The organism is Oceanisphaera sp. W20_SRM_FM3, assembly GCF_052119705.1.
GTDB lineage: Bacteria > Pseudomonadota > Gammaproteobacteria > Enterobacterales > Aeromonadaceae > Oceanimonas.
Window position 1 is genome coordinate 1 of sequence record NZ_JBGQOP010000004.1, and the last position, 57,671, is coordinate 57,671.

Annotated in this window: 44 protein-coding genes and 1 riboswitch (1 of these 45 running past the window's edge); of the genes, 15 read left to right on the forward strand and 29 right to left on the reverse strand. The window is 51.5% G+C overall.

Features of this window, described 5'->3' with window-relative positions; translation table 11 throughout:
• Nucleotides 1–211: 211 nt before the first annotated feature.
• Nucleotides 212–2,032 carry an EAL domain-containing protein gene (locus tag ACEN2G_RS03325; RefSeq protein WP_442020047.1) on the forward strand — a complete coding sequence of 607 codons (1,821 nt, stop codon included), beginning with the start codon at nucleotides 212–214 and terminating at the stop codon, nucleotides 2,030–2,032.
• Between the two features lie 24 nt (nucleotides 2,033–2,056).
• On the opposite strand, the gene ACEN2G_RS03330 is transcribed toward ACEN2G_RS03325, so the two are convergent.
• Nucleotides 2,057–2,551, reverse strand: coding sequence for a hypothetical protein (locus tag ACEN2G_RS03330; RefSeq protein ID WP_442020048.1), 495 nt, complete (start codon nucleotides 2,549–2,551; stop codon nucleotides 2,057–2,059).
• Between the two features lie 149 nt (nucleotides 2,552–2,700).
• Between ACEN2G_RS03330 and ACEN2G_RS03335 the strand changes: the two genes are divergently transcribed.
• On the forward strand, nucleotides 2,701–3,093 hold the full coding sequence (locus ACEN2G_RS03335; RefSeq protein WP_442020049.1) for a MerR family transcriptional regulator: 393 nt from the start codon (nucleotides 2,701–2,703) through the stop codon (nucleotides 3,091–3,093).
• Between the two features lie 84 nt (nucleotides 3,094–3,177).
• On the opposite strand, the gene aroA is transcribed toward ACEN2G_RS03335, so the two are convergent.
• The 4 genes from aroA to gyrA form a co-directional block, all read right to left on the reverse strand.
• Nucleotides 3,178–4,458, reverse strand: coding sequence for a 3-phosphoshikimate 1-carboxyvinyltransferase (aroA, locus tag ACEN2G_RS03340; RefSeq protein ID WP_442020050.1), 1,281 nt, complete (start codon nucleotides 4,456–4,458; stop codon nucleotides 3,178–3,180).
• Between the two features lie 164 nt (nucleotides 4,459–4,622).
• Complete coding sequence (gene hisC / locus ACEN2G_RS03345; RefSeq protein WP_442020051.1) at nucleotides 4,623–5,723, reverse strand: histidinol-phosphate transaminase; 1,101 nt, start codon at nucleotides 5,721–5,723, stop codon at nucleotides 4,623–4,625.
• Nucleotides 5,724–5,857: 134 nt separating this feature from the next.
• Complete coding sequence (gene serC, locus ACEN2G_RS03350; RefSeq protein WP_442020052.1) at nucleotides 5,858–6,943, reverse strand: 3-phosphoserine/phosphohydroxythreonine transaminase; 1,086 nt, start codon at nucleotides 6,941–6,943, stop codon at nucleotides 5,858–5,860.
• 262 nt (nucleotides 6,944–7,205) lie between these two features.
• Entirely contained in the window at nucleotides 7,206–10,031 is a 2,826-nt protein-coding gene (gyrA, locus tag ACEN2G_RS03355; RefSeq protein WP_442020053.1) for a DNA topoisomerase (ATP-hydrolyzing) subunit A, read from the reverse strand.
• A 239-nt stretch (nucleotides 10,032–10,270) separates the two neighbouring features.
• Here gyrA and ubiG point away from each other — a divergent pair, with 239 nt between their 5' ends.
• The 5 genes from ubiG to yfaE all read left to right on the forward strand — a co-directional run bounded on the left by ubiG (nucleotide 10,271) and on the right by yfaE (nucleotide 15,828).
• The gene (gene ubiG, locus ACEN2G_RS03360) at nucleotides 10,271–11,065 is read left to right on the forward strand and encodes a bifunctional 2-polyprenyl-6-hydroxyphenol methylase/3-demethylubiquinol 3-O-methyltransferase UbiG (protein WP_442020054.1); all 795 of its coding nucleotides are present in this window, start codon (nucleotides 10,271–10,273) and stop codon (nucleotides 11,063–11,065) included.
• Complete coding sequence (locus ACEN2G_RS03365) at nucleotides 11,055–11,741, forward strand: HAD family hydrolase (protein ID WP_442020055.1); 687 nt, start codon at nucleotides 11,055–11,057, stop codon at nucleotides 11,739–11,741. The genes ubiG and ACEN2G_RS03365 overlap by 11 nt, the downstream gene beginning before the upstream one ends.
• Nucleotides 11,742–12,105: 364 nt before the next feature.
• Complete coding sequence (nrdA, locus tag ACEN2G_RS03370; RefSeq protein ID WP_442020056.1) at nucleotides 12,106–14,379, forward strand: class 1a ribonucleoside-diphosphate reductase subunit alpha; 2,274 nt, start codon at nucleotides 12,106–12,108, stop codon at nucleotides 14,377–14,379.
• Between the two features lie 46 nt (nucleotides 14,380–14,425).
• On the forward strand, nucleotides 14,426–15,559 hold the full coding sequence (gene nrdB, locus ACEN2G_RS03375; protein ID WP_442020057.1) for a class Ia ribonucleoside-diphosphate reductase subunit beta: 1,134 nt from the start codon (nucleotides 14,426–14,428) through the stop codon (nucleotides 15,557–15,559).
• Nucleotides 15,556–15,828 carry a class I ribonucleotide reductase maintenance protein YfaE gene (gene yfaE, locus ACEN2G_RS03380; RefSeq protein ID WP_442020058.1) on the forward strand — a complete coding sequence of 91 codons (273 nt, stop codon included), beginning with the start codon at nucleotides 15,556–15,558 and terminating at the stop codon, nucleotides 15,826–15,828. Before nrdB ends, yfaE begins: the two co-directional genes overlap by 4 nt.
• A gap of 198 nt (nucleotides 15,829–16,026) precedes the next feature.
• On the opposite strand, the gene ACEN2G_RS03385 is transcribed toward yfaE, so the two are convergent.
• The 3 genes from ACEN2G_RS03385 to ACEN2G_RS03395 all read right to left on the reverse strand — a co-directional run bounded on the left by ACEN2G_RS03385 (nucleotide 16,027) and on the right by ACEN2G_RS03395 (nucleotide 16,980).
• Nucleotides 16,027–16,401: a DUF4112 domain-containing protein gene (locus ACEN2G_RS03385; protein ID WP_442020059.1), complete on the reverse strand. Its 375-nt coding sequence runs from the start codon at nucleotides 16,399–16,401 to the stop codon at nucleotides 16,027–16,029.
• Between the two features lie 7 nt (nucleotides 16,402–16,408).
• Nucleotides 16,409–16,567 carry a YqaE/Pmp3 family membrane protein gene (locus tag ACEN2G_RS03390; RefSeq protein WP_442020060.1) on the reverse strand — a complete coding sequence of 53 codons (159 nt, stop codon included), beginning with the start codon at nucleotides 16,565–16,567 and terminating at the stop codon, nucleotides 16,409–16,411.
• Nucleotides 16,568–16,704: 137 nt separating this feature from the next.
• Nucleotides 16,705–16,980, reverse strand: coding sequence for a DUF1496 domain-containing protein (locus tag ACEN2G_RS03395; protein WP_442020061.1), 276 nt, complete (start codon nucleotides 16,978–16,980; stop codon nucleotides 16,705–16,707).
• 72 nt (nucleotides 16,981–17,052) lie between these two features.
• Between ACEN2G_RS03395 and ACEN2G_RS03400 the strand changes: the two genes are divergently transcribed.
• On the forward strand, nucleotides 17,053–19,410 hold the full coding sequence (locus tag ACEN2G_RS03400; protein ID WP_442020062.1) for a fatty acid cis/trans isomerase: 2,358 nt from the start codon (nucleotides 17,053–17,055) through the stop codon (nucleotides 19,408–19,410).
• A 146-nt stretch (nucleotides 19,411–19,556) separates the two neighbouring features.
• On the opposite strand, the gene ACEN2G_RS03405 is transcribed toward ACEN2G_RS03400, so the two are convergent.
• The 3 genes from ACEN2G_RS03405 to guaB form a co-directional block, all read right to left on the reverse strand.
• A complete protein-coding gene (locus ACEN2G_RS03405) occupies nucleotides 19,557–20,810 on the reverse strand; it encodes a D-amino acid dehydrogenase (RefSeq protein WP_442020063.1) in 1,254 nt (417 codons plus the stop codon).
• A 159-nt stretch (nucleotides 20,811–20,969) separates the two neighbouring features.
• Nucleotides 20,970–21,086: riboswitch (glycine riboswitch) on the reverse strand.
• Between the two features lie 634 nt (nucleotides 21,087–21,720).
• The gene (gene guaA / locus ACEN2G_RS03410; protein WP_442020064.1) at nucleotides 21,721–23,295 is read right to left on the reverse strand and encodes a glutamine-hydrolyzing GMP synthase; all 1,575 of its coding nucleotides are present in this window, start codon (nucleotides 23,293–23,295) and stop codon (nucleotides 21,721–21,723) included.
• A 105-nt stretch (nucleotides 23,296–23,400) separates the two neighbouring features.
• Nucleotides 23,401–24,864: an IMP dehydrogenase gene (guaB, locus tag ACEN2G_RS03415; protein WP_442020065.1), complete on the reverse strand. Its 1,464-nt coding sequence runs from the start codon at nucleotides 24,862–24,864 to the stop codon at nucleotides 23,401–23,403.
• 158 nt (nucleotides 24,865–25,022) lie between these two features.
• Between guaB and xseA the strand changes: the two genes are divergently transcribed.
• Both xseA and ACEN2G_RS03425 read left to right on the forward strand, forming a co-directional pair.
• Nucleotides 25,023–26,366: an exodeoxyribonuclease VII large subunit gene (gene xseA, locus ACEN2G_RS03420; RefSeq protein ID WP_442020066.1), complete on the forward strand. Its 1,344-nt coding sequence runs from the start codon at nucleotides 25,023–25,025 to the stop codon at nucleotides 26,364–26,366.
• Between the two features lie 657 nt (nucleotides 26,367–27,023).
• A complete protein-coding gene (locus ACEN2G_RS03425) occupies nucleotides 27,024–28,142 on the forward strand; it encodes a transporter substrate-binding domain-containing protein (RefSeq protein ID WP_442020067.1) in 1,119 nt (372 codons plus the stop codon).
• 160 nt (nucleotides 28,143–28,302) lie between these two features.
• On the opposite strand, the gene ACEN2G_RS03430 is transcribed toward ACEN2G_RS03425, so the two are convergent.
• The 9 genes from ACEN2G_RS03430 to sdhC form a co-directional block, all read right to left on the reverse strand.
• Nucleotides 28,303–29,916, reverse strand: a complete 1,614-nt coding sequence (locus ACEN2G_RS03430; RefSeq protein ID WP_442020068.1) for a methyl-accepting chemotaxis protein — start codon at nucleotides 29,914–29,916, stop codon at nucleotides 28,303–28,305.
• Nucleotides 29,917–30,186: 270 nt separating this feature from the next.
• The gene (sucD, locus tag ACEN2G_RS03435; RefSeq protein WP_442020069.1) at nucleotides 30,187–31,062 is read right to left on the reverse strand and encodes a succinate--CoA ligase subunit alpha; all 876 of its coding nucleotides are present in this window, start codon (nucleotides 31,060–31,062) and stop codon (nucleotides 30,187–30,189) included.
• A 4-nt stretch (nucleotides 31,063–31,066) separates the two neighbouring features.
• Entirely contained in the window at nucleotides 31,067–32,233 is a 1,167-nt protein-coding gene (gene sucC, locus ACEN2G_RS03440) for an ADP-forming succinate--CoA ligase subunit beta (RefSeq protein WP_442020070.1), read from the reverse strand.
• Between the two features lie 77 nt (nucleotides 32,234–32,310).
• Nucleotides 32,311–33,564 (reverse strand): 2-oxoglutarate dehydrogenase complex dihydrolipoyllysine-residue succinyltransferase, encoded by a 1,254-nt coding sequence (gene odhB / locus ACEN2G_RS03445; RefSeq protein WP_442020071.1) that lies wholly within the window; start codon nucleotides 33,562–33,564, stop codon nucleotides 32,311–32,313.
• 18 nt (nucleotides 33,565–33,582) lie between these two features.
• On the reverse strand, nucleotides 33,583–36,393 hold the full coding sequence (gene sucA / locus ACEN2G_RS03450; RefSeq protein ID WP_442020072.1) for a 2-oxoglutarate dehydrogenase E1 component: 2,811 nt from the start codon (nucleotides 36,391–36,393) through the stop codon (nucleotides 33,583–33,585).
• A 135-nt stretch (nucleotides 36,394–36,528) separates the two neighbouring features.
• Nucleotides 36,529–37,260 carry a succinate dehydrogenase iron-sulfur subunit gene (locus ACEN2G_RS03455; protein WP_442020073.1) on the reverse strand — a complete coding sequence of 244 codons (732 nt, stop codon included), beginning with the start codon at nucleotides 37,258–37,260 and terminating at the stop codon, nucleotides 36,529–36,531.
• A 14-nt stretch (nucleotides 37,261–37,274) separates the two neighbouring features.
• Nucleotides 37,275–39,041: a succinate dehydrogenase flavoprotein subunit gene (gene sdhA / locus ACEN2G_RS03460; RefSeq protein ID WP_442020074.1), complete on the reverse strand. Its 1,767-nt coding sequence runs from the start codon at nucleotides 39,039–39,041 to the stop codon at nucleotides 37,275–37,277.
• A 1-nt stretch (nucleotide 39,042) separates the two neighbouring features.
• Nucleotides 39,043–39,387, reverse strand: coding sequence for a succinate dehydrogenase, hydrophobic membrane anchor protein (gene sdhD / locus ACEN2G_RS03465; protein ID WP_442020075.1), 345 nt, complete (start codon nucleotides 39,385–39,387; stop codon nucleotides 39,043–39,045).
• Complete coding sequence (gene sdhC, locus ACEN2G_RS03470) at nucleotides 39,381–39,770, reverse strand: succinate dehydrogenase cytochrome b556 subunit (protein ID WP_442020076.1); 390 nt, start codon at nucleotides 39,768–39,770, stop codon at nucleotides 39,381–39,383. Before sdhC ends, sdhD begins: the two co-directional genes overlap by 7 nt.
• A 407-nt stretch (nucleotides 39,771–40,177) precedes the next feature.
• On the opposite strand from sdhC, the gene ACEN2G_RS03475 reads away from it, so the two are divergent.
• Nucleotides 40,178–41,464 (forward strand): citrate synthase, encoded by a 1,287-nt coding sequence (locus tag ACEN2G_RS03475; protein WP_442020077.1) that lies wholly within the window; start codon nucleotides 40,178–40,180, stop codon nucleotides 41,462–41,464.
• Nucleotides 41,465–42,268: 804 nt separating this feature from the next.
• On the opposite strand, the gene fbp is transcribed toward ACEN2G_RS03475, so the two are convergent.
• The 6 genes from fbp to ACEN2G_RS03505 all read right to left on the reverse strand — a co-directional run bounded on the left by fbp (nucleotide 42,269) and on the right by ACEN2G_RS03505 (nucleotide 49,289).
• Nucleotides 42,269–43,294 carry a class 1 fructose-bisphosphatase gene (gene fbp, locus ACEN2G_RS03480; RefSeq protein WP_442020187.1) on the reverse strand — a complete coding sequence of 342 codons (1,026 nt, stop codon included), beginning with the start codon at nucleotides 43,292–43,294 and terminating at the stop codon, nucleotides 42,269–42,271.
• Between the two features lie 83 nt (nucleotides 43,295–43,377).
• Nucleotides 43,378–44,127 (reverse strand): 3-deoxy-manno-octulosonate cytidylyltransferase, encoded by a 750-nt coding sequence (gene kdsB / locus ACEN2G_RS03485; protein ID WP_442020078.1) that lies wholly within the window; start codon nucleotides 44,125–44,127, stop codon nucleotides 43,378–43,380.
• Nucleotides 44,124–44,312 carry a Trm112 family protein gene (locus ACEN2G_RS03490; protein ID WP_087034643.1) on the reverse strand — a complete coding sequence of 63 codons (189 nt, stop codon included), beginning with the start codon at nucleotides 44,310–44,312 and terminating at the stop codon, nucleotides 44,124–44,126. The genes kdsB and ACEN2G_RS03490 overlap by 4 nt, the downstream gene beginning before the upstream one ends.
• The gene (gene lpxK, locus ACEN2G_RS03495; protein WP_442020079.1) at nucleotides 44,302–45,315 is read right to left on the reverse strand and encodes a tetraacyldisaccharide 4'-kinase; all 1,014 of its coding nucleotides are present in this window, start codon (nucleotides 45,313–45,315) and stop codon (nucleotides 44,302–44,304) included. Before lpxK ends, ACEN2G_RS03490 begins: the two co-directional genes overlap by 11 nt.
• Complete coding sequence (gene msbA / locus ACEN2G_RS03500) at nucleotides 45,315–47,066, reverse strand: lipid A ABC transporter ATP-binding protein/permease MsbA (RefSeq protein ID WP_442020080.1); 1,752 nt, start codon at nucleotides 47,064–47,066, stop codon at nucleotides 45,315–45,317. Before msbA ends, lpxK begins: the two co-directional genes overlap by 1 nt.
• Before the next feature lie 27 nt (nucleotides 47,067–47,093).
• Nucleotides 47,094–49,289: a DNA internalization-related competence protein ComEC/Rec2 gene (locus ACEN2G_RS03505; protein ID WP_442020081.1), complete on the reverse strand. Its 2,196-nt coding sequence runs from the start codon at nucleotides 49,287–49,289 to the stop codon at nucleotides 47,094–47,096.
• A gap of 27 nt (nucleotides 49,290–49,316) precedes the next feature.
• Between ACEN2G_RS03505 and ACEN2G_RS03510 the strand changes: the two genes are divergently transcribed.
• Nucleotides 49,317–49,838 carry a DUF2062 domain-containing protein gene (locus ACEN2G_RS03510; protein ID WP_442020082.1) on the forward strand — a complete coding sequence of 174 codons (522 nt, stop codon included), beginning with the start codon at nucleotides 49,317–49,319 and terminating at the stop codon, nucleotides 49,836–49,838.
• Complete coding sequence (locus ACEN2G_RS03515) at nucleotides 49,828–50,328, forward strand: DUF2062 domain-containing protein (RefSeq protein ID WP_442020083.1); 501 nt, start codon at nucleotides 49,828–49,830, stop codon at nucleotides 50,326–50,328. The genes ACEN2G_RS03510 and ACEN2G_RS03515 overlap by 11 nt, the downstream gene beginning before the upstream one ends.
• A 210-nt stretch (nucleotides 50,329–50,538) precedes the next feature.
• On the opposite strand, the gene lolE is transcribed toward ACEN2G_RS03515, so the two are convergent.
• Genes lolE through ACEN2G_RS03530 form a run of 3 tightly spaced genes read right to left on the reverse strand, consistent with a single transcriptional unit; the run spans nucleotide 50,539 to nucleotide 53,757 of the window.
• Nucleotides 50,539–51,780: a lipoprotein-releasing ABC transporter permease subunit LolE gene (gene lolE, locus ACEN2G_RS03520; protein WP_442020084.1), complete on the reverse strand. Its 1,242-nt coding sequence runs from the start codon at nucleotides 51,778–51,780 to the stop codon at nucleotides 50,539–50,541.
• Nucleotides 51,780–52,553 carry a lipoprotein-releasing ABC transporter ATP-binding protein LolD gene (gene lolD / locus ACEN2G_RS03525; protein ID WP_442020085.1) on the reverse strand — a complete coding sequence of 258 codons (774 nt, stop codon included), beginning with the start codon at nucleotides 52,551–52,553 and terminating at the stop codon, nucleotides 51,780–51,782. The genes lolE and lolD overlap by 1 nt, the downstream gene beginning before the upstream one ends.
• Nucleotides 52,546–53,757: a lipoprotein-releasing ABC transporter permease subunit gene (locus tag ACEN2G_RS03530; protein WP_442020086.1), complete on the reverse strand. Its 1,212-nt coding sequence runs from the start codon at nucleotides 53,755–53,757 to the stop codon at nucleotides 52,546–52,548. Before ACEN2G_RS03530 ends, lolD begins: the two co-directional genes overlap by 8 nt.
• A 90-nt stretch (nucleotides 53,758–53,847) precedes the next feature.
• Between ACEN2G_RS03530 and ACEN2G_RS03535 the strand changes: the two genes are divergently transcribed.
• Nucleotides 53,848–54,423, forward strand: coding sequence for a PilZ domain-containing protein (locus tag ACEN2G_RS03535; RefSeq protein ID WP_442020087.1), 576 nt, complete (start codon nucleotides 53,848–53,850; stop codon nucleotides 54,421–54,423).
• Nucleotides 54,420–57,671, forward strand: partial view of a transcription-repair coupling factor gene (gene mfd, locus ACEN2G_RS03540; RefSeq protein ID WP_442020088.1) — the 5' portion only. Its footprint extends 225 nt past the window's final position; only the first 3,252 of its 3,477 coding nucleotides appear in the window; its start codon is at nucleotides 54,420–54,422; its stop codon lies off the right edge, out of view. Before ACEN2G_RS03535 ends, mfd begins: the two co-directional genes overlap by 4 nt.

Genomic DNA, 57,671 nt, shown 5'->3' on the forward strand with positions numbered 1-57,671 from the left:
TTAGTTCAGTTGGTAGAACGCCGGACTGTTAATCCGTATGTCGCAGGTTCGAGTCCCGCAGGGGGAGCCACTTTTAGTTGTAAGTAACGTCGCTATAAAAATAATATCTCCGCAATACTCTAGAACAACACTCATTCCATTTAGTAATTAAAACTCTATCTCAGTTATACTCATCCTCCATTTTATACCCAGTTTAACAAGGATTGTGGCTATGCGGGAACGACATCCCTTTGGTCAAACTATACTGCTGTCCGGCTTCCTTATGCTGTTACTCGCCATCCTAATACCTTGGTGGGCCAGTTACTCTTCGCTGCAACAACAAGCAACACTTGTTGAGCGCCAACTCGCACAAACTTCAAACCTCGAGCCAGAGACGACCACTTGGGCTGGCACAAGCATGGTTGATATCGCGAGCGATAAATCTTCAGCTAACCATAAATCTGCTTGGTGGTTTGGCCGACTGGGATCCACACAGCAATACACTCAAGGCGACACACTGCGGTTTTATCGACTTAATACTCAAGTGGCGAGTCAACAATGGTTACGCATTTCTCTCCCCTTAGCGGCTGCTAGCTTGCTGATTTTTTGGGCCCTCTACCATCGCCTACGTAAAACCTATCTTGCTGAACATCGCCTATTACAACGCATTATTCTCGACCCTGCTGCCCGTAAAGCCAGCAACTTAACCCCGACTGCCGGCGCAATTGTTAATTTACATCAAGACCACGATCAACAGCTGAACGCGATTAAGCAGCAGTTACACGCGGCACAAGAGCAAAGCTTTCAAGACAGCCTCACCATGCTCGGCAATCGCTTTGCCTTTCGCCGAGACTTAGCGCTGCGACTCAACGATGATAATCAACTGGCCAGTGCCACTTTGATGATAGTGCGAGCCAATAGCCTGCAAGATATTAATATTCAGCACGGTTTTCAGGCGGGTGATCAGTACTTGATCGATATTGTCGCCATAGTGCGCAAAGTCATACAGCCAGAGCTGGATGCTCACGGATATCGCATCAGCGGCACCGACATTGCGGTGTTATTCAAAGGACAGTGTGAACCTTTGGCTAATCGTTTGGGCGCAAGACTTAAGCAAGAACTGTGTCATTATCAACACATTCACGAGCTGTCATCTGCTGGCTACATCGGCTTTACTCAATTATTGTCGGGGCAAAAAGCAGAGCAAGTATTGACGCGCGCCGACTTAGCGCTTGCCCAAGCTCAAAGCGAAGAACCGAACAGCTGGAGCATGCTACTTAAGCAAGATGAAGTTGATAGCATGGGCGAGAGTCAATGGCGCCAACGTTTGCAGAGTATGCTGGACGATAATCAAGTGTTATTACAAGTTCAGCCAGCCCAGATTTATAAAGCAGGGATGCAAGGTTATAACGAGATCTATACTCGCTTCCCCAATACCAGTGGCGGTATTTATCCGGCCAGCACCGTATTTGCCATGCTGCAACGCCTAAATATGTCGATGTTGTTTGAGCAAAAGATCATTGAAATGATCCTGCAACAAGTCCAGCAATCACCGTTAACGGGCCAACGTTGGGCTATTAACCTCACGCCCGCCAGCCTGCAGCAAAACTCATTTTTAATCTGGTTAGAACGCATCTTGTTACGCGATCGAGATATCACGTCAAAGTTAGTATTTGAGTTAGATGAGCAAGTACTACAACACCAACTTGACGCCAGCAAACGCTTACTCGACGTGATCAGGAGTGCCGGTGCTCGCTATGCCGTCAGCCGCTTTGGTCACGGTTATGGCTCGTTTCGGTTATTAAAAGAAGTGAAGCCAGATTACGTTAAACTGGACGGCCAACTGGTTAGACAGTTAGACCAAGACCACACCAGCCAGCAGTTTGTGCGCATGATAGTGGATTTAGCTCAGCGTTTAGGCTGCAATGTGATTGCGGAAGGCGTAGAAACCATGCAGCAAAAGCAATTGCTTGAATCCATGCATATTGATGGTGTTCAAGGCTACTTAATCGCTAAGCCCATTGATTTTGCACAGTTTCAGGCACTCTCTTAAGGCGCACAGTCTTCAGGGACTGTTTTAAGATGCGTTAGTCTTAAAGCGGATCAGCTGATTAATCAATTGCCCCAAGTGGCGGTAACGCTGTAATTCTTCGGCGTTGTAATGGGTCGACATAGTCGCCGCACTATGACGGTGTTTAAGGTAGCGCATAATTTGCAGCCGATTAAAACCGCCCACTTGATACACAAGATTAAGCAGCGTTTTTATCTGCTCCGAGTCTAAGCCGCATAGCTCTTCATAGCCTGCTTCCAACGGGCTATGAATACTCATTTCAACCTGACTCAACAACTTGGCCTCTTGTAGATATTCCAACCATTGCTCAACATACATGGGCTTAGTGCCCGCCAGTAAATCAAAGTATCCTTTACCAGAGCGACATTCGGTCAGTAATAATACGGCCAACGGGTCCGTATCGCAGCTAAGAGTAGTGTCACCCTGCTCACTCCAATCGAGTGCTTGTATACGAATTTCTGCGTTACCGCCATTCGCGCCTTGCACCTTGAATATAAACACCTTTGTTCTCCTCTTATTTGCTATAGCTGTCTGCTACGGCCAGATTGGCGTAAGATCATTGCTGAGCCTAAGTCAGACTTCACAGCCTCTTAATATAGGTGTATGGTCTGCCCTCCATTGTATCTGTTGGTGAGTAAGGAGAGTTCGTCATGCCCAATGTGGAAGTGACCTTTAGTATTTCTGAGTTGGCTCATGAGTTTGATATTACTCCTCGCACCTTACGCCACTATGAAGAACTTGGCTTGTTGTCGCCAAGGCGCAAAGGCAATGCTCGTCTTTATAGTCACAAAGATAAATTTAGGCTAGCCCTGACCATACGCGGTAAACGCCTCGGCTTCAGTTTGGCAGAAATGCGAGAGCTGTTTGAGTTATATGACGCCGAGCACAGATCCCGCCCTCAACTCCATTCCATGGTGGCCATGATAGCTGAAAAGCGCGCCAGCTTACGTCAACAACAAGAAGATATTGGAAAAGTGCTCGCCGAGCTGGATGCGGCAGAAATAAAAGCCCGCGATACCCTAGAAAAAATGAAACATCATTAGATATAGCATTAAGCGCCCAGCACTAAGGAAAACAAAGAACCGTGTTTTCTTTTAACTGGGCGCTTAGAGCTCGGCGCTATTCGGTTAACAGCTAATACTGGCTAGCTGTTCGAAGTAATCGGGGAAGGTTTTTGCGGTGCACTTAGGATCTAAGATCACCACAGCCGTATCACTTAACGCCACCAGTGAAAAACACATGGCAATGCGGTGATCGTTATAAGTGGCAATTTCTGCCTCTTGTAACTCGGTGGCAGGCGTCACGACTAGATAGTCTTCGCCCTCTTCCACCTCTACGCCCAACTTTCTCAACTCAGTGGCCATCGCATACAAGCGATCGGTTTCTTTCACTCGCCAGTTATGAATATTACTAATGCGCGTAACGCCATTAGCAAACAAGGCGGTGGTAGCTATGGTCATGGCTGCATCGGGAATATGGTTCATGTCCATGTCCACGGCTTGCAGCGGGCCAACATTCTCAGCTTCGATAAAGTTGTCACCCCAGGTGATTTTGGCACCCATGGCTTCTAATACGTCGGCAAATTTCACATCACCTTGAATGCTGTTACGGCCCACGCCCGTCACGCGCACCTTACCTTTAATGGCACCGGCGGCTAAGAAGTACGAAGCAGAAGACGCATCGCCTTCTACCAAAAATTCGCCCGGCGACACATACCTTTGGTTGCCCTTGATATAGAAGGTTTGGTAGTTATCGTGCTCAAGCTGCACGCCAAACTGACTCATGGCGTGCAAGGTAATGTCGATATAAGGCTTAGAAACCAGCTCACCTTTAATGTGTACCCGAGTATCGCCCGAGGCCATAGGAGCGGCCATTAACAGCGCCGTTAAAAACTGGCTAGAAACCGATCCATCTATGTGTACGTCACCGCCCCACAAACCTTTGCCGTTAATAAACAGTGGCGGATAACCGTCGTCTTTTAAATAGCTGATGTCGGCGCCAGCTTCGCGCAGTGCATCCACCAAGTGACCAATGGGCCGCTCCCACATACGTGGCTCGCCGGTCAGGGTAAATTCACCTGAGCCTAAACACAGCGCGGCACATAAAGGGCGCATAGCCGTGCCCGCGTTGCCTAAAAACAAAGACACAGGCTCTTTGGAGCTTAACGCTCGGCCTAAGCCCTGCACCACGCATTCGGTTTTATCAGCAGATAATTCATATCGCACCCCCAGCGTCTTAAGCGCATCTAGCATATAACGCGTGTCATCACTGTCGAGCAGGTTAGTCAGGTGCGTCGTGCCTTGGGCTTGAGCCGCCAGCAACAGGGCCCGGTTTGACAATGATTTAGAGCCGGGCAGATTAATAGTGCCCTCCACACGAGCAATGGGAGATAGTTTAAGGCTTTCCATATGATTCCTAGAGGTAAGAATAAACACAACTGAGCTGTGAAGACGTTAACAGGAGGGCGCGCGCAGGGCAAGCTTACTGGCTCTGCGCGTCCAGTCGCGGGTGAGTGCCGCGCTTTATTGATGTGTTTGAGTTAAAGCGAGGTAAAACGATTTATTTAACGTAATTAGCCCAACACCTTAGCCAGCGCGTCCATGCAACGCTGATTTTCCTGCTCAAGGCCAATGCTGATGCGCAAGCACGTCGGCAAGCCATAACCGGCAATCGGGCGCACTATCACACCTTCACGCAACAAGGCCTCGTACACGGGAGTCGCATCACGCTGCAGATCTAGGGTAATAAAGTTGGCACGCGACTTCACGTAGCTGATGCCTCGGCGTTCAAAAAAAGCCTCATAGCGCGCCATTTCCCGCCGATTTAAGTCTACAGCTTCAGTCAGGTAAGCGTCATCGCCTAATGCGGCTTCTGCCGCGGCCAATGCCAAGCTGTTGCAGTTAAAGGGTTCACGTACTCGGTTTAACACGCTAATTAACTCGGCGTTTGCCACCATATAACCCACTCGCAACCCCGCCAAGCCATAGGCCTTAGAAAAAGTACGCGAGACGATTAAATTCGGATATTGCGCCAACCACTCGATAGACGGATGACGCTCATCTTGTGCCACATACTCGGTATAGGCTTCATCCAAGATAACGAGTACTTGGCTTGGCACCTTGGCTAAAAACGCGCGCAACTCGGCTTTGGTCAAAAAGGTACCGGTCGGGTTATTGGGATTAGTAATGCACACCAACTTAGTGCGCTCGGTAATGGCGGCCGCCATGGCATCTAAGTCATGGCCTAAGTCTTTCGCTGGTACCACTATCGCTTCGGCACCGTGGCCTTGGGTGGCCAGCGCATACACAATAAAGGTGTACTGGGAATAGACGACTTGTTGGCCCGCCGAGACGAAGGTGTGATACACCAAGTCAATCAGCTCATTGGAGCCATTACCCAAAATTAATTGCTCGGTATTCACCGCCAACTTGGCCGCTAAAGCGGACTTTAAGGCGAAGCCATTGGCATCGGGATAACGCGCCAAATCCGGCAGTGCCCGCTCAATGGCGGCGCGCGCTTTAGGGCCCAGGCCTAACGGATTTTCATTGGAAGCCAGTTTAATGCTATTGCTAATGCCCAGCTCGCGCTCTAGCTCTGCCACCGGTTTTCCCGGCTGATAAGGGTGCAACTTTTCAACCCCAGCATTAGCCAAGGCCAGATAATTAATACTCACAAGAGATCCTTTCAATTAAACAAGGTGAGGGGTAAAGAGTGAGGTGTGAGGCACTACCCTTAACACCCAACCTTCAAGTGCAGGGGTATCTCGTACTCTTCACCCTTCACTCCTCACCCATCACGTGCTTGGGTTTAAGCGTGTTGCTTGGCAAACTTCTCCATAAAGGTCACTAACGCCTGCACGCCTTCAATCGGCATGGCGTTGTACACGCTGGCACGCATGCCGCCCACTAAACGGTGGCCTTGCAGCGCCAATAAACCAGCGGCTTCTGCTTCTTTCAAAAAGGCGGCGTTTAAGCTTTCGTCTTTGAGTTGGAACGGAATATTCATCCAGGAGCGCGCTTGTGGGTGCACGTTATTGCTGTAAAAATCGCTGGCATCCACGTAGTTATAGAGCAAGTCGGCCTTGGCCTTGTTGCGCTCGCCCATCACGGTTACACCGCCTTGGCGCTTCAACCACTTAAACACTAAACCGGCCAAATACCAGGCGTAAGTCGGCGGCGTATTCACCATAGAATCCGCTTTGGCCATGGCCGCATAGTCCATGATCACCGGCGTTTGTGGGCAAGCTTGAGCTAACAAGTCTTCACGCACTATGACCACGGCTAAGCCAGAGGGGCCTATGTTCTTTTGGGCGCCAGCATAAATCAGCGCGAACTGGGTTACATCAATCGGGCGCGACAAGATAGTAGAAGACATATCCGCCACCAAAGGCACATCACCGGTTTTAGGCACGAAGTGATATTCGATACCGTCTACGGTTTCGTTCGGGCAGTAATGCACATAGGCAGCGCTTGGGTCCAGATCCCAGCTACTGGCCAGCGGGCGCAAGCCATTTTCGGCATCGCCAAAACCGTCCAGTACGCGTATTGTGCCGAGCTTTTCTGCTTCTTCTACCGCAGACTTAGACCACTGACCGGTCACTATATAGTCAGCCTTGGCATTTTTGCCCAACAGGTTCATGGCCACGGCGGCAAATTGACCACGGCCGCCGCCTTGCAAGAACAGCACCTTATAGTTATCTGGGATCTGCATTAAATCACGCAGGTCTTGCTCGGCGGCGGCTGCCACCGCAATAAAATCACTGCTGCGATGACTCATCTCCATGACGGAGACGTTTAAGTTATTAAAATTACAGAACTCAGCTTGCGCCTGCTGCATGACTTCTACCGGCAGCATAGCCGGACCTGCACTGAAGTTATAAACCATGTTTGCCATTTCCCTGCGTTATCCTGTCTGCTAAATAATCAATAAAACGCCCGTTGCACACCCAAGGTCCGCCTTGGAACTCAAGGGAGCACACGCTAGATGACCATAATGGCGAACCATCATGTTGAGGTGATCGTTTTACACCGCCGAGCATTTAAATTAAAGAGATTTTGTCTATTCGGTCTTTACCTTACCTAGCGAGCAACCTAAAAGTCGCATCTTTAGATAAACAAAAGGGGCCATGGAGGCCCCTTGTTATGTTAATCAACCATTACTCTTGATTAGGCTCTGCATCTGCATCGCCTTCATCCGTCGCGTCTTGCTCTTGGTCGTCAGCATCAGACTGTTCCGTCGCGTCTGCAGCAGTTGCATCTTCTGCATCAGTTGCATTCGCTTCTTCCCCTTCTATGCCGGCTTCGTCCAACAGCTCTTCTTCTTCAGATTCTTCAATGCGCTGCAAGCCCACCACCAGCTCGTCTGCTCCGGTACGGATCAAACGCACACCGGCAGTGTTACGGCCAATCAGGCTCACTTCGAGTACGCGGGTACGCACTAAGATGCCACCGTTGGTGATCAGCATGATCTCGTGGGTATCATCGACCTGAATCGCGCCCACTACTGCACCATTACGCTCACCCACTTTAATGGACAACACGCCCATGGTGCCACGGCTGCGGGTTGGGTACTCAACAAGCGCGGTACGCTTACCGTAACCATTGGCAGTTACGGTCAAGATCGGACCTTCGCCACGCGGAATAATCAAAGACACCACTTTATCACCGGCGCCTAAGCGAATACCACGCACACCGGCAGCGGTACGACCCATAGGGCGCACGCCCTTAAAGGGTTTGCTGTCGCCTGCGTCTGCTACGTCTGTCTCTTCGCCGTCGGCCAAGTCAGCGTCATCACTTTCCACAATCTCGCCGTCAACCAGCTCGGCGGTCATGACTTCAACTTCGTCTTGACCACTGCCTTCGGCAAAGCGCACTACCTTGCCCGCATCCGAGAACAACATGATCTCGTTGCTGCCATCTGTGATGTCCACACCAATTAACTCATCACCATCGCGCAGATTAATGGCACGAATGCCCGACACTAATGGGCGGCTAAAGGCAGACAAGCTGGTCTTCTTCACGGTGCCGTCGGCAGTGGCAAAGAACACATACTTATCGTCACAGTATTCCTGCACCGGCAAGATGGCGGTGATCCGCTCGTTAGCGCCTAACGGCAACATGTTCACGATCGGACGACCACGGGCGGCGCGGCTGGCTTCAGGCAACTGATACACCTTCAACCAATACACCTTACCTGCGGTCGAGAAGCACAAAATAGTGTCGTGGGTGTTGGCCACCAACAAGCGTTCGACAAAGTCTTCTTCTTTCATCTTGGTCGCAGACTTGCCCCGTCCACCACGACGCTGAGCTTCGTAGTCGGTCACCGGCTGGTACTTCACATAACCTTCGTGAGAGAGGGTTACCACCACATCTTCACGATTGATCAAATCTTCGATATTGATCTCAGAGCTGGAGTTGGTTATCTCAGTACGGCGGGCATCGCCAAACTGAACTTTGACCAGCTCCAATTCTTCGGTGATCACTTCCATCAAACGCTCAGGCGTATTTAGAATGTAAATAAGCTCGGCAATTAATAGCAGCAACGCCTTGTATTCTTCGAGGATCTTTTCGTGCTCAAGACCGGTCAAACGATGCAGACGCAAGTCCAAAATCGCTTGGGCCTGTTGCTCGGTTAAGTGATAAATGCCATCACGAATACCAAACTCCGGCTCTAACCATTCAGGGCGCGCCGCATCATCACCGGCTTGCTCCAGCATGGCGGCCACGTGGCCCAGCTGCCAGCCTTGGCTGATTAAGCCTGCTTTGGCTTCTGCCGCTGTAGATGACGCACGGATCAGCTCAATAATGGGGTCAATGTTCGCCAAGGCGATAGCCAGACCTTCCAAGATATGGGCTCGATCGCGGGCTTTACGCAGTTCAAACACGGTGCGGCGGGTCACCACTTCGCGTCTGTGCTGAATAAAGCATTCCAGCATGTCTTTTAAGTTAAAGATGCGCGGCTGATTGTTATCGAGCGCCACCATGTTGATGCCGAACACGTTCTGCATCTGGGTTTGTGAGTAGAGATTATTCAAAATAACCTCGCCCACTTCACCCCGGCGCACTTCAATTACAATACGCATGCCGTCTTTATCAGACTCATCACGCAGGGCAGTGATGCCCTCGATGCGCTTTTCTTTTACCAGCTCGGCGATCTTTTCAATCAAACGCGCCTTGTTCACCTGATAAGGCAACTCGGACACGATAATGGTTTCGCGACCGGTTTTTTCATCGGTTTGCACTTCAGCCACCGCACGCACGTAGATTTTGCCACGGCCGGTGCGATAGGCATCAATAATGCCTGAACGCCCGTTAATAATGCCGCCGGTCGGAAAATCCGGCCCCGGGATCAGCTCAATCAGGCGATCGATAGTAATATTTTCGTCTTCAATCAGCGCCAAACAACCATCGATCACTTCACTTAAGTTGTGCGGTGGAATATTGGTGGCCATGCCTACCGCAATACCTGACGACCCGTTCACCAACAAGTTGGGCACTTTGGTCGGCATGACGGCCGGTATCATCTCGGTGCCATCGTAGTTCGGCACCCAGTCGACGGTTTCTTTATCCAGATCGGCCAGTAATTCGTGGGCAATCTTATCCATACGTATTTCGGTATAACGCATAGCAGCGGCGGAGTCGCCGTCTACCGAACCGAAGTTACCTTGGCCATCGACCAAGGTGTAACGCATAGAAAAATCTTGTGCCATACGCACGATAGTGTCGTAAACAGCACTGTCTCCGTGCGGGTGATACTTACCTATTACATCACCCACCACACGGGCCGATTTCTTGTATGCTTTGTTCCAGTCGTTGCCCAGTTCATTCATGGCAAACAGCACGCGGCGGTGCACTGGCTTCAAACCATCTCGTACATCGGGAAGCGCCCGCCCTACGATCACGCTCATGGCGTAATCTAGATAGGAACGTTTTAGCTCGTCCTCAATGTTTATCGGCATGATTTCTCGGGCCAGATCGGTCATAGCAAGTCTTGTCCCCAGTTTATTGTTGATATCGCAATAAAATAACGGGGCATTCTACCATACAAATATGCGCAAGGAGCATATAAGGCGCACAGAAGCGCACTAGGAATGACCATTAGGTAAGATATGGCTAAATAGTAAAGTGCCTTAGGGTCTAGTAGCGAGCAGCTGCTTGGCTATAATGACCGCTCGCACATTTCATTTCACTTTTCGTTTAACTCCCAATAAAGGCGCCGTCCATGAATGTAGATCAACAAGAAATTGAAAAATTTGATGCCATGGCTTCGCGCTGGTGGGACTTAGACGGCGACTTTAAACCGTTACACCAACTCAACCCGCTGCGTTTAAGCTGGATTGCCGATAAAGCCGGTGGTTTATTTGGCAAAAAGGTTATCGACATTGGCTGTGGTGGCGGCATTTTAAGTGAAAGCATGGCCCGCGATGGCGCCGAGGTGACGGGTGTGGATATGGGCAAAGAGCCCTTAGCCGTGGCGCGCTTGCATGCGCTAGAAGCTGGCGTGAGTGTGAGCTATCGTCAAAGCACCGCCGAGCAATTGGCCGCTGAGCTGCCCGCCAAGTTTGAGGTGGTGACCTGCATGGAGATGCTGGAGCATGTGCCAAGCCCTGCCTCTGTGGTGCAAGCCTGTGCGGACTTAGCCAAACCGGGTGCCACCTTGGTGTTCTCCACCATTAATCGCAACCCCAAAGCCTGGCTGATGATGATAGCCGCCGCCGAACATATTTTTAAGATGGTGCCCAAGGGTACCCACGACCATAAGAAGTTTATTACCCCCGCCGAGCTTTGCCACTATATAGAAGCCGCCGGTTTAATCGTAAAAGACATCTCAGGCGTGGTCTATCGCCCCTTAAGCGGCGACTTTAAGTTAAGCACGGACGCCGACGTTAACTATATGGTGTACGCGGTTAAGCCTGACGCCGCTGATGCGGTGTTAAATACGCTGCGCTTAGAGAATAAAGCCGCCGCAGCCAATAAGAAAGGCGCCAACATCCAAGGCGACCAAGATGAGCATTAAAGGGGTACTGTTTGATTTAGATGGCACCCTGCTCGACACCGCCGGTGACATGGGTGCCGCCGCTAACCATGTTATAGCAAGCCTAGGCTTGCCAGTCTTGCCAGTCTTGTCTGATGCGGTATTGCAATGCACCACGTCCGACGGCTCTTATGCGCTGCTCAGGGCCGGCATCAATGCCGCCTTAATCGAGCAACACGGCATTGAAGCGTTACGCGGCCAAATGCTGGCCTTTTACCGACAAAACCTCTGTCATCACACCCGCCCCTACGAGGGCGTACCTGAGCTGCTCGGTTGGTTAAACCAGCATGATATTCCTTGGGGTATTGTCACCAATAAGCCCTCGGCACTCACCCTGCCCTTGTTGGCAGAGTTGCCACTGTTTGATGCTTGCCGCGTCACCGTCAGCTCAGACACCTTGGCCTTTAAAAAACCCCATCCGGCGCCCTTGCTGTTTGCCGCTGAGCAGTTGGTGGTGGAGCCCGAGCGGTGCGTCTATATAGGTGATCATAAACGGGACATGGAAGCTGGGCGCGCCGCCGGCATGACCACCATTGCGGCCGTTTGGGGTTATATTTCTGCTGGCGAAGACCCCTATCAATGGCTAGCGGACCACCAAATCCACACCGTTTTGGGCTTGTCTAATTGGCTAAAAGATGCCGTCGAACTGAACCGCTGAAAGAAGCACCAAATTCCCTAAATCATCGATTTTGCAAGCCAATTATTTTTAAAAATCTTTCATGCTGCCCATAAAAACACCAGCCCACCGCTAACGCCTGACTCCTCAAGGGATAGGCGTTAGTGACTACAAACTCACACGCCACTAAACACAGACTATCCACAGGCCTAGGCATTTTCGGTGGCTTGAGAAAAAACTCACAACACTCTATATTGTGTTTGCTAACGACCCATACAACCACATGTAGTGCTTCCATTAAAAACTTAACACACTATATAGTGTGTTTGATTTTATCTGCCAGTCTGGCCTCGCGCCCTCAAAGACCGCGCACTACACATAAAAAACCACGGAGAATATCTGCCTCATGAATAAAAGTCTGCTGGTCACTAAACGCTCAGGTACCAAAGAACCGATCGATCTGGATAAGATCCATCGCGTACTCGATTGGGCAGCAGAAGGCTTGGATAACGTCTCCGTTTCTCAAGTAGAACTGCGCTCCCACATTCAGTTTTACGACGGCATTCGTACCGAAGATATTCATGAGACCATCATCAAGGCCGCCGCCGACCTAATCTCGGAAGAGACGCCCGACTATCAGTACTTAGCGGCGCGCCTCGCCGTGTTCCATTTACGTAAAAAAGCCTATGGCCGCTTCACGCCGCCGCATTTTTACGACCATGTGACGCGCCTCACCGAAGCGGGTAAATACGACCAGCATATTTTGGCCGACTACAGCCGTGAAGAGTTTGACGCGCTCAATGACTATATCAATCACGACCGTGACCTCACCTTCTCTTATGCCGCAGTAAAGCAGTTAGAAGGTAAATATTTGGTGCAAAACCGCATCAATGGCGACATTTATGAAAGCCCACAGTTCCTCTATATGCTGGTGGCCGCGTGCCTGTTTTCTAAGTATCCCAAAGAAACACGCCTGGGTTATGTGACGCGTTTCTATGACGCCACCTCACAATTCAAAGTGTCTCTGCCGACGCCTATTATGGCCGGCGTGCGTACGCCTACGCGTCAGTTCAGCTCGTGCGTACTGATTGAATGTGGTGACAGCTTAGATTCCATTAACGCCACTTCTAGTGCCATAGTGCGCTACGTGTCGCAGCGTGCGGGCATTGGCATCAACGCCGGTCGCATTCGCGCACTTGGCAGCCCGATTCGTGGTGGCGAAGCCTTCCACACAGGTTGTATTCCGTTTTATAAACACTTTCAAACCGCTGTTAAGTGTTGCTCTCAGGGCGGCGTGCGCGGCGGTGCGGCCACCTTGTTCTACCCCATGTGGCACTTAGAAGTTGAGTCTTTGCTGGTGTTGAAAAACAACCGCGGCGTCGAAGAAAACCGCGTGCGCCACATGGACTACGGCGTGCAAATTAACCGCCTTATGTATCAGCGCCTGATCAAAGGTGGTGACATTACCTTGTTCTCGCCTTCCGATACCCCAGGCCTGTACGATGCCTTCTTCGAAGATCAGGTTAAATTTGAAGCGCTCTACACCCAGTACGAGCAAGACGCCAGTATTCGCAAGCGCACCGTAAAGGCCGTCGAGCTGTTCTCCCTGATGATGCAAGAGCGTGCCGGTACCGGTCGTATCTACATTCAAAACGTGGATCACTGCAACACCCACAGCCCGTTTGACCCAAGTGTGGCGCCGATTCGCCAAAGCAACTTGTGTTTAGAAATCGCTCTGCCGACTAAGCCGCTAACCGACGTAAACGACGCCGAGGGTGAAATTGCACTCTGTACGCTGTCTGCCTTTAACTTGGGCGCCATTAATGACCTAAGCGAGCTGGAAGAGTTGGCCGATTTGGCGGTGCGCGCACTGGACGCGCTGCTCGATTATCAAGATTACCCACTCTTGGCCGCGCAAAATGGCTCCATGAATCGCCGTACTTTAGGCATAGGTGTGATCAACTACGCCTACTACTTGGCCAAACATGGCGTTAAGTATTCCGATGGCAGCGCGCTGGGCTTAACCCACCGCACCTTTGAAGCCATTCAGTATTACCTGCTGAAAGCCTCGGCTAAGTTAGCGCAAGAGTTTGGTCCGTGTCCGGCATTTAATGAGACCACTTATTCACAAGGCATCTTGCCGATCGACACGTATAAGAAAGACTTGGATGCATTGTGCCAAGAGCCGCTGCATTTAGATTGGGAAAGCCTGCGCGAGCAGATCAAGACCACTGGCCTGCGCAACAGTACCCTGACCGCCTTAATGCCGTCAGAAACCTCAAGTCAGATCTCTAACGCCACCAACGGCATTGAGCCACCACGCGGTTTGGTGTCGGTGAAGGCTTCAAAAGACGGCATCTTAAAGCAGGTCGTGCCTGAGTACGCAGCGCTGAAAAACCAGTATGAGTTGTTATGGCAAATGCCCTCTAACGACGGCTACTTGCACCTAGTGGGCGTGATGCAGAAGTTTGTGGATCAAGCGATTTCTGCCAACACCAGCTACGACCCAACGCGCTTTGAGGGTGGCCGCGTGCCGATGAAGCAGCTCTTGAAAGACTTGCTGACCGCCTATAAGTTCGGCTTAAAAACGCTGTATTATCATAATACCCGCGACGGTGCCGCCGACGCCCAAAATGATATGCAAGAAGACGATTGTGCCGGTGGCGCTTGTAAAATTTAATAAGTGAGGCAGGGAAACCTGCCTTGCTTTTGCGTGGAAGAACAACATGTCTTATACAACGTTTAGTCAATTACAAAACGATGCGATGTTAGAGCCGATGTTTCTCGGAAATTCCGTGAATGTGGCTCGTTATGATCAACAAAAATACGATATCTTTGAAAAGCTGATTGAAAAGCAGCTGTCTTTCTTCTGGCGCCCAGAAGAAGTGGACGTGTCTCAAGACCGCATCGACTATCAGGCACTGCCGGATCATGAAAAGCATATTTTCATCAGCAACCTGAAATATCAGACCCTGCTCGACTCCATTCAAGGCCGCAGCCCAAACGTTGCCTTGCTGCCGATCGTGTCTTTGCCTGAGCTTGAGACCTGGATTGAAACCTGGACCTTCTCTGAGACCATTCACTCGCGCTCTTACACGCATATTATTCGTAATATCGTGAACGACCCAGGCATCGTCTTTGACGATATCGTAGTGAACGAAGAAATTATTAAACGTGCCGCCGATATCGCCGGTTATTACGACCAGCTGATCCGCTATACCAGCCTCTACCATTTATTTGGTGAAGGTAAGCAGCTGCACCGTGGTCAAGAGGTTGATATCAACCTCTATGAGCTGAAGAAGAAGCTCTATTTGTGCTTGATGAGCGTCAACGTTTTAGAAGCGATCCGCTTTTACGTTAGCTTCGCCTGTTCATTCGCCTTTGCCGAGCGCGAGCTAATGGAAGGCAACGCCAAAATCATCAAACTGATTGCCCGTGACGAAGCGCTGCACTTAACCGGCACTCAGCATATGATCAATATTTTGCGTAATGGTGAAGACGACCCAGAAATGGCGCAAATTGCTAAAGAGTGTGAGCAGCAGTGTTTTGAGCTGTTTCGCGACGCCGCCATTCAAGAAAAAGAGTGGGCAGAATACCTGTTTAAAGACGGCTCTATGATAGGCCTGAACAAAGATATTCTGTGTCAATATGTGGAATACATCACCAACCTGCGCATGCAAGCGGTCGGTTTAACGCCGGCCTTTGATAAAGCCAAGCAAAACCCGATTCCGTGGATCAACGCTTGGTTATCGTCAGATAACGTGCAGGTAGCGCCGCAAGAAGTGGAGATCAGCTCCTACTTAATCGGCCAAATTGACTCGCAAATGAACCATGACGACTTAGGCGATTTTGAGCTGTGAGTAAAATCACTACCCAAGCAATGAGTTTTGAACTTCAAGCAGGCGAAAGCCTGCTTGAAGGCTTGGAACGTACCGGCCACGGCGTAGAATATCAATGCCGTGGCGGCTATTGCGGCTCTTGTCGTACCACTCTTATCAGTGGCGAAGTCAGCTATCAAAGCACCCCGCTCGCTTTTATCGCCGCCGGCGAAGTCTTGCCCTGCTGCGCACGCCCCCAAGGTGAGCTAGTGCTCGATATCTATGCCGAACCAATCAAAAAACAAGCGTAATTAACTCTCGAGTTAAAAATTAAATAGCCTCTCGCCACGGAATACACGGAACAACACAGAAAAGTGAAAGTAGATAAACACTAACGGCTAATCTTTAGTTGTTAGCACTTATAATAGATATGCCTTGTTGCTCTACGTCCGTGTATTCCGTGGCAAAAATATGTTTCTAGGTTTTGGTTATCTCGTCCTCTTCACCCTTCACGCATTGTTTCTTAAATATGCATTTAATAACCGCACATTACGCAGGTTGGCTTTAAAGGCAAAGTCGAATATATCGCCGAATATTGGCACTATGCCGACCACAAATTCTATTAATACATTTAAGCCCATGCGCGCCAGCACCCGAAGCGGCACCTTAAGCCGTGCGGCCTCCACCACAATATAAGACGATAAACCCGCACCTATTAAATCACCAATACCAGGGATTAACCCGATAACGCCGTCTAATCCCACTCTATAGCCACCCGGCAAGCGGATAGAGCTGTCGAGCAGCCATGCTAAGCGCTCCAGTCGCTGACTGATCGCTGCATGTCCCTTGTTTACAGTATTGGGGTTTGCGGATTTAGCCTTCATTAGCGACTCACTTTTTAGCAATCACCCACACAGCGTGCACTATGCCTGGGATGTAGCCCAGCAGAGTCAGAATAATATTAATCCAAAAGTGCTTGCCCAAGCCCACTTGTAGAAACACGCCAAGCGGCGGCAGTAAGATGGCAATAATAATCCGAATAATATCCATAACGCGCTCCTAGGGTGATTTCTCATTATTAGTATCACTATCCGTAACACTATCCGCACCAGCATCCGTACCGCTATCAACAACAAGTATGCGAGTAATATTAGTTAAGATCCGCCATGATACACCGCCATTTTGGCTTAAGGCGCGCTCAGCTTCTGCTCGGCCTGCAAGCTCAGCGGAAATGGCTGCCAGCTTAAGCGGCCATTTTGCTCAAAGGTTTTTTCTCGCTCACAGATAAATGGCTGTTTGGCCATTTCGATAATGGAGCCTTTCGAGTAACGCTGATCCGCATAAAAGCAAGCGGGCTCTAAGTCTGAATTTAAATTCAGCTCTAACGCGGGCCGGCTATTAATGGTTTGTGCTGCCACCGCCGTGGAGGCGAGCAGTAAAAGTCCTATCGTCAGTCTCATCATGGCCAAGTTCCTCTTTATCTTCGGTGAACCCCATGTTATCACCCTATTAGAAACATAAGATAAGGCATAATAATGAATTCTCTTTTATCACGATTAACGTTATTTGCCTGGCTTATGCTGAGCATGTGCTTGCTCCCCTCCACTTGGGCTCAGTCAAACGACGCCTTGCCCAATAGGATCGATTACACCCAAGATATAAAGCCCATTTTTGAACAAAAATGCGTGGCCTGCCATGCCTGCTACGATGCTCCCTGCCAGCTAAAACTGACCAGTAATGAGGGCCTAGTGCGCGGTGCCAGCAAGATGCCGATGTACGACGGCGCGCGTACCAAAGACGCCATCCCTAGCCGCTTGCACTTTGATGCCTACGGTGAATCTGCGTGGCGCGAACGCGGCTTTTTTAGTGTGCTAGACGCGCCTAATGCCCAAGCCAGCTTGATGCAAAGCATGATGGCGTTAGGCCAAAGCCGCCTTTGGGCCGCCAATCAACGGCTGCCAGAAGAGCTCGATATCTCACCCACCCGCAGCAATCAATGCAGCCAGCTCAATGAATTTGATGCCTTTGCCCGCCAACACCCGCAAGCGGGTATGCCCTTTGCGGCAAGCGGCCTCACGGCACCTGAATATCAATTAATACAAGAGTGGCTAAGCCAAGGCGCCCAAGTGCCTGAGCAAATCATGACCCTATCACCGACGCTAGAATGGGCACAAATCCGCTGGGAAAGCTGGCTCAACCGAGACGCACCTCGCCAACGGCTGGTGGCCCGCTATTTATATGAGCATTGGTTTTTAGCACATCTGTATTTCAGTGACTTGTCTGAACCCGACCAAGATACCTTCTTTGAAATCGTGCGCTCGCGCACACCTACCGGTCAGCCCATAGAAGTGATCCCCAGCACGCGCCCTACAGACTCACCCGAGGGTAAATTTTATTATCGCTTGCGCCCTTATATAGAGAGTCGGGTACATAAAACTCACATCACTTATGCGCTACATAGCGACAAAATGGCGCATCTTGAGCAACTGTTTTTTACCGCCGACTGGGTAGTCAAAACGCTGCCAGACTATAGAGTCGACTATGCAGCCAACCCGTTTTTTACCTATGCGGCTATTCCAGCCAAGACCCGCTATCAGTTTATGTTGGACGACGCCGAATACTTTGTGCGCACCTTTATTCGGGGCCCCGTATGTCGTGGGCAAATTGCCACCGATGTGATCCGCGACCAATTTTGGGTGAGTTTTCAAGCGCCCGAGCATGACTTGTTTGTTACCCAGCCGAGCCATCAAACTGAGGTGCGCGATTGGCTCACCCTGCCCGGCCTTAATTCTGATTTACTGAGCCTGGGACCAGACTGGATTTCGTACAGCAGCGGCAGAAATCGCTATTTAACCTATCGCCAGCAGGCCTATGCTAAGCACTACCCCAAAGGGCCCAATCTTGAGCACATCTGGGACGGCGATGGCCACAATAGCCAAGCCTTACTCACAGTGTTTCGCCATCACGACAGCGCCAGTGTCATTACAGGCTGGCAAGGCGACACGCCAAGCACCTTGTGGGTCATGGACTATCCATTACTTGAGCGCACTTATTACGCCTTAGTGGCCAACTTTAACGTCTACGGCAGCGTGTCGCATCAGGCAAAAACACGGCTCTATTTTGACCTGATCCGCAACGGCTCCGAAGCCAACTTATTGCGCTTCTTACCGCCTGAGCAGCGTAATTCGCTGCTGCATGCTTGGTATGACAACAGTGCCCGCATCAAGCTGTTTACCAGCTATGCCGACGTAGATGAAACCACGCCCAGCCAAATACATACCGATGCTAAACAGCCCTTGGTTGACTTTAGCCAACAGGTATTCAATCAACTGGCCGCCGTAACAGGCCCTGCAGACACCCTTAATCGCTGTCGAGTCGGCAACTGTGGCCCTGAGCATACCGAGCTGCAATTGGATACAGCTCAAGAGCGCCTCGAGGATCAACTGCGCCGCCTAACGGGCTTTCCGGCGCGCTTATTGCCCGTTATTAAATGGCTGCCCGAAGTCACCTTGCTGCGCATTGAAGGTGAAGACCCACTGCAGCGTCAGGTATACAGCCTGATCCACAATCGGGATCACAGCAACGTGGCCTTTATATTGGGCGAAAACGCACGGCTGCGCCCCAACAACGACACCCTGACCGTATTACCTGGCATAGTGAGTAGCTACCCAAATTTTATTTTTAACGTCAAACAAACCGAGTTAGCGGACTTTATTAGCGCCCTCACCTCGATGACAGACGCCACACAAATACACGGCGTGGCGGATCGCTATGGTATTCGCCGCACCCATCCAGATTTTTGGTTTTACTTTAACGATATGCACAGCTACCTACAGGAAACCCATCCCATAGAAGCCGGCCTGTTGGATATGAACCGTTATCAAAACCTCTAATCAATGCAGATAAGCGCTTTTATTTCAAGCGGCTATAGCCGAGCTTTTGCCACTCACGCCGAACGCGGTAAATAAAAAAATGCCAGTCAGCTTAACTGACTGGCATTTTTATAGGCTAGAAGCACCTTTTTCGTTAGGTAAACGTGCTAACTCACTGCCACCGTGGAGTAACCGCGATTTTCATCACGTGCTGCAGCCATTACGTTAGCCACCGCATCGGCGGTAGCACCGCTTAATGTCCAGCCTAAGTGCCCGTGACCGGTATTGTAAAACACTTGGCGGTGAGCGCCTCGGCCTACTTTAGGCATCATATTCGGCAACATAGGTCGCAAGCCTGCCCAGGCCACCGCACTTTCGGTAGACACATCGGGGAAGTGTCGATTACACCACTTAACCAGTGGCTCAATGCGATCATGGCGAATATCACGATTATACCCGTTGAACTCGGCGGTGCCGGCGATACGGAAACGATCGGGCCCTAAACGACTGGTTACAATTTTCGTTTCATCATCCAGTAAAGAAATGAGCGGTGCGCTGTCTTGGCTTATCTGGTCACGCAAATTAACCGTAATGGAGTAGCCTTTTACGGGGTAGATATTAACGCGGTCGCCCAGCTTTTTCGCTAGTTCACGACTGCCCACACCCGCACACACCACCACAGCATCAAAGTGCGTTGAATTACCTTTATCGTCAGTCACACGCACACCCTTGCCTTCGATGCTCACATCTTTAAGCTCAGTTTCCATGCAAAAGGTCACGCCGGCTTTACGAATCGCTTCAGCCAAACCAAAGGTAAAGTTATGAATATCACCTGTGCTGTCGCTTGGCGTCCAAAAGCCCCCCACAAAGTCACCGTGCAGGCGAGGCTCTTTCAGTTTAATTTCGGCTGGGCTCAGGGCATGGCGCTCTAATCCGCCTTGCTTTAACAGCTTGGTTACTTCGCAGGCGTGTTTAAAGTCTTTTTGGTTGCTATAGAAATGCATAATGCCGCAATCAGAGCGGTCAAATTCCACGCCCCACTTTTGGCCTAATTCCACTAAGTGGCGACGCGCCTCAATAGCAAGGCGGGTGGTTTCAATGGTATTACGTTCGTAATCGGGGATATGGCGCATAAATTCGAGCATCCAGCTCAACTTATGCCAGCTTGGTTTTGGGTTAACCAGTAAGGGCGCGTCCGCTTGCAGCATCCATTTCACGCCTTTTAATACCGTGGCCCAAGTATTCCACACCTCAGCATTAGAAGCAGAAAGCTGCCCTCCATTGGCGAAACTGGTTTCCATGGCCGCATAACGTTGGCGGTCGAACACGGTCACTTCAAAACCCTGTTCAATTAACTTAGCGGCTGTGGTAATGCCGGTGATACCGGCACCTAAGACGGCTACTTTTTTCATCTCTGACATAATAGTGCACTCTATTTTTGCAGGCGTAATGCGTTCGCGTTAATCACCTGACGTCCCCATCCGTATTGGAGCCTGAGAGATTCACCACATCTATCACCAGATAGAAGGGCTTGCTCCTTCGGCGGGTCTAACAGTGCACAGACCACTCTTCGGATTTGTCTACAGCCACCGGTCCTTTTGCCTGAGAGTTTACGGGGTCGTTGCTCCTTCGGCGGCGCTAAGTCTAGCTAATCACAACTAGCAAGTAACTTCAGCGCTCTCTCCCGGCTGGCTTGATCGACCTACAGATTAGTTACAAACAGATAACACTTCAACCAAATCCTGTGAGTAAAAAGCGGCAAAGGCTGGACTTGTGCTATCGGTCTCCTTTTGTGGTGTAGAAAGAGGTAGCAGGATTATCTACGCTAACGCGCTTAAAGATATGACACTCACCATTTCAGCCCACTGCGAACATTCACTGGACATTCGGTTAGGCTAAAAAATTCGTCACGGCGAGGCAAGCTCGACCCATGCACGCTCGGCAAATACCGTCGACCGCCGATGTATGGCGGAAGTGTCAACATTGCAGGAGCCTTTGTTGACCCATGGCATTAGACAGTTGGCTACGATAATTCCTACTACCTCTCTCAAGATTTGAGCGTCGCCTGTTAGTCCACTGGTGAATAGGTGCAAAGAGATAGCAAAATTATCTACGCCAACTCGCTTAAACCGCATCCATGCGGCGCTCGTCAAATGCCGTCCCTGGCATTTGACGGTTGGCTACGATAATGTCCTGCTACCTCTTTCAATATTTGGGAGTCGTCTGTTCGCTGACGCCTTACTCTTCCCCCAACACATTTTAAGCATAAAAAAGGGCGCCTAGGCGCCCTTCTGTTTTGTGGTCAGCAAACGCCCTATTCAGGCAGCTGGCTTATTCCCACTCAATGGTCGCTGGTGGCTTACCAGAGATGTCATACACCACGCGTGAAATGCCATCTACTTCATTAATGATCCTGTTAGATACATGGCCTAAGAAGTCATAAGGCAGATGCGCCCAATGGGCAGTCATAAAGTCGATGGTTTCTACGGCGCGCAACGACACTACCCAGTCGTACTTACGGGCATCGCCCATAACGCCGACCGAGCGCACTGGCAAGAACACGGTGAAGGCCTGGCTCACCTTGTTATACAAGTCGTGCTTATGCAGCTCTTCAATGAAGATGGCATCGGCACGGCGTAACAGGTCGCAGTATTCTTTCTTCACTTCGCCCAATACCCGCACACCTAGGCCTGGGCCTGGGAACGGATGGCGATACAGCATGTCGTATGGCAGGCCAAGTTCTAGGCCGATGCGACGCACTTCATCTTTGAACAGCTCTTTGAGCGGCTCAACCAAGCCCATCTTCATGTCGGCAGGTAACCCGCCCACGTTGTGGTGAGACTTGATCACGTGCGCCTTACCGCCGGCACCTGCAGACTCAATAATGTCTGGGTAGATGGTGCCTTGCGCCAACCACTTCACGTCTTCAATTTTGCCGGCGTATTCGTCGAACACTTCGATAAACACGCGACCAATGATCTTACGCTTGGCTTCTGGCTCGGCTTCACCGGCCAGAGCAGACAAGAACCTGTCTTCTGCGGGTACATGAATAATATTGAGACCAAAATGATCACCAAACATATCCATAACTTGGGTGGCTTCGTTTAAGCGCAATAAGCCGTTATCCACGAACACACAGGTCAATTGTGGACCAATGGCGCGGTGTAACAGCATAGCGGTAACAGATGAATCCACACCACCCGACAGACCTAAGATAACCTTGTCGCTGCCTACTTGCTCACGCAAGCGTGCCACGGCGTCGTCGATAATGGTGGACGGCGTCCACAGTGCTTCACAGCCACAGATATCGTGAATGAACTGCTCCAGCATACGCGCGCCTTGGCGAGTATGGGTCACTTCTGGGTGAAACTGTACGCCGTAGAACTTGCGCTTTTCATCGGCCATAGCGGCGAATGGGCAGCTGCTCGTTTGCGCCACTTTCTCAAAGCCTGCTGGCAAGCTCACCACTTTATCGCCATGGCTCATCCACACATCGAGTAACGGCTGACCGTTAGCGTCGATGGCGTCTTCAATATTGGCCAACAAAGCACAGTCGGCTACGCGTTGTACTTGGGCGTAACCAAACTCACGCTCAGTTGAACCGGCTACAGAGCCGCCTAACTGCTCGGCCATGGTTTGCATGCCGTAACAAATGCCGAATACCGGCACGCCGGCTTCAAACACATATTGCGGTGCGCGTGGGCTGTTAGCTTCGGTAACGGACTCAGGCCCCCCAGACAAGATAATGCCGTTTGGTTTAAAGTCGCGGATTTTGGCGTCGGTTACGTCCCATGGCCACAACTCACAATACACGCCCAACTCCCGAACGCGACGGGCAATCAGTTGCGTATATTGCGAGCCGAAATCCAAGATCAGGATCCGGTTATCATGAATATTTTTGATCATCGTCTTCCTACTCATTACTTCATAGTCATTACAGAGACCGCCTGTGGGGGGGCAAACGGCCAGAGAAAAACGGGGGTTATCGGCCCCCGTCTACTGCTTTTAAGATCAACCCAAACGGTAGTTAGGGGCTTCTTTGGTGATGGTCACATCATGCACGTGCGATTCTTGAATGCCGGCGCCGGATATCTTAACAAATTCTGCTTTGGTGCGCAGACAATCTATGGTGGCACTGCCGGTTAATCCCATGGCACTGCGCAGGCCGCCCATTTGCTGATGAATAACTTCCTTCAGCTTGCCTTTGTAAGGCACTCGGCCTTCGATGCCTTCCGGTACTAATTTGTCGGCGGCATTGTCGGTCTGAAAATAGCGGTCGCTGGAGCCTTTGCTCATGGCGCCTAAGGATCCCATACCTCGGTAAGACTTAAAAGAGCGACCTTGGAATAATTCAATTTCGCCAGGTGACTCTTCGGTGCCCGCAAACATGGAGCCCATCATCACGCAGTGCGCGCCTGCCGCCAAAGCCTTGGCGATATCACCAGAAAAACGAATGCCGCCATCGGCAATCACAGGAACATCCAAGTGCTTAAGCGCTTCTACCGCATTGGCTACCGCACTAATCTGTGGCACCCCACAACCGGTCACAATACGGGTGGTACAAATGGAGCCAGGGCCGATACCCACTTTAACGGCACTGGCGCCCGCTTCGGCTAATGCCAAGGCTCCGGCTCCCGTTGCCACGTTACCGCCGACAATGGCCAAATCGGGGAAAGCACGGCGCGTTTCACGAATGCGCTCGAGTACGCCTTCGGAATGACCGTGAGAGGAGTCGATTAACAGTACGTCTAAACCGGCTTCAACCAGCGCCTTAATGCGCTCTTCGTTACCCGGAGCGGCACCCACGGCGGCACCTACGCGCAAGCGACCTTGAGCATCTTTACAGGCGTTAGGTTTGCTTTCGGCTTTTTGGAAGTCTTTGGCGCTGATCATGCCAGTCAGTTGACCGTTTTCGCCAATCACCAGCACTTTTTCGATGCGGTGTTGTTGCATCAAAGATTCAACTTGGTCACGAGAGGCGCCGGCTTTTACGGTCACTAAGCGGGACTTTTCGGTCATCACTTCATCGACGCGCTTGCTCATGTCTTGCACGAAGCGTATGTCACGGCCAGTGATAATACCTACTAAATCACCTTGGGATGTCACGACTGGGTAACCGGCAAAGCCATTGATCAGGGTTTGCTCGCGCACATCACCTATGGTCATTTCTGGGCGCACGGTAATGGGGTCTGACACCACGCCGCTTTCGAATTTTTTCACCTTGCGCACTTGGCCCGCTTGGGCTTCGATGGACATATTCTTGTGAATAAAACCGATACCGCCTTCTTGCGCCAAAGCAATCGCGAGATCGGCTTCGGTTATGGTGTCCATGGCAGCAGAAACAATAGGAATGTTGAGCGTAATGTCTTTTGTAAGGCGAGTTTTGAGGTCAGCAGTGTTGGGCAGTACGGTAGAATGGGCAGGAACTAACAGCACATCATCGAAGGTTAAGGCGTCTTGAATTATTCTTAGCATCGCAATATTCACCATATTTGGGGGGTAAAAATATTGCAGTAGAATTTTAGGCATGTCGGCCTTGTCGGTAAAGCTATTTTTGTTATTTTTGCCAATAAAGCGCAAAATAGCCGTTAACAGGGCTTACTTTCACCTGAAGATTCTCTTACGAGGCCATTTTGCAGCCAGATACATCAAATAAGGTTTACACGGTTACCCACCTCAATCGCCATGCCCGTTTGTTGCTCGAAGGCGAGCTAGGCACTGTGGCCATTAGCGGTGAAATTTCTAACCTCAGCATTCCCACTTCGGGTCATTGGTACTTTTCGCTAAAAGACAGCCAATCGCAGCTACGGTGCGCCATGTTTAAAGGCAATAACCGCAGCGTGGCCTTTCGGCCGAAAAACGGCGATCAGGTACTGATCTTCGGCAAAGTGACCTTGTATGAGCCCAGAGGTGATTATCAGCTGGTAGCGCAAACCATGGCCCCCGCCGGTGAAGGCTTGCTTAAACAGCAATATGAAGCGCTCAAGCAGCGCCTGTTTGAGGAAGGCTTGTTTGCGGACTCACTGAAACAAGCACTGCCGCCCCACCCCACGCGTATCGGTATTATTAGCTCGCCGACCGGTGCCGCGCTGCAGGATATTTTAAGCGTACTGGCCAGGCGCGCACCGCATTTGCAGGTAATTATTTACCCTGCCCAAGTGCAAGGTGAGCCGGCGGCGGCGCAGTTAATAGCGGCATTAGCAGCCGCCAACCAAAGAGCCGAAACCGACGTGCTGATCTTGGCCCGCGGTGGCGGATCATTAGAAGACTTATGGTGCTTTAACGATGAGCGCCTAGTGCGCGCCATCGCCGCCTCGCACTTGCCAGTAGTCAGTGCCGTGGGTCACGAGGTGGACTTCACCTTGAGTGATTTTGTGGCGGACCTGCGCGCGCCCACGCCCTCTGCCGCCGCCGAGCTGATTAGCCGCGATGGTGATGCGCAGCAAGCGCAATACCAGCAGTGGCAGCAGCGTTTGCAGCAAGCCCAGCGCCGTTATCTGCTCCAAAGCCGACAATTGCTGGAGCGCTTGCACGCCCGCTTACGGCGCCAACATCCGCGCCAGCAGTTGCAGCAACAGGCCCAACAGCTGGATCAGCTGCAGGTCAGATTGCACAGGGCCTTTCGCCAATGTCTCACTCAAGCTCAGCAACGCTTGGCGCAAAGCCAACTGCGGTTAAACCATCAGCATCCGGCGCAGCAGTTACAAGGCAGTAGGCTAGCACTGCAGGCCCTGCAAACACGCTTGCACACCCAGATGCACACTCGTTTGCAACGAAACCAGCATCAACTGGCATTGGCGGGCTCAAGGTTAAATGCCATTAGCCCGCTGGCTACCTTGGCACGCGGTTACAGTATTACCCAGCATAACGCCCAAGTGATCACGGCAGCCAGCCAAGTGCAAGTAGGCGATACATTGCGCACCCGTTTAGCCCAAGGTGAAGTGGTCAGTCGCGTTGAGCAGGTAGTCGCGAAATAGCGTTTGCGCCGAACATTAAAAATAAGAGCCAGTTCTTAGTTTCCTTGCCAGTACTGAATCTGTAACTGTATTTTGTAGTCTAGCGCTTTAGCTGCTAGTCCCGTCTTAGCGGGAATGTTTAAATGCTGCTGCTTCGCAGAACCCGCAGCGTAAGCGCGGACTACAGAAGAGCCGTGTGTCTCTTTGACTTACCGCTACCTGATTACGTATGAACCTCAGCCATAATGCACCCTGTTTCGGTTTGTTCTTTGTAGCGGCCCAATTTATTCGGCAGGCCAGCTCTGCTGGCTGTTACTGAGGTTTAGATTTAAACCAAAACACCAAACCGGGCCGAATAAATTGGCCCCTACAAGGTCAAAATACCAAACTGAGCCTCATATTCTTTACCGAAGAGGCGGAACCTACCTGTAACATATTGAATTCATTGGTGCTGAGTTCACTGAAACATGGCTGAGCTTTGTGGGTAATCAGGTACCGCTAACGGCTTAACGCTATGTTTTAGCCCTGCTGCGGTTCAAATTTACGGCCCGAGTCGGTATTCTGCACTTGGATCTTATTTTGCTGCTCCGCTCATTACCTCATTTTCGGCTGTTTAGAGTCGTCATTTTTTACCCACCACACCTACTATCGGAAAGGCCTCTTTCGGCCCATAACGCCATGTCTATCAATACCCAATGTAGAAAAATAATTTTTTATCTGTTGTTTACTACCCTAGGCCTGTCGGCCCAAACTCATGCTCAAGAACAGGAGCAGCCTCTAATTCAAGAACAAGTGCCGGCACAAGCGCCTTTAAAAGTGGGCATCACGGCTGTGCCGCCGTTTGTGATGCAAAAAGAGAACGGTGACTGGGAAGGCATCAGTATCGATCTCTGGCAAGACATCGCCAAAGGCATGAATCGCGAATATGAATGGCTGCCCATGAGTTTTAGTGAACTGCTAGAGGCAGTAGAAGCGGGTAAGGTCGATGTAGCCGTAGGCGCACTCACCATGACCGCCGAGCGCGATACGCAGTTCGATTTTAGCCATCCTTTTTATCAAACCGGCTTATCGATTGCGGTGCCAGAAGTGCCCGCGCACAGTTTATTAGCCAGCTTTAAGGCCTTTATCAGCTGGCAGTTTTTAAGCGTGATATTGGCCTTAGCAGCCCTGTTGTTAGCGGCAGGTTTTTTGTTGTGGTTGGCGGAGCGGCGTAAAAACGCCGAGCACTTTGGTGGCAGCGCGGCACAAGGCATAGGCGCCAGTTTTTGGTGGGCTGCGGTCACCATGACCACGGTCGGTTACGGCGACAAGGCACCCACTTCTTTTGTTGGGCGCTTAATTGGTGTGGTGTGGATGTTTGCCGGCTTGATCATGGTCGCAAGCTTTACCGCCGCCATTACCACCTCGCTTACCGTGAATAATCTGCGCACCGGTATTCAAAGCATTAGTGACTTACCCGGTAAGCTAGTGGCCACCATTCCCGACACCGCCAGCCAGCGTTATCTAGAAGAGGGTCATATTCGCTATCAAACCTATCCCGATTTAACTACCGCCATGCAGTCGGTCATTAACGGCGACACTGATGCCATCGTCTACGACCGCGCGCTTTTGCAATATCGTAACTTGCAGTTGGGCCAAAACCTCAGCCTGTTACCCGGCGTATTTGCTCAACAACTGTATGCACTGGCGATGCCCAACGGCAGCCCACTGCGCGCACAGGTTTCCCAAGAAGTATTGCGCGTCACAGAAGATAGCAGCTGGAGCGACATACAGGCGAGTTATCTGGGCAAGGAATAAGCTAGAAGCTAGAAGCTAGAAGCTAGAAGCTAGAAGCTAGAAGCTAGAAGCTAGAAGCTAGAAAAATCTAACCGCAATCCTTGAGTGGATAAAAACAAAAAACCGAGCGTTTAGGCTCGGTTTTTATTTACTCATTCGCGGCTAGTACTAAATGCTGTGCTTAGCTTTGCAATTGATAGTGGCTGATCATGTCCTCTAGCACTTGGCACTCGTTCACTAGCTGCAGGCTAGACTGAGCCGCAGCGGTAGACTGTATCAAGGTTTCGCCAGATGAGTCACGCACACGGGTGATGTTGTAACTCACTTCAGCACACACTGTGCTTTGTTCGTCCGCCGAGGCAGAGACCAAGGCATTCAGCTCGTTAATGCGCGCTACTTGCTCGATAATCGCCTGCAGTGAGTCCATGGCGGCTTGAGTGCTGGCTACGCTGCTTATCGCTTGGGCATCGGCCTTAGTAATGGCCAACACAGCTTCTTTGGCTTCGCCTTGCAAAAGATTGATCATGCCGGTGATTTCTTGGGCCGACTGCTGGGTGCGTAAAGACAGGGTGCGTACCTCATCCGCCACCACCGCAAAGCCACGACCTGATTCACCGGCCCGCGCCGCTTCAATCGCGGCGTTCAATGCCAGCAAGTTGGTTTGCTCCGCTATGCCTTTGATCATGTCGAGCACCTTATCCACTTGGTTACAACGACCATCCAGGGTGCGGATCACCTGATCGATGCGGCCAATCTCGCCATTAAGCTCGGTAATACCCGCCACAGCGACCTGAGCCTGATCACTGGCATTCAGTGCGAAGGCGTGACTCTGCTGAGAGGTCTCAGAAGTTAAACGGGCATTTTCCCTTACTTCGCGAGCCGAGGCTTCCATCTCATTGACTGCCGTGGCAATCATGGCGGTTTCTTGGTCTTGGGCCCGCACCGAGCCATCGGTTTGCTCGGCACCTTGCTGAATATTGTCTGCCGCCGTATAAATGCGCCCGGTTACCTGCTGCACTTCGCGCAAGCTCGCCTGAAAACTGCTTAATAAGCCATTAATGGCACCCACTAGCCCGCCTAACTCGTCTTTGCCCAGCGGCACTAAACGTGTGGTTAGGTCGCGGTTTTTTGCCACTTGTTGTAGGCGTTGGCTGATATTAAGAATGGGACTTTTTAAGTAATAATTTTGAATGAGCCATAAGATTAAACCGGCGACCAGCATCACAATTAATAAAATACCCCCAAGACGAAAATTATTGGCGCGAATTTGGCCAAAGGTATCGCTTAAGTCATAGCTAATACGCACCGCGCCCATCACAGTGCCTTCCGCCACTTGATGACATTGTAAGCAGGCAGTGCCGCGATACTCTTGAAAGGCTTTATAAGGCTTAACTAACGTTAGGTAAGGCGTGGCATCGTCTAAATGTAAGTCGAGCACGGTTTCGCCCTGCTCAATAGCGCGTCTGTCCAGATCATCTTCTATGCCTTGGTCGGGCGCGCCAGGTCCAAATAAGTCACTGACTGCCGGTGCGCGGATCACGCGAGCCTGCTGAATACCCAGCTCTTCTTTAACTTTGGTCTGGACCAAGGCTCGCTTATGGATCACGCCGTTTTCCATCAACACGTTCAGCTGATCCATATAAAGATTGGCGGTGGTTTCTATTTTTTCTTCCGCCAATTGCAAGGCTAAAGTGCGCTGTAATTTAGTCGAAACAAAAAAGCACAACATAAAGACCAAGGCAAATGTCACCAATAGTGGTAACAGTATTTTCCAGTTTAAAGACAGATTACGCATCTAAAAAGATCTCATATGACACTCAGGTAAAGTATTCTAGATGAATGATGCAATTAATAAATATCGAACACTGAATTCATTGATCCAGATCATACCCAAAAGGTTCTATTTTAATGTCAAGATATATTAAGGTTGTATGGCCAGCAAATTGGCAATTAAGCAGCCATAAAAAAGGAGCCCTTAGGCTCCTTTGCATCTATCTATATCAAGACTAGCTGCATTAACATATGCGGCATAAAACGTCCGGCCTACGCCAGTTTAACGGGCTATTTATTCCCAGCCGGTCACTTCGCGCAGTGCACTACCTATGTCGGCCAATGAACGCACGGTTTTTACGCCGGCGTCTTCGAGGGCGGCAAACTTTTCATCTGCCGTACCCGTACCGCCTGAGATAATAGCGCCCGCATGGCCCATGCGCTTACCCGCAGGTGCGGTAACACCGGCGATGTAAGACACTACAGGCTTAGTTACATGAGCTTTAATGTAGGCGGCCGCTTCTTCTTCAGCCGTGCCGCCAATTTCACCTATCATGACGATGGCTTCAGTTTCTGGATCGTTTTGGAATAATTCCAAAATATCGATAAAGTTCGAACCCGGAATAGGGTCACCACCAATGCCCACACAGCTCGACTGGCCAAAACCTTCGTCTGTGGTTTGCTTTACCGCTTCATAGGTCAGGGTGCCAGAGCGCGAGATAATACCGACGCGACCTTTGCGATGAATATTGCCCGGCATGATGCCGATTTTACACTCACCGGGCGTAATAACGCCGGGGCAGTTAGGGCCTATCATGCGCACGCCTGTTTGCTCAAGCTTCACCTTAACGTCCAGCATATCCAAGGTAGGAATGCCTTCGGTAATGGTCACAATCAGCTCAATGCCCGCATCTATCGCTTCTAAGATGGCATCTTTGCAAAAAGCCGCTGGCACATAAATAACGGTGGCGGTGGCACCTGTGGCTGCAACCGCTTCGCGTACCGTATTAAATACTGGCAGGCCTAAGTGAGTGGTGCCGCCTTTGCCTGGCGATACGCCGCCCACCATTTGCGTGCCGTATTCGATGGCTTGCTCAGAATGAAAAGTACCTTGGCCGCCGGTAAAACCTTGGCAGATCACCTTAGTGTCTTTATTAATTAAAATACTCATCTGTTTATTTCCCTTGTGCGGCGTGAACCACGCGCTCGGCGGCGTCGCTTAGGCTGGTGGCGGCTATGATGTTAAGTCCAGACTCGGCCAGTTTGGCCGTGCCGGCGGGAGCGTTATTGCCCTCAAGCCGCACCACGACAGGTACTTTTACGCCCACCTCTTTCACCGCACCAATAATGCCGTCGGCTATCATGTCGCAGCGCACTATGCCGCCAAAGATATTCACCAACACCGCCTTCACGTTCGGATCCGAGAGAATAATTTTAAAGGCTTCGGTCACCCGCTCTTTGGTGGCACCACCGCCCACATCCAAGAAGTTGGCCGGTGAGCCACCATGCAGATTGACGATATCCATGGTGCCCATGGCAAGGCCTGCGCCATTCACCATGCAGCCAATGTTGCCATCGAGCGCCACATAGTTCAGCTCAAAGGAGGCGGCGTGAGCTTCACGAGCGTCATCTTGGCTGGGATCGTGCATTTCTTGTAATTTTGGCTGGCGATACATGGCGTTAGAGTCAATATTGATCTTGCCATCTAGGCACAACAAGTCGCCCGCTTCTGTGATCACTAACGGATTCACTTCTAATAGCGCAAAGTCTAGGTCGGTAAACATCTGACCTAGCCCTAAAAATATCTTGGTAAATTGGTTTACCTGTTTGCCTTCTAGTCCCAACTTAAAAGCCAGTTCTCGGCCTTGATAAGCTTGCGGACCCACTAGCGGATCTATGGCCGCCTTATGAATTAATTCTGGCGTTTCTTTAGCCACTTTTTCTATTTCTACCCCACCTTCGGTGGAGGCCATAAACACCACACGGCGCGAGCTGCGGTCAACCACGGCACCCAAATACAATTCTTTGGCAATGCTGCTGCAAGCTTCCACTAAAATTTTGCTCACCGGTTGGCCTTTGGCATCGGTTTGGTAAGTCACCAACTGTTTGCCCAGCCACTGTTCGGCGAAGGCACTGACTTCTCCTTTCGTCTTAGCCAATTTAACGCCGCCCGCCTTACCTCGGCCGCCGGCATGAACCTGACATTTAACCACCCACATACTACCGCCGAGTTTATCGGTGGCATCCACTGCTTCCTGTGGAGTGTCACATGCATAGCCTTTTGACACGGGTAACCCGTAGTCAGCAAACAATTTTTTTGCCTGATATTCATGCAAATTCATGTTGTGTTTCCGTTTGTTTGAGGGTTTTAGAGTAAAAAGAAGGTCGGCACTTAAGGCCGACCTTATTATTATTATTGTTACACGTCTAACAGCAGACGCGTTGGATCTTCGAGTAGCTCTTTAATCGAGACCAAGAAGCTAACTGACTCTCGGCCATCTATCATACGATGGTCGTAAGACAGCGCCAGATACATCATAGGCTGAATAACCACTTGGCCATCCACCGCCATGGGTCTGTCTTCTATCTTGTGCATGCCTAAAATGGCACTTTGTGGCGGGTTGATTATCGGCGTAGACATGAGTGAGCCAAATACACCACCGTTAGTGATAGTAAAGTTACCGCCCGTCATATCATCGACGGTTAGCTTGCCATCGCGACCTTTGATGGCCAGCTCTTTAATGCTCTTTTCTATGTCAGCCAGACTTAAGCGATCGCAATCACGCAGTACCGGTGTCACCAAGCCACGCGGCGTAGACACGGCAATGCTGACGTCGAAAAAGTTGTGATACACGATATCGTCACCGTCCAGTGAGGCATTCACTTCAGGGAAGCGCTTGAGAGACTCCACCACCGCCTTCACATAAAACGACATAAAGCCTAAACGCACATCGTGGCGCTTTTCAAACTGCTCTTGGTACTGTTTGCGCAGTGCCATAATCGGCCCCATGTTCACCTCGTTAAAGGTGGTCAACATGGCGGTGGTGTTTTTGGCTTCTAATAAACGCTCGGCCACACGCTTGCGCAAGCGACTCATGGGCACGCGTTTTTCAGTACGCTCGCCAACGTCGACGTTAGCCAAGGCCGCGCCAACAACTGCAGGGGCTGAGTTTGATGCGCTGGCCGCTTTTTTGCGGCCGTCTTTAATAAAGGCTTCAACGTCTTCTTTGGTGACGCGCCCGCCTTTGCCAGAGCCAGAAATTTGAGCGGCATCAATATTGTGCTCAGCGACTAAGCGACGTACCGCAGGGCTTAAGGTATCGTCATCCGCATTGGCCTTACTGTCTGCCTTACTGTCTACTTTAGCGTCTGTTTTAGCACCTGCTTTAGCGTCTGTAGCAGCTGTGGTTTCTTTCGTCGCTTCACCGGCGACGGCAACTACGCGTAAGCGCGCAATCACTTGCTCACCCAAGACGGTGGCGCCTTCTTCTTCGATAATGGCTTCTAAAATACCGGCTTCAGGCGCCGGTACCTCGAGCACTACCTTATCGGTTTCAATGTCGACGATTACTTCGTCGCGCTCTACCTTGTCACCGGGTTGCTTGTGCCAAGTGGCGATAGTGGCGTCGGCGACAGATTCAGGTAAAACGGGAACCTTGATTTCGATAGTCATCGATATGTCCTTAGTGCGTTAAGCTGTCAGCGTCAGTGCATGATCCACTAGCGCTTTTTGTTGTTGTAAGTGAACAGAGGTGTAACCCACTGCCGGTGAGGCCGACGCTTCCCGCCCGCTATAACTTAAGCGAGCCTGTGCCGGAATAGCCGCTCGGAAATGGTGCTGACTGCAATACCAAGCGCCCTGATTTTGTGGCTCTTCTTGGCACCATACAAAATCGGTTACGTGTTGGTAATCTTCTAAAATTGCATCCACTTCTTGTTGTGGGAAAGGATAAAGCTGCTCTATACGAATAATGGCCACGTCGGTTTGTTCGTTCTTGCGCCGTGTTTCCAGCAAATCGTAATACACCTTGCCCGAGCACAGCACTACACGCTTCACGCCTTTGGGATCCAGATCATCTATTTCGCCAATTGCATTCAAGAATGTGCCGTGGGCCAGGGTTTCTAAGTCTGAAACCGCCAAAGGATGACGCAACAATGACTTAGGTGACATCACCACCAACGGGCGGCGCATGGGGCGCAACACCTGACGGCGCAACATATGGAACACCTGTGCCGGCGTGGTGGGCGTGACCACCTGCATGTTGTGCTCGGCGCACAGTTGCAAGAAACGCTCGAGACGCGCACTGGAGTGCTCTGGGCCTTGGCCTTCGTAGCCGTGCGGCAACAAGAGCGTCAAGCCACACATGCGGCCCCATTTTTGCTCGCCGGAGCTGACAAATTGGTCAATCACCACTTGCGCGCCGTTGGCGAAGTCACCAAATTGCGCTTCCCAGATGGTTAAACCATCGGGCTCTGCGGTGGCATAACCGTATTCAAAGGCCATCACCGCCATTTCACTCAATACCGAATCAAATACCTGAAACTGGCCTTGGTTTTCTGACAAATGGCATAACGGCGTGTAAGTACTGGCGTCTTCTTGGTTATGCAGCACCGCATGGCGATGGAAGAAAGTGCCACGGCCCGAGTCTTGACCGGTTAAGCGCACTTCATAGCCTTTATCGCACAAGGTGGCGTAAGCCAACACTTCAGCAAAGCCCCAGTCAGCCAGCTTCTCACCTTTGGCCATCAGCTTACGGTCTTCGTAAATCTTGCCCACTTGACGCTGCAGCGGGTGACTTTCTGGATAATCGGTCACACGCTCGGCAATATCTTTAAGATCGTCCAGCTCCAAGCGGTCGTTATAGGGCATATCCCACTCGTGGTGCAGATACGGCGCCCAGTCGACGGTAACATTGTCGGTGTCTCGCCATTCTTTCACCACACACTCACCGCCATCGAGCGCATCACGATACTCGTTGATCATCACAGTGGTGTCTTCGGCACTAATAGTGCCGTTGGCAATCAGCTTATCCGCGTAGATTTTACGCGGCGTGGGGTGCTGTTTAATTTTCTTATACATCAAGGGCTGAGTGGCACTCGGCTCATCGGCTTCGTTATGGCCGTGGCGGCGATAACAAACCAAGTCTATCACCACATCGCGACCAAACTCGCTACGGTAATCCAGCGCCAGTTGGGTGACTTGCACAACCGCTTCTGGGTCATCCGCATTAACGTGGAAAATCGGCGCCTGCACCATTTTCGCAATATCGGTGCAATATTCGGTAGAGCGCGTATCTCTTGGATTAGAAGTAGTAAAGCCCACTTGGTTATTGATAACGATACGTACGGTGCCGCCCACGCCATAACCGCGAGTCAGCGACATATTAAAGGTTTCCGCTACCACACCCTGACCGGTAAAGGCCGAGTCACCGTGTATGGTAATGGGTAACACTTGGCGCCCGTCTGGGTTAGATAAGCGGTCCATGCGCGCGCGCACCGAGCCTATCACCACAGGGTTAACGATTTCTAAATGCGAGGGGTTAAAGGCCAGTGCCAAGTGTACGTTGCCACCCGGGGTTTCAAAGTCGGAGCTAAAGCCCATGTGGTATTTAACATCGCCTGAGCTTTGCACCTCGTACTTGCCGGCAAAGGCATCAAACAAATCTTGTGGGCGTTTGCCCAAGACGTTAACCAGCATATTTAAACGGCCACGGTGGGCCATGCCGATCACCACTTCTTTACCGCCAAGCTCGCCAAAACGGCGGATCAGCTCCTTGGTCATGGGCACCAAGGCATCGCCACCTTCTAACGAGAAGCGCTTAGCACCGGGAAACTTAGCCCCTAAGTATTTTTCTAGGCCTTCGGCGGCGTTTAAGCTCTCTAAGAAGCGCAGTTTGTCTGCTTTGCTAAACTTTGGCTCGCCGACCACAGTCTCAAGCTGGCTTTGGATCCAACGTTTTTCGCGAGTGCTGGTGATGTGCATGTATTCTGCACCAACCGAGCCGCAATAGGTTTTTTTCAGAGCCGACACTAAGTCTTTTAACACCATGGTCTCTTGACCGATGGCGTAGGAGCCCACGTTAAAGGTGGCATCCAAGTCTGAGCCCGTTAGGTTATGAAACGCCGGATCCAATTCGCTGACCAGCTTACGATCCCAAAGATTAAGCGGATCTAGGTTGGCATTTTGATGACCACGAAAACGATAGGCGTTGATCAATTGCAACACTTTAACTTGCTTGGCATCGGTATGCGGATCGCTGACCGGCGTGGCATAACGAGAAGTGTCTTTCGCCAGACGGCGAAAATAATCTCTTACCTGTGAATGAGGCAGATCCTCTACGTCGTTCTCTTGCGGCGGCAACTCGCGAAACACGACTTGCCATTGCTCAGGCACAGACTCAGGATCGGCCAAATAATCTTCGTAAAGGTCTTCGACATAGGTCGCATTGGCACCGGCCAGGTAAGAGGACTCCAGCCAGGCTTGCATAACGCCATTGTGCATTTTTATCCCTTTATAACGTCTCGACAGGGTTACTGTCTGGGTGTCGTCGAGTTAAGCCGCCCTATTGAGCGGCCATTATCTTGCTCATTGCTTAAATTTTTATTGGCTAGGTTCTATTGCCCTTTCGCGGTAACACTAGACTGCCCGCTTTAACAACATGGACTTGATATTACCTATGGCCTTACTGGGGTTTAAGCCCTTGGGGCACACATCGGTACAGTTCATTATGGTGTGGCAACGGAACACGCTAAACGCATCATCCATGCCCGATAACCGCTCTTCAGTACCCGTATCGCGGCTGTCAGACAACCAGCGATAAGCGGCCAACAAGCCCGCAGGGCCAATAAACTTATCAGGATTCCACCAAAACGACGGGCAAGCGGTCGAACAGCAGGCGCACAAGATGCACTCATAGAGACCATCTAACTTGGCGCGTTCGGCCGGCGACTGTAAATGCTCGCGCGCGGGAGGCAGTTTTTCATCGGCGATCAAAAACGGCTTAATTTTTTCCCACTGGGTGTAAAACTGGGTTAAGTCGATAACCAAGTCGCGTACCACAGGCAGGCCAGGCAGTGGGCGTATAACGACCTTGTTGGCCGCGACCTTGTTACCTTGCTTAAGCAGAGTAGACAAAGGCGTAATACAGGCCAGGCCGTTTTTGCCATTCATGTTCATGCCATCTGAGCCACACACGCCTTCGCGGCAAGAGCGGCGAAACGACAAGCTAGGATCTTGTTCTTTCAACGCCAACAGCGCGTCCAGTACCATCATGTCGGAGCCTTCAGCCACGTCCAGCTGATAGTCTTTCATAAACGGCTTGGCATCTGTTTCAGGGTTATAACGATAAACCGAAATAGTGACTTGCATCTTGCTCCCCTTCCTTAATAAGTCCGCGCTTTCGGCTCAAAAGCCTCACGGTGATTGGGTGATAAGTTCACCGGGCGCGTGCTCATGGAGTCAGTCATAGGGCTGTATAAGGAATGGCACAACCAGTTGGCATCATCGCGATCTGGATAGTCAAAGCGCGAGTGCGCGCCGCGGCTTTCAGTACGAAAATTTGCCGCCACCGCCGTGGCATAGGCGGTTTCCATTAGGTTATCTAACTCTAAGCACTCAATGCGTTGAGTGTTAAAATCAGCGCTGGTGTCATCCAAGCGGGCATTATTAAGGCGCTCGCGGATTTTCTTCAACTCAGCCAAACCTTCGGCCATGGCTGCACCTTCGCGGAATACCGAGAAGTTATGCTGCATGCATTCTTGCAAGTCTTTCTTAATTTGTACTGGGTCTTCGCCGTCACGATTATTCTGCCAACGGTTATAACGCACCAGTGCTGCATCAATTTCGGTGTCGGTGGCGTCTTTCACATCACCCAGCGCTTGCAATGCTTCTACCAAATGGCGGCCCACTTCCCGACCAAAGACCACTAAGTCGAGCAAGGAGTTACCGCCTAAGCGATTGGCGCCGTGTACCGATACACACGCCACTTCGCCAACGGCAAACAAACCTTTAACCGGCGTGTCTTTGCCGTTTTCGTCCGTAGTTAAAGCCTGACCATTTACGTTGGTCGGCACGCCACCCATCATGTAATGACAGGTAGGAATGACGGGGATCGGCTCAAACACAGGATCCACGTGGGCAAAGGTACGCGATAACTCACAAATACCCGGTAAGCGCGACTCTAATACGTCTTTACCTAAGTGATCGAGCTTAAGCTTTAAGTGCGGGCCCCAAGGGCCATCGCAGCCGCGGCCTTCGCGGATTTCAATCATCATAGAGCGCGCCACTACGTCACGGCTGGCCAAGTCTTTGGCGTTGGGCGCATAGCGCTCCATGAAACGCTCGCCGTCTTTATTTAGCAAGTAACCGCCCTCACCACGACAACCCTCGGTGACGAGGGTGCCGGCACCCGCGATGCCGGTGGGGTGAAACTGCCACATTTCCATGTCTTGCAAAGGCACACCGGCACGTATGGCCATGCCGATGCCGTCACCGGTATTAATGTGCGCATTGGTGGTGGACTGATAAATACGACCCGCACCACCTGTGGCTAAAATAGTGGCCTTGGCTTTAAAGTACACCAGCTCGCCAGTTTCAATGTCGATGGCAGTACAACCCACGATTTCACCGTCGGCATTTTTCACCAGATCCAGCGCATACCACTCAGAAAAAACCGTGGTCTTGTGCTTAACGTTTTGCTGATAAAGCGTGTGCAACAGCGCGTGACCGGTACGGTCTGAGGCCGCCGCAGTGCGCGAGGCTTGCTCACCACCAAAGTTCAGTGACTGGCCGCCAAAGGGGCGCTGATAGATTTTACCGTTGTCGAGCCTTGAAAAGGGTAAGCCCATTTTTTCCAGCTCAAGCACGGCCTCAGGGCCGCTTTGACACATAAACTCAATCGCGTCTTGGTCACCGATATAATCGGAGCCCTTGACGGTGTCGTACATGTGCCATTCCCAGTTATCTTCATGGGTGTTACCCAAAGCGACGGTAATGCCACCTTGGGCGGAGACGGTATGAGAGCGAGTTGGAAACACTTTTGAGAGCAGTGCACAACTTTTGCCCGACTCGGCTATTTGCAAGGCGGCACGCATGCCGGCACCACCTGCGCCGATAACCACGGCATCAAATTCGCGAATGGTAATAGTCAACTTATACACCCCACAGTACGACAACACCGGTCAGTACATAAACCAGCAGTAACACCACTACTCCACCCAGTAAAACACCACGCAAGAGCGCGCATTTAACATAGTCAGAGAGCACCTGCCAGGCACCTATCCAGGCATGAACGAGCACGCTTAATAGGGCCAGTAGCGTAAACACCTTATTTGAGGTCTTGGCAAAAAAGCCTACCCACACATCATAAGTAATGTCGTTAAAGGCGATAAAGCCCACCAAATACAGGGTGTATAAGGTCATAATGACGGCCGTAACACGCAACAACATAAAGTCGTGCGTGCCATTGCGGCCAACGCTTGCTGTAGTCGTTACCATACCATTATCCCCGCTAGCACTGACAATACTGCTGTCACGCCCAATGCCACCTTGGCACTGAGTGCACCCGACTCCAACTCCTCCCAATATCCGAGGTCAGTTGCAAGATGGCGCAAGCCCCCCACTATGTGATAAGCCAGTGCCGTTAACATACCCCACAGGATAAACCAGACAAAAAAGCCGTCTAATATATCCACGACGTTCAGAAATCCAGCCTCGGACGAGAGCGAATTGCTGAGCAGCCATAATAGGATAGCGAGTGAAAATAAAGTGATAACGCCGGAAACCCGGTGCAGAATTGATGCGATTGCAGCGACAGGTTGGCGAATAGTCCGTAGATCGAGGTTTACAGGTCTCTGTTTTTTAGTCACGGTATTGCCCACTTGGCTCCATTGAGCTCGTTAGTTATTGTTGTAATAGACATGGCCCAGATACACGAAATGAGCATTTTCAGCATGTTTTCACTAAAAGCGACGAACGCCTTAGCATTCATTATTTCGCTTTAAGGTCCGCTAAATTCTCACTACAGCCTCGTCTATCCTCGAGAGCCAGTATATGAAGCACTATTTGTAATTACAACGAAGGCCTTGATCCAATTGCTAAATCTGTAAAGCTCGTCGCACTACGACTTAAGTGCTAGAAAACGAATGTGGAGGGAAATTGACTTTGATCCATACTTCTGTTTTCAATATGCCCGCACCGCAGGATGCATTAGTAGTTAAACATCGATGCAAATTATGTAAAAATGCTTACTTGCGGACCTATTATAAAAAAGCGAAGGAGACGTGCTATGGCTGACCAAAAGGCCACTCTGCATCTGCCCGGCCAGGAGCCCATCGAGCTTCCTATAGCCTCAGGCACTGCTGGTTATGATGTGATAGATATCAGCACACTAGGCTCACATGGCTACTTTACCTACGATCCTGGTTTTATGGCAACGGCATCCTGCCAGTCCGACATTACTTATATCGACGGTGATTTGGGCATATTACTGTACCGTGGCTACCCCATTGACCAGTTGGCAAAACAAGCAAACTATCTCGAAGTTTGCTACTTGCTGCTGTACGGAGAAGCGCCAACGGCCAAACAGTTCGAAGAATTTAAGCGTCTCATCATGCGCCACACTATGGTGCACGAGCAGCTGTCATCCTTCTTCAAAGGCTATCGTCGTGATGCTCACCCGATGGCGATTGTCTGCGGCGTGATTGCGGGCTTGTCCGCGTTTTATCACGACCCCATGGACATTACCGACCAGTCACACCGCGAAACGGCCGCACATCGCATGATAGCTAAGCTGCCGACTATCGCGGCTATGGCCTATAAATACTCGGTTGGACAGCCGTTTGTTTATCCGCGTAATGACTTAAGCTATGCCGGTAACTTCTTGCAAATGATGTTTGCCATCCCGTGCGAAGACTACAAAGTGAACCCGATAGTTGAGCGCGCCATGGACCGCATCTTTACCTTGCATGCGGATCATGAGCAAAATGCCTCCACCTCGACTGTGCGCTTAGCGGGCTCCAGTGGTGCCAATCCGTTCGCCTGTATTGCTGCTGGTATTGCTTCTTTGTGGGGACCGGCCCACGGCGGTGCTAACGAGGCCTGCTTGGTGATGCTGGAAGAGATAGGCTCAGTGGATCGCATTCCTGAGTTTATTCAGCGTGCTAAAGACAAAGATGATCCGTTCCGCTTAATGGGCTTTGGTCACCGGGTGTATAAGAACTTCGACCCCCGTGCCACTGTGATGCGTGAAACCTGTCATGAAGTGCTTGATGAGCTTAAGATTGAAGATCCGCTGTTAGACGTGGCCATGGAGTTGGAGCGTATTGCGCTGTCTGACCCCTACTTCGTGGAGCGTAAGCTGTACCCGAACGTGGACTTCTATTCTGGCATAGTGCTGAAAGCGGTCGGCATTCCCACCAGCATGTTTACGGTGATTTTTGCTTTGGCGCGCACCGTTGGTTGGATGTCTCACTGGAATGAAATGATGTCGGATCCGAAACAAAAAATCGGTCGTCCTCGTCAGCTTTATACCGGTGCTGCAGAGCGTGAGTTTCATTCGCACGTCGAGAAGTAATCCTCACTAGGCCAAAGGTCTAGCGCAGAAAAAGCCGACATTTATGTCGGCTTTTTTATTGCTCGTGAAGCGTGAAGCGTGAAGCGTGAAGCGCAGTTCACATACAACAAGAGCAAAAAAACAGACCTATTTTTTGCAACGAAAGAACGCGAAACCCACAGAAAAATAAGGATAAGATCTAAAGGGATCTTATTGGTAATACCATTCTGGAAATCTAACTGATCATTGTACTGATCAAGCTTTGTTGGTTTTGACCTTGTAGCTGCCAACTTGTTCGGCAGGCCAGCTTTGCTGGCTGTTTTAAAATATAAAACCGTGGCGAACAAGTTGCCACCTACATTCTTACGGTATAGGCCATATCTTTACTTAGATTAGTATAAGAGCGGGCTTGCTGTTTATCTTTAACGTACCGCTTACGGCGTAAAGGGTATCGCGGTCTTTTAAGCCGTCTTCCTGACGCACATCAGGATCTCACCCTTATACCGTTATCCTGATAAAAATCAGGATAACGGTTTGGCTTTAAAACCCAGAGCGAGATACCGAGGCTTCGTCATGCAGGGTCACGACCCAGTACCGGTAAGACGCCAGAGAAAAAGAGCGTTTTAGCCCTTAACCATTAAAAATCTTTCAGATTTAATCACTATTTTTTCGTGGTTTTTGTGGATTTCGTTGCTAATAAATCTTTGAGCTAACGGTGACACAAACAAAAACACCGAGCCTATGACGGGCTCGGTGTTTTATTGTTAGCTGAGTGCTAGATTAGCTTTTCACTTCCCGCTTTCAGCTTCTAGCTATGTGTTAGGCTTACTCTGCGCTCGAAAACTCAGTCATCAGCTCGCCGGCCTTGTCGACCATCTTGATAGAGCCGACAAAATACGGCGTGCGCTGGTGCAATTCGGTGGGCTTAATTTCCATGATACGACGGAAACCGTCGGTGGCTTTACCACCGGCCTGCTCGGCCATAAAGGCCAGCGGGTTGCACTCATACAATAAACGCAGCTTACCGTTTGGCGAATTGGTGCCAGACGGATAAATATAGATGCCGCCTTTAAGCATGTTGCGGTGAAAATCCGACACCAAAGAGCCGATGTAGCGTGAGCTATACGGGCGCTTGCTAGACTCATCTTTCTCTTGGCAAAATTTCAGGTACTTTTTCACGCCTTCTGGGAAGCGAATGTAGTTACCTTCGTTAATGGAATAGATATAGCCCTGCTCTGGAATACGAATATTCTCGTGAGACAGGCAGAACGAGCCCAAAGTCGGGTCGTAGGTGAAGCCGTGCACGCCGTTACCCGTGGTATACACCAGCATGGTAGAAGAGCCGTAAACAACATAACCGGCGGCCACTTGGTTCACACCTGGCTGCAAGAAGTCTTCCATGGTTACCGGCTGGCCGGCTTCACTCACGCGACGGTAAATCGAGAAGATAGTCCCCACAGACACGTTGACATCGATATTTGAAGATCCATCGAGTGGGTCCATTAGTACTATGTATTTGGCGTTACATTGACGCTCATCGTCGAAGATCACATAGTGATCTTCTTCTTCTGAGGCAATGCCACACACTTCGCCACGGGCTTCTAATGCGGCTTTAAACATGTCGTTGGCGAACACATCCAGCTTTTGCTGCACTTCACCCTGTACGTTCTCGCTATTATTGCTGCCACCGATAATGTCGGTCACCAGACCGGCGCGGTTGATTTCGCGGTTCACTATTTTGGCCGCACGGCGAATAGACGATAACAGCGACGATAACTCGCCGCTGGCGTTGGGGTAGTCAGCTTGATTCTTAATGATGTATTCACCAAGAGTGATCATAATATTCCTCAGAAATTTTAATGTGACGTTTAATCGTCATAATTGCGGGGTAAGGTACCCCTTTCATGGCTTAATTACAGACTTAATTTAAATTTTTATGCACTGGCTAACTGGCGACGCACGGCGTCTAAATCGGCGGGGGTATCGACACCCGGCTGTGGCCGCTCACAGGCGTTGGCAATGGCGATGGACTCGCCATGCCAGAGCACGCGCAGCTGCTCGAGCTTTTCTAATTGCTCCAGCGGGCTCACGGGCAAGGCTAAATAGCGACGAATAAAGCCGGCGCGATAGGCGTAAATACCGATATGGCGGCGGCACTGGCTAAGATCAGGTTGGCCTGTGGCCATGCCGTCGCGATCAAAGGGCAGCATGGAGCGGCTAAAGTACAAGGCCAAGCCTTGGGCACTTTGCACCACCTTAACCACGTTTGGGTCTTGCAGCTCGTCAAGGGTGTCTATTTGCGTACACAAGGTGGCCATGGGGGCAGGACTGGCCGCCAATAAATGAGCCACCTGATCCACCAGTGCGGGCGGCAGCAAGGGCTCATCGCCCTGCACGTTCACCACAATGTCATTTTCGGCCAAGCCCAATAACTCCACCACTTCCGCTAAGCGCTCGGTGCCTGAGTCGTGGTGCGGGCTGGTTAAGCACACCTCAACCTCGCAATCAGCCAGTGCCGCTTCAATACGTGCATCATCGGTGGCCACCACCACTCTTAATGCACTGCTTTTTTGTGCCTGCTCGACCACCCATTGGATCATGGGTTTACCGTGAATATCCGCCAACGGTTTGCCCGGTAAACGGGTCGAGCTAAAACGGGCCGGAATCACCACCACAAAACTCATGCGGGCAGCTCATCTAGGCTCAGTTTGCGGGCTTTATTTTCCAGCAACACCGGAATATCTTCGGTAATGGGATAGGCCAAACGGTCAAAACGACACACTAATTCGTTGTGCGCGCGGTCCAGCTGCAGTTTTCCCTTGCAGATAGGGCAGGCAATAATTTCCACCAGTTTTGCATCAATCGCCATGGTGTAGCTCCTTAAGTCGCGTTAAAAGCAGGTGTTCAAAGGCCAGCGGCAACTGCGCATCTACTGGCACATACCAAGTGTTGTCGTGCCCGCCGGGCCACTTCACCGCGTCTTTTTCGGTAATCAGCAAGGGGGCAGATTGTAATAAATGCAGCTGGCTAATCGCCACCGCTTGGTGGTCACCCAGTGCTACGCAATGCCCCAGTGTAAAGCCCAAGTGGCGTAACATGCTAAAAAATCGAGGCGGATGGCCAATGCCGGCTAAGGCATGCACCCGCGCAGGCGGCGTGGGGGTGACCTTATCCGACTCACTATTAACTAGGTTACTCATGGCCACTAAGTTACTCACAGCCACTAAGGCACCGGGTGCCAGCGTCATTAAAAATTCGTTATGCTCAGCCGGCCCGCCATTATTGATGATGGCGTCCACCTGATTAAGGCGCCATTTACGCTCACGCAGCGGCCCCATGGGCAATAAATGGCCATTGCCAAAGCGGCGCTGGCCATCCACCACCACCAGCTCAATATCACGGGCCAGCGCATAATGCTGCAGACCGTCGTCACTGATAATAATATCCACGCCATGGCTGACTAATAAGGCCGCCGCCTCGCCCCGTTTGGGGCTAACGGCCAGCGGGCAGTCGGTGCGCGTCACTATGAGTACCGGCTCGTCCCCGGCGACGCTTGCGGGAGTGTCAGCCGTCACCAACAGCGGATAATGCGCGCTCTTGCCGCCATAGCCACGGCTGATCACGCCCGGGTTATAGCCTTGAGTGCGCAGCCAGTGTACCAGCCACACCACCACAGGTGTTTTACCGTTGCCGCCGACACTTAAGTTGCCAACCACTATCACAGGCACAGGAGCACGATAAACGGGCGTTAACCCCAGTTTAAATAAGCCGCGACGCAAGCCACTTATTAAGCCGAACAACAGGCTTAATGGCGCCAGCAGCCATAGCCACCAAGCTCCCTTATACCAGGCAGTTTCAACCCTAGCTGACATTACTGCTCGCCATATTGAATGCTTCTTAGCTGGGCATACACGCCCTGTTGCGCCATTAACTCGGTGTGAGAGCCCCGCTCCACCACGCGGCCTTCGTCAATCACCAATATTTCATCGGCGCTTTCTATGGTCGATAAACGGTGCGCGATGACGATGGCCGTTCTGTCTTTGCGCAACGCATCTAAGGCCGCCTGAATATGGCGTTCCGATTCGGTATCCAGTGCCGAGGTCGCTTCGTCCAAGATAAGTAACGGGCTGTTACGCAACAGGGCGCGAGCAATGGCGATACGCTGGCGCTGGCCGCCAGACAAGCTGGCACCATTTTCACCAATCACGGTATCGTAACCGTCAGGCAGCTTGGTAATAAATTCATCCGCATAGGCCACCTTGGCCGCCGCAATAATTTGCTCGCGGCTATATTCACCTTGTGCCGCGTAGGCAATATTGTTGGCTATGGTGTCGTTAAATAAATGCACCTGTTGCGAGACCAAGGCAAATTGGCGGCGCAAGTCACTCAACTTATATTCACGCAAGTCCACGCCATCGAGGCGAATTTCACCTTGGTCGATATCGTAAAAACGCGTGAGTAAGCTGGCGATGGTGCTTTTACCGGAGCCGGAGCGGCCCACGAGCGCTATGGTTTTACCCGGTATTAGGTTAAAACTGACATTTTTTAAGGCGGCATTTTCTTTGGTGGGATAGGTAAAGCTGACGCTATCAAATTCAAGATTGCCGGTGGCGCGCGTTAAACTACGGGTGCCGGTGTCGGTTTCACCGTCGGCATCAAGCAAACCAAACAAACTTTGGCTTGCGGCGATGCCGCGCTGATACGAAGAGTTCAGCTGAGTCAGGCTCTTAAGGGGGCGCATCAGCATCAGCATGGCGCCGAGTACCGCAATAAAAGTACCGGGCGAGATTTTATCTTGCATGCCATCGACGTTGGCCATAAATACCAAGGCCGCCAGCGCGGTAGAAGCAATCAGCTGCACCAAGGACGTGCCGGTGGCATCGGTGGCCACCATCTTCATGTTTTGCTGACGCACCGCATTACTAACGCCATGAAAGCGCTCCGCTTCCACTTGCTGACCATTAAACATCAGCACTTCTTTATGGCCTTTGAGCATTTGCTCAGTATTGCTGGTGATATTACCCATGGCATCTTGCATGCCACGGCTTAAGCGGCGAAAGCGACGGCTGATAATGGCGATCATCACGCCAACTATGGGCCCGACAATAAAAAACACCAACGATAGCTGCCAAGAATAATAAAACATCATGATGAGCAGGCCGATTACGGTGGCGCCTTCGCGTACTAAGGTCACTAAGGTGGAGCTGGCGGCAGAGGACACTTGAGAGGCATCGTAGGTGACTTTAGATAATAAGTTGCCGCTGTTGTGCCTGTCAAAAAAGGCCACCGGCATGGTCATGAGTTTGCTAAACACCTGTTGTTGTAACGACAACACCACATGATTGCCCACCCACGCCATGCAAAAGCTGGACATAAAAGAAAACAGGCCCTGTAGAAAAAACATCCCTAAGATAAAGAACGGCATCATCTTTAAGAAGGCCGGATCTTGGCCGGTCAGGCCATCGTCAATCAGCGGTTTTACGGCAGAAATAAAGGCAGTATTCACGGCCGCGTATCCCACCATGCCAATAATGGCTAGCAGCAAACCGAATTTGCGTTCCTTCACATAACCCAATAACCGCTTAAGCACCGGCCAGGAAGAAGTGTGTGCATCTTGGGACATAAGGTCTCTACCTTGAAAAACAAGGCGCTATTCTAACGGTTTACGCTCCTGCAACCAAGTATTGAGCTGCTGATACCAAGCGCCGGGCCGTTGAGCCTGCATTAAACGCCAGTTTTCACCCTCTGCCACTAGGTGCACCATGCCCAATTCTGCGGTCATTAACTGAACGACACCTTGGGTCTCAAAGCGCGCCACCACCTGTGGTGACGGAAAGCCCCAACGATTGGCAAAACCTGCGGTATGCACCACCCAGTCAGGGTTTACTGCTTGATTAAAGGCCAAGGTGGAAGAGCTGTTACTGCCGTGATGCGGACTGAGCAACAAGCCTGCGCTTAAATCTTGCGCCGTGGCCAACAACCCCTGCTCGGCCTTGGCTTCAATATCGCCGGTTAATAATACCGATACTCGGCCATCACTAATGTGCAACACGCAGGAGTCATTGTTGCTGTGGTTCGTTATTTGTAACGGCCATAACACCTTCAATTCGAGTGCGCCCCAGCTGGCCTCTTGCCCCGCCCGACAGCGCTGACCAGAGGACCAAGCGCCCCATTGCTGGTTAATCGCTAAGGTGCGTGCTAGATAATCACGATTACCGCTGTGATCTTGGTCGTCGTGACTGACCACTAAATAATCGAGCTGTGTTATGCCTAAATGGCGTAGCAGCGGCAAAATCACCGCATCCGCCATATTAAAGCCCGAGCTAAAGCGATTTCCCGTATCATAAAGCAGCGCCCGCTTGCCTTGAGTCACCAACACCGATAAGCCCTGCCCCACATCCAACACCCGCACCTCCCACTTAGGAGCAGGTAGCAGCATTAAGGCTATTAAGCTCAGCGGCAGCAGCATTAACATGCGCGCCTTAGGCAGCAACAACAGCGATAACAGCAACAGAGCAAAACCCAGCCCCAGTTGCTGGGCAGATAACCAAATCCAAGGCGAAGCCAGCTCGTTTAAGTTATGCAGCCCATTCATTAAATGACTAAACAACATATCTAATAGTCGAAACACGCCAGCGGCCACACTGGGGGCTGGCCATAACAATAAGCAGGCCAGCAGTAATAGAGGAATAAGCACTAAGGTAAACAGCGGTATGAGCACCAAGTTTACCGGCAAGGATAACCAACTTAAGCCACCAAAAAACAGCATCACCAAGGGCAAGAGCAACACCGTTAAGCCCAGCTGTAAACGCCACAGGCTAGTACGCTTTTGCCAACCGGCTAACAACAGCAAAGCCGCCACCGCCAGCACAGATAGCCAAAAGCCTTGATTGAGTGCCCACCACGGATTCACCGCCAATAACAACGCCACTGTCAGTAATAAGATACGCCGACCACTCCACAAACGTCCCCAACCCATAATGCTCAACCACAACATCAGCATCATTAGCGCCCGTTGCGTGGGCACCGAAAAGCCCGCCAACCAGGCATAAGCCAACGCCAACCCGACGGCTACCCCCACCCCGACACCGCGCTTCCCCGTAAGGCGCCCTAGCAATAAGCCTAAGCCCGCCACCAAACCAATGTGCAAACCGGAGATAGCAAACAGATGACTGATGCCCAAGCCCCTGAGCATGGCCCAATCATCCGCCGTTAAGCCGCTTTTATCGCCAATACTGAGTGCCAAAATCCAAGGTTGCGCGACTAGCGCTTGAGTGCTGTGCTGCAAGGCATTTACCCAAGACGTCCGACTATCAATAAGGTTCGCGGTAGGCATTGACTCCAGCGCTCCGCTCACACTACCCTGTGCCGTTACGCCCTGACCTAACAGCCAGCGGCTACGGCTAAAGGTGCCCGGATTATGTAAACCATGAGGCAAGCGCAGCTGAGTAATCGTTTGCATGTCATCCCCCACTTGAGGTGGCGTTTGCTCACTATTCCAACTAAGCAAGAGCCGCGGCTTTGGGGAAAGAGCTTGACCATTGAGGTGGCTGAGCCTGACAATCAACTTCGTATTTTGATTATTAGTGAATTGTACGGTTTTCACTTGAGCCGTTATTATTTGCGCGCGCGTAAACAAAGTGGGATATTGCAGCCAATTTAATTGCCAATGGCTGTAACAAATAGCCCAGACAAGACCGAGCAATAAACACGCCAGCATAGGCCTGCGTTGCCAGCCCACGGCTGCCAAGCAGAGCAGCGGTATCCAGCTATCCCAGCTCGGTAGCCAAGGCCAAATAATGAGGCTTGATACGCCTGCGCTAAATGAAAAAAGTCGCTTGTCCATCAGGTAAGTATTGCGGACTTAAACCAAATGCCAAAAAAGCTGTTAACACGCCTGATGCCAGATCCGGGCACCATTAAAAATAACCAGTATTTAAAGTTATTAGGCAGTCGATTACACGACAATAATTTGTGGAATCTTAATCGTCACTCCGCCGCCGGCGCCTTTGCCGTGGGGCTGTTTTGTGCTTGGATGCCGATCCCCTTTCAAATGTTTGCAGCTGTCATGCTCGCCATGTACTTTCGCGTCAACCTGCCGCTGTCGGCAGCCTTGGTATGGCTAACCAACCCCTTGACCATGGGCCCGCTATTTTACTTTGCCTACCGCTTAGGTTCTTTCTTACTCAATCGCCCCCATCACTATAAGCATTTTGAACTCAGCCTTTCTTGGTTAAGCAGCGCCATGAGCTCGGCCGCCCCGCCGTTTCTACTGGGTTGTGTGGTGATGGCGGTGGTGAGTGCCGCCACCGGCTACATGGTGATCCACGGCCTGTGGCGCTGGACGGTAGCGAGGCGCTGGCAGCAAAGAAGGCAAGATCGCAATGCTAAATAAATTGCGCACTTGGTTAAGCACCAAAATGCCCAGCCAAGCGACCTTACGTAACAATAAGCTGTTAGGCGTGTTTGGCGAGCGCTTGCTGGCCCCCGACTATTGGCATTACAACCGCCATTCTTCTGCCATCGCCATCGGGGCCGGCTTGTTTGCCGCTTGGTTTCCGCTGCCTTTACATTCCTTTATCGCCATCGGTTTAGCATTAGCGCTACGGGGCTATCTGCCGCTGGCCATCGCCGTGGTCTGGGTCAGTAACCCGCTGACCATAGCGCCCATGATGGTTGGCGCCTATCAACTGGGCACCCACATACTAGGCTTGCCGATGCGCGATTTTAAAAATTTGTTAGAGCATGATTTTTGGGGCATAGCCCCACCACTGCTCACCGGCGCCTTAACGCTCGCCCTACTCTCGGCGCTGCTCGGTTGGCTGCTCACCCGCATTTACTGGCGCTGCAGGATCATTCGTTCTTGGCAAACCAGACGACGATAAAAGCTAGAAGCTAGAAGCTAGAAGCTAGAAGCTAGAAGCTAGAAGCTAGAAGCTAGAAGCTAGAAGCTAGAAGCTAGAAGCAGTAAGAAAAACACGGCCCCTAGGACCAAGCTAAACAAAAAGCCCCAATTCTTTAAGAATCGGGGCTTTTTTTATTTTTAGTCGTTAACTTCCAGCTCTCGGCTTCTAGCTCTCAGCTTCAAGCTTGGATCAAGCTTCTCCCAGCAACTGCCTTGGTAGCAACTTACCGGCGCGCCAAGCGGGATAAATAGTGGCGATAAAAATCAGCGTCAGGGCCGAGCCCGTGACCAACCATAAATCAGCCCAGTGAAACTCGGTAGGAATAAAATCGATAAAATAGATATCTGGGTTTAAGAATCTGTGCCCGGTTATTTTCTCAACACTGGCCACCAATTCCGATAACCGCGTGGCCAGTAATAAGCCCACTAGCCCACCAAGCAAGACGCCTGTAATACCGTTTAGCATGCCTTGCACCACGAAGGCGCCGCGAATTTGCCACGGGCCGGCACCCATGGTTTTCAAAATCGCAATGTCGCCCTTCTTCTCGTTTACCGCCATCACCAAGGTAGACACAATATTAAAGCTGGCCACCGCCATCACCAAGAGCAGCACCACTATCATCAGAGTGCGCACCAGTTGAATATCGTGATAAATATTGCCTTGGCTTTCCATCCAGCTGCTTACGTAAAACGCCACCGGCATGCCCATGGCGGCGTACATGGTGATTTTATCTGCCGCCAACACGTCGTCCACCCGCACATGAAAGCCGGTGACCGCATCGTCCAAGCCCAGTAACTGCTGCGCATCTTGAATGTCGGTATAGCCGAGCACGCTGTCGAGCTGGCCGCCTAAGTTCAGTACCGCTTGCAGGGTAAAGCTGTGGCGCTTGGGCGAGGCAAAGCCGTCACCACCTGGGGCCGGCAAGAGTAACGACACCTTATCGCCCACTGTTAAGCCCAGCTGATCGGCAATGGTTTTGCCCAAGATAAGCCCACGCTCGCCGGGCTTAAGCACACTTAAACTGGCGCCTCCTAAATATGGCGCTAAGTTCGACACTTGTGCTTCAAGAGCCGGATCCACCCCTTGAATGCGCACCGCTTTTAACTTATCGCCGCGGCTGAGTAAGCCCTCTAGCGGCACAAAAGGTGCCACCGCCACTATGCCAGACTCAGACTCGAGCCGCTGGGCGATAGGCTGCCAGTTAGTAACCGGCTGCTTGGCGCTCACTAGCTGGCCGTGGGGGATCACCGACAAGATGCGGTTTTCCAGCTCGCGCTCAAAGCCATTCATGGCCGATAAACCTAATATCAGCGCGCTAACCCCGATGGCGATACCCAAAATGGAGGCCACCGAAATAAAAGAGATAAAGCGATTGCGGCGTTTGGCACGGCTAAAGCGCCAGCCCCAAAACACACTTAACGGACGAAACATTAAGCTTGCTCCTTAGCTGCAAGCAGTTTGGCTACCACCAGCTGCTCTTTATATTTCAACTGCCCTTCATTTACCCAGCGCCCGTCCACTAACTGGCCATCCACCAAACGCCCGTCCACCAACTGACACTGCCTGTCCAAACGCGCCGCCAAGCCCAAGTCATGAGTCACTACCACTAAGCCTGTGCCCAGCTCACTCTGCAGCTCGGCCAATAAGGCAAACACCTCACTGGCACTGTGGGCGTCCAAGTTACCGGTGGGCTCGTCGGCCAACACCAAGCGCGGCTTATTGACCAAGGCACGCGCTATTGCCACCCGTTGGCGCTCACCGCCAGATAAGGCAGAGGGTCTGTGATCCAAACGGTGGCCTAAGCCCACGCGCTTAAGCAGCTTTTCTGCTTCATCTTTGGCCTCACTTACGGGGCGCCCAGCAATCAACAACGGCATGGCGGCGTTTTCCAGCGCGCTAAATTCACCTAATAGATGATGAAACTGATAAATAAAGCCCATGTGCTGATTACGAAACTTCGCCTGTGCACGAGCACGCATCTGATGCAAGTCTTGGCCTTCAATCAATACTCGACCACTGGTCGGCGCATCTAGGCTACCTAACAAATGCAACAAGGTACTCTTGCCCGAGCCCGAGCTGCCGACCACGGCCAAGCTTTCGCCGGCGGCTAATTGCAAGCTCACGCCATCTAAAATAGTGATGGGCGCGGCGCCGTCTAAATGAGTTTTGGTTAAGTTTTCAACCACTAACAGGGGGTTATTCATAGCGCAATGCCTCGGCAGGATGAACGCGCGATGCTCGCCACGCCGGATACAGGCTGGCCAACACGCAAAGAAGAAGAGTAGAAACTAACACAGTGACAAGCTGGCTCGGTAATAACAGCACAGGTAACTGGCTGCCACCGGCGGCGCCATAAAAGTTAAGGCCCAGCACATTGAGCACGGCGTCTAAATTAAGGCAGGTCAATACACCTAAGCCAAAGCCCAGTAGGCTGCCCAACACGCCGCTAAAGCCGCCTTGGATCATAAATACCGTCATAATGCGGCCACGACTAAGACCTAAGGTTTGCAACATGGCAATCTCGGCCTCTTTGTCGGTGACCACCATCACCATGGCCGACAAAATATTAAAGGCCGCCACTAAGACGATCAGCGCCAGCATCAGGCTCATTAAGCGCTTTTCCATGGCCACGGCTTGAAACAACTCGCCGCGGCTGTGCTGCCAAGTTTCATAAACCAGCCCGTCGGGCAATTTAGGTAAGGCTGACAGCGCAAAGGGATCGTCTAACCACAGGCGCAAGCCCGAGGCTTGTTCGGGGGCGTAGCGCAATAAACGATTGGCATCTTCTAAACGGGAGATAATCAGCTGATTGTCTACATCTGTGCCGGTACTAAAAATGCCGACTACAGTAAACAAACGCTGGCTGGGCACGCGCCCCAGTGGCGTGAAGCGGCTGCCCTCGGTCACGGTTACCCGCACTTGGTCGCCGGCTTCTATGCCAAGATTTTGCGCCACACCGGCACCCATCACTAAGCCATAGGGTAAATATTCGAAGTATTCACGGGTACGCGAGTCCAGCGTTTGCAAGATGCGATCTTGCCCATTAGTCGGGTCTATGCCATACATCTCCACGCCCGTTAAATGGCGCGGCCCCTGCACCATGGCTTCGGCGCGAATAAAAGGCGCTTGGCTGAGCACGGTTTTATTATTGGCGAACAATGTTTGATATTGCTCAGGATCTGCCAATTTGCCTTGGGCATCTGTGACTAAGGCATGGGGGATCACGCTGAGCAGCCGGTCTTTTAGCTGTTGCTCAAAGCCGTTCATCACAGCCGACACCACGATAAGGGCAGCCACACCGAGCAAAATACCGATAGTCGAGAAGCCAGATACAAAAGAGGCAAAGCTGCGTTGGCCCCGAGCACCCGCATAGCGTAAGCCCAACATTAACGTCAGGGGTTGAAACATTATCTAATCATCCGTTTTTTAAAGAGTTTTACTTAAGCCCGCAAGTTGCGGAATAATAAAGCTATGTGAATGGCGCAACAAGAGCAGCGAATGATGGCAGACCCTTATTTCAGCATCGACTATCGAGCACAAGTCAATTTGTGCCCTCTGGCGGATGGCGAAACCGTGCCCGACGTCGACACCTTGGAGGCCCAAATTCCGGCGCCATTCAAGCTTATCAGCGAAGTTACCCGCATCGATACCAATAATGCCCGTATGTTGCGTAATTTAGACGAACATGCGGCGGATCTTGTCGAGATCATTAATTTACAATCGCGCAAAATCGATTTAGTGCTCAGCTATGTATTAGCTGGCGAAGATGAGCCTGCTGAGCGCCATCATACCTTAACCTTGGGCGGCGGCGGTTTTACTTTTATGTCGCCCACCCCTTGGGCCAACGACAGCGCCCTACGCTTTAAGCTGTTTTTACCCGAGCTGTCGGTGGCCGTGTTTGGTTATGGCGTGGTCACAAATGAGACCGAACCGCACCATTATCGTTGTCACTTTAGCGCACTGCGCGAGCAAGACCGCGACGCACTTATTCGCGCCAGTCTGCAATTGCAGGCCAAGCAACTTAAAGCCCGCGCCGAACGCCGCGCCCAACAAGACGGCCCCACAGCATCATGATCCAGATAGCCAGCCCCACGCCCAGACCCAAAGCCAGCCTTGGGCAACTGCTTGGCAGCAGCTTAAGCCTCGCCATCGCCCAACAGGCCATCCGCGAGCAAAAACTGGTGCTGTTGGTGGTACCAGACACGCCCACGGCGCTGCGTTTAGAGCAAGAAGTGCGGCACTTATTGAAAAATGAGCAAGCGGCAGACAATAAGCAAAAACTGCCGGTGCAGCTGTTCCCCGATTGGGAAACCCTGCCCTACGATCAGTTTTCGCCTCACCAAGATATTATCTCCCAGCGCCTAGAAACCCTCTATGGCGTGCCCGCATTAACGCGCGGCGTGCTGATAGTGCCGATAACGACCTTGATGCTGCGCACCCCACCGCGCGCTTGGTTAGAACAAAACAGCCTGCTGTTAAAAACCGGCGACAAGCTGGATATGCATGGCCTGCGATCACGCTTAGAGCTGGCGGGTTATCGCTCTGTGGATCAAGTGCTGACCCACGGCGAATACGCGGCCCGTGGCGCCTTGCTCGACTTGTATCCCATGGGCTCCGCTGAGCCGTTTCGCATCGATTTTTTCGATGATGAAATCGACACCCTGCGCCCCTTCGACCCCGACACTCAGCGCTCTCGCGATACGGTGGCCGCGGTGCGCTTATTACCGGCGCGGGAGTTTCCGACCGACCCACTGGCCATAGAGCGCTTTCGTGGCAACTATCGCGAGCGCTTTAGCTTACGTAACGAGCCCGAGTCTTTGTATCACAGAGTTAGCCAAAGTCAGTTTCCGGCCGGTATTGAGCATTATTTCCCACTGTTTTTTGACCACACCGAAACCCTGTTTGACTCGTTGCCGGAGTCGTTATTAGTGCTCACGGTCGGCGAGTTATCTACGGCCGCCGACACCTTTTGGCACGATGTGCAAACTCGCTATGAAGACCGCCGCTACGACACTATGCGCCCGTTGTTGGTGCCAGATGAGTTATATCTGCAACCGAATGCGGTGCTGGCCGAGCTTAATCACTGGCCGCAATTACAACTTAACCAAACGCCGGTATTAGAAAAAGGCGATCGGCTGAATGCGCCCATTAGCCCCTTGCCCGAGCTAGAAGTTGAGCATCAAAAAAGCGAACCGCTCAGTCGGTTACTGTCGTTTTGCCAAGATTTTAAAGGCCGCGTGTTATTTTCGGTCGAAACTGCCGGTCGGCGTGAAGCCTTAATCGAGCTGTTTGCCGGCTCCGCCATTCGCCCTTGGCCTTATAACAGCCTTAGCGAATTCGTTGCTGGCAAAGACGCCATTGGCCTATTGGTCGGCCCGCTGTCTCAGGGTTTTATCCTGAATGACAAAAATGCCAAAAATAGCATAGCGCTGATTTGTGAAGGCGACTTGCTGGGTGGGCGCGTAATTCAGCGCCGCCGCCGTGAAAAGTCCAAGAGCCTAAGCCCAGACACCTTAATTCGTAATCTGGCCGAGCTGTCCATCGGTCAGCCGGTGGTGCATCTCGATCACGGCGTAGGACGCTACACCGGCCTGCAAACCTTAGATGCAGGCGGCTTAAAGTCTGAATACTTAACGCTAGAATATGCCGGTGGCGACAAGCTCTATGTGCCGGTGACTGCGCTGCACTTAGTCGGCCGCTACAGCGGTGCCGACGACCCCACCTTAAATAAGCTGGGTAACGAAACTTGGGCCAAAGCCAAACGCAAAGCCGCGGAAAAAGTGCGCGACGTGGCGGTAGAATTGCTGGATGTGTACGCGCGCCGCGCCGCCCAACCGGGCCAAGCCATGGTGCACGACAAAGCCGCTTATCGCCAATTTGCCGACTCCTTCCCGTTTGAAGAAACCGACGATCAGCTCACCGCCATCAGTGCCGTGCTCACCGACATGACCCAACCCAAGGCCATGGACCGTTTAGTGTGTGGCGACGTGGGTTTTGGCAAAACCGAAGTGGCGATGCGTGCCGCCTTCGTGGCAGTACATCATGGCAAGCAAGTGGCGGTATTGGTGCCCACCACCTTGCTTGCACAACAGCATTACGACAACTTTCGCGACCGTTTCGCCAACTGGCCGGTGCGCATCGAGATGATCAGCCGCTTTAAAACCGGCAAAGAGCAAGACAAAGTGCTGGCCGGTATGGAGGACGGCACCCTGGATATTGTGATCGGGACTCATAAGTTATTAAGCAAAGACATTCGCTTTAAAGACTTAGGTTTATTGGTGGTGGATGAAGAGCACAGATTTGGTGTGCGCCAAAAAGATCAGATAAAAGCGCTGCGCGCCGATGTTGATATTCTCACGCTCACCGCCACGCCCATTCCGCGTACCCTAAATATGGCCATGGGCGGCATGCGCGATCTTTCGATTATCGCCACGCCACCGGCCAAGCGCTTAGCGGTAAAAACCTTCGTTAAAGAGTCAGATCCGGCCACCATACGCGAGGCCATCTTGCGTGAGCTTAAGCGTGGCGGTCAGGTGTATTACCTGCACAACGACGTGCAAACCATAGAGAACACCGCCGAAACACTGGCCACTCTTGTGCCAGAGGCACGCATTGCCGTGGCCCACGGCCAAATGCGTGAGCGCGAGCTTGAGCGGGTGATGACCGACTTTTATCATCAGCGCTATAACGTATTGCTATGCTCAACCATTATTGAAACCGGTATCGACGTGCCCACCGCCAACACCATCATCATGGATCGCGCCGATAAGCTGGGCTTGGCGCAATTGCACCAATTGCGCGGCCGTGTGGGTCGTTCGCACCATCAGGCTTATGCCTATTTACTGACGCCAAACCCCAAGCGCATGACCACGGATGCCAAGAAACGGCTAGAGGCGATTTCGGCGTTAGAAGACTTAGGCGCCGGTTTTGCATTGGCCACTCATGACCTTGAAATTCGTGGTGCCGGCGAGCTGCTGGGTGCCGAGCAAAGTGGCCAGATCACCACCATCGGCTTTAGCCTGTATATGGAAATGCTCGAGCAGGCGGTGAAAGCCCTGCAGTCCGGCAAAGAGCCGGCACTGGATCAACTGCTGCGCACTCAAACCGAGATTGAACTACGAGTACCAGCTCTGTTGCCAGACGATTATATTCCAGATGTGAACATGCGCTTGTCTATGTATAAACGCATCGCCACCGCCGAAGATGATCCACAGTTGCGCGAGCTGCAAGTAGAGCTGATTGACCGCTTTGGCCTGTTGCCTGAGCCCACCAAAAACTTGGTGGCACTGGCGAGCCTTAAGCTAAAAGCTAATCCACTCGGC

Excerpts from the sequence above, each read along its gene's own strand:
- ACEN2G_RS03325 (WP_442020047.1), top strand. The coding sequence starts at position 212 with ATGCGGGAACGACATCCCTTTGGTCAAACTATACTGCTGTCCGGCTTC.
- ACEN2G_RS03335 (WP_442020049.1), top strand. The coding sequence starts at position 2,701 with ATGCCCAATGTGGAAGTGACCTTTAGTATTTCTGAGTTGGCTCATGAG.
- aroA (WP_442020050.1), bottom strand. The coding sequence starts at position 4,458 with ATGGAAAGCCTTAAACTATCTCCCATTGCTCGTGTGGAGGGCACTATT.
- serC (WP_442020052.1), bottom strand. The coding sequence starts at position 6,943 with ATGGCAAACATGGTTTATAACTTCAGTGCAGGTCCGGCTATGCTGCCG.
- gyrA (WP_442020053.1), bottom strand. The coding sequence starts at position 10,031 with ATGACCGATCTGGCCCGAGAAATCATGCCGATAAACATTGAGGACGAG.
- ubiG (WP_442020054.1), top strand. The coding sequence starts at position 10,271 with ATGAATGTAGATCAACAAGAAATTGAAAAATTTGATGCCATGGCTTCG.
- ACEN2G_RS03365 (WP_442020055.1), top strand. The coding sequence starts at position 11,055 with ATGAGCATTAAAGGGGTACTGTTTGATTTAGATGGCACCCTGCTCGAC.
- nrdA (WP_442020056.1), top strand. The coding sequence starts at position 12,106 with ATGAATAAAAGTCTGCTGGTCACTAAACGCTCAGGTACCAAAGAACCG.
- nrdB (WP_442020057.1), top strand. The coding sequence starts at position 14,426 with ATGTCTTATACAACGTTTAGTCAATTACAAAACGATGCGATGTTAGAG.
- ACEN2G_RS03385 (WP_442020059.1), bottom strand. The coding sequence starts at position 16,401 with ATGAAGGCTAAATCCGCAAACCCCAATACTGTAAACAAGGGACATGCA.
- ACEN2G_RS03390 (WP_442020060.1), bottom strand. The coding sequence starts at position 16,567 with ATGGATATTATTCGGATTATTATTGCCATCTTACTGCCGCCGCTTGGC.
- ACEN2G_RS03395 (WP_442020061.1), bottom strand. The coding sequence starts at position 16,980 with ATGATGAGACTGACGATAGGACTTTTACTGCTCGCCTCCACGGCGGTG.
- ACEN2G_RS03400 (WP_442020062.1), top strand. The coding sequence starts at position 17,053 with ATGAATTCTCTTTTATCACGATTAACGTTATTTGCCTGGCTTATGCTG.
- ACEN2G_RS03405 (WP_442020063.1), bottom strand. The coding sequence starts at position 20,810 with ATGTCAGAGATGAAAAAAGTAGCCGTCTTAGGTGCCGGTATCACCGGC.
- guaA (WP_442020064.1), bottom strand. The coding sequence starts at position 23,295 with ATGATCAAAAATATTCATGATAACCGGATCCTGATCTTGGATTTCGGC.
- guaB (WP_442020065.1), bottom strand. The coding sequence starts at position 24,864 with ATGCTAAGAATAATTCAAGACGCCTTAACCTTCGATGATGTGCTGTTA.
- ACEN2G_RS03425 (WP_442020067.1), top strand. The coding sequence starts at position 27,024 with ATGTCTATCAATACCCAATGTAGAAAAATAATTTTTTATCTGTTGTTT.
- ACEN2G_RS03430 (WP_442020068.1), bottom strand. The coding sequence starts at position 29,916 with ATGCGTAATCTGTCTTTAAACTGGAAAATACTGTTACCACTATTGGTG.
- sucD (WP_442020069.1), bottom strand. The coding sequence starts at position 31,062 with ATGAGTATTTTAATTAATAAAGACACTAAGGTGATCTGCCAAGGTTTT.
- sucC (WP_442020070.1), bottom strand. The coding sequence starts at position 32,233 with ATGAATTTGCATGAATATCAGGCAAAAAAATTGTTTGCTGACTACGGG.
- odhB (WP_442020071.1), bottom strand. The coding sequence starts at position 33,564 with ATGACTATCGAAATCAAGGTTCCCGTTTTACCTGAATCTGTCGCCGAC.
- sucA (WP_442020072.1), bottom strand. The coding sequence starts at position 36,393 with ATGCACAATGGCGTTATGCAAGCCTGGCTGGAGTCCTCTTACCTGGCC.
- ACEN2G_RS03455 (WP_442020073.1), bottom strand. The coding sequence starts at position 37,260 with ATGCAAGTCACTATTTCGGTTTATCGTTATAACCCTGAAACAGATGCC.
- sdhD (WP_442020075.1), bottom strand. The coding sequence starts at position 39,387 with ATGGTAACGACTACAGCAAGCGTTGGCCGCAATGGCACGCACGACTTT.
- ACEN2G_RS03475 (WP_442020077.1), top strand. The coding sequence starts at position 40,178 with ATGGCTGACCAAAAGGCCACTCTGCATCTGCCCGGCCAGGAGCCCATC.
- kdsB (WP_442020078.1), bottom strand. The coding sequence starts at position 44,127 with ATGAGTTTTGTGGTGGTGATTCCGGCCCGTTTTAGCTCGACCCGTTTA.
- ACEN2G_RS03490 (WP_087034643.1), bottom strand. The coding sequence starts at position 44,312 with ATGGCGATTGATGCAAAACTGGTGGAAATTATTGCCTGCCCTATCTGC.
- lpxK (WP_442020079.1), bottom strand. The coding sequence starts at position 45,315 with ATGTCAGCTAGGGTTGAAACTGCCTGGTATAAGGGAGCTTGGTGGCTA.
- msbA (WP_442020080.1), bottom strand. The coding sequence starts at position 47,066 with ATGTCCCAAGATGCACACACTTCTTCCTGGCCGGTGCTTAAGCGGTTA.
- ACEN2G_RS03505 (WP_442020081.1), bottom strand. The coding sequence starts at position 49,289 with ATGGACAAGCGACTTTTTTCATTTAGCGCAGGCGTATCAAGCCTCATT.
- ACEN2G_RS03510 (WP_442020082.1), top strand. The coding sequence starts at position 49,317 with ATGCCAAAAAAGCTGTTAACACGCCTGATGCCAGATCCGGGCACCATT.
- ACEN2G_RS03515 (WP_442020083.1), top strand. The coding sequence starts at position 49,828 with ATGCTAAATAAATTGCGCACTTGGTTAAGCACCAAAATGCCCAGCCAA.
- lolE (WP_442020084.1), bottom strand. The coding sequence starts at position 51,780 with ATGTTTCGTCCGTTAAGTGTGTTTTGGGGCTGGCGCTTTAGCCGTGCC.
- lolD (WP_442020085.1), bottom strand. The coding sequence starts at position 52,553 with ATGAATAACCCCCTGTTAGTGGTTGAAAACTTAACCAAAACTCATTTA.
- ACEN2G_RS03530 (WP_442020086.1), bottom strand. The coding sequence starts at position 53,757 with ATGTTTCAACCCCTGACGTTAATGTTGGGCTTACGCTATGCGGGTGCT.
- ACEN2G_RS03535 (WP_442020087.1), top strand. The coding sequence starts at position 53,848 with ATGATGGCAGACCCTTATTTCAGCATCGACTATCGAGCACAAGTCAAT.